This window comes from Peribacillus sp. P4_D6 (assembly GCF_056401795.1).
Window position 1 is genome coordinate 1 of record NZ_JBFUIQ010000014.1, and the last position, 57,434, is coordinate 57,434.

The 57,434-nt window shown below is 39.3% G+C and carries 60 protein-coding genes and 1 riboswitch (1 of these 61 running past the window's edge); of the genes, 17 read left to right on the forward strand and 43 right to left on the reverse strand.

Annotation, left to right across the window (positions count from 1 at the left end; genetic code table 11):
• A partial coding sequence (locus AC1DVB_RS07090; RefSeq protein WP_477588785.1) for a transposase occupies nt 1-137 on the forward strand: 137 nt, incomplete at its 5' end.
• A gap of 223 nt (nt 138-360) precedes the next feature.
• Here the strand turns inward: AC1DVB_RS07090 and AC1DVB_RS07095 are convergent.
• The gene (locus AC1DVB_RS07095; RefSeq protein ID WP_477588787.1) at nt 361-1,338 is read right to left on the reverse strand and encodes a 2-hydroxyacid dehydrogenase; all 978 of its coding nucleotides are present in this window, start codon (nt 1,336-1,338) and stop codon (nt 361-363) included.
• 97 nt (nt 1,339-1,435) lie between these two features.
• Nucleotides 1,436-2,749, reverse strand: coding sequence for an Nramp family divalent metal transporter (locus AC1DVB_RS07100; RefSeq protein ID WP_239859043.1), 1,314 nt, complete (start codon nt 2,747-2,749; stop codon nt 1,436-1,438).
• A gap of 434 nt (nt 2,750-3,183) precedes the next feature.
• Here AC1DVB_RS07100 and AC1DVB_RS07105 point away from each other — a divergent pair, with 434 nt between their 5' ends.
• The gene (locus AC1DVB_RS07105) at nt 3,184-3,444 is read left to right on the forward strand and encodes a hypothetical protein (RefSeq protein WP_057276994.1); all 261 of its coding nucleotides are present in this window, start codon (nt 3,184-3,186) and stop codon (nt 3,442-3,444) included.
• 76 nt (nt 3,445-3,520) lie between these two features.
• Here AC1DVB_RS07105 and AC1DVB_RS07110 read toward each other — a convergent pair whose 3' ends face one another.
• Nucleotides 3,521-3,871, reverse strand: coding sequence for a winged helix-turn-helix transcriptional regulator (locus AC1DVB_RS07110; protein WP_053536197.1), 351 nt, complete (start codon nt 3,869-3,871; stop codon nt 3,521-3,523).
• Between the two features lie 139 nt (nt 3,872-4,010).
• Between AC1DVB_RS07110 and AC1DVB_RS07115 the strand changes: the two genes are divergently transcribed.
• On the forward strand, nt 4,011-4,595 hold the full coding sequence (locus tag AC1DVB_RS07115) for an NAD(P)H-dependent oxidoreductase (RefSeq protein WP_053536198.1): 585 nt from the start codon (nt 4,011-4,013) through the stop codon (nt 4,593-4,595).
• Nucleotides 4,596-4,899: 304 nt separating this feature from the next.
• Here the strand turns inward: AC1DVB_RS07115 and AC1DVB_RS07120 are convergent, their stop codons facing one another.
• The 6 genes from AC1DVB_RS07120 to AC1DVB_RS07145 form a co-directional block, all read right to left on the reverse strand.
• A complete protein-coding gene (locus AC1DVB_RS07120; protein ID WP_230137119.1) occupies nt 4,900-5,169 on the reverse strand; it encodes an excalibur calcium-binding domain-containing protein in 270 nt (89 codons plus the stop codon).
• Between the two features lie 155 nt (nt 5,170-5,324).
• Nucleotides 5,325-5,882: a competence protein ComK gene (locus AC1DVB_RS07125; RefSeq protein WP_230137121.1), complete on the reverse strand. Its 558-nt coding sequence runs from the start codon at nt 5,880-5,882 to the stop codon at nt 5,325-5,327.
• A 155-nt stretch (nt 5,883-6,037) separates the two neighbouring features.
• Nucleotides 6,038-7,069 carry a DNA sulfur modification protein DndB gene (locus AC1DVB_RS07130; protein WP_230137123.1) on the reverse strand — a complete coding sequence of 344 codons (1,032 nt, stop codon included), beginning with the start codon at nt 7,067-7,069 and terminating at the stop codon, nt 6,038-6,040.
• On the reverse strand, nt 7,056-8,162 hold the full coding sequence (locus tag AC1DVB_RS07135; protein WP_063575251.1) for a DNA sulfur modification protein DndB: 1,107 nt from the start codon (nt 8,160-8,162) through the stop codon (nt 7,056-7,058). The genes AC1DVB_RS07130 and AC1DVB_RS07135 overlap by 14 nt, the downstream gene beginning before the upstream one ends.
• Before the next feature lie 314 nt (nt 8,163-8,476).
• The gene (locus AC1DVB_RS07140) at nt 8,477-8,791 is read right to left on the reverse strand and encodes a protealysin inhibitor emfourin (RefSeq protein ID WP_477588726.1); all 315 of its coding nucleotides are present in this window, start codon (nt 8,789-8,791) and stop codon (nt 8,477-8,479) included.
• Between the two features lie 32 nt (nt 8,792-8,823).
• Complete coding sequence (locus tag AC1DVB_RS07145; RefSeq protein ID WP_253513211.1) at nt 8,824-9,882, reverse strand: M4 family metallopeptidase; 1,059 nt, start codon at nt 9,880-9,882, stop codon at nt 8,824-8,826.
• A gap of 381 nt (nt 9,883-10,263) precedes the next feature.
• Here AC1DVB_RS07145 and AC1DVB_RS07150 point away from each other — a divergent pair, with 381 nt between their 5' ends.
• The 3 genes from AC1DVB_RS07150 to AC1DVB_RS07160 all read left to right on the forward strand — a co-directional run bounded on the left by AC1DVB_RS07150 (nt 10,264) and on the right by AC1DVB_RS07160 (nt 13,369).
• Nucleotides 10,264-11,607 carry a PepSY-associated TM helix domain-containing protein gene (locus tag AC1DVB_RS07150; protein ID WP_477588728.1) on the forward strand — a complete coding sequence of 448 codons (1,344 nt, stop codon included), beginning with the start codon at nt 10,264-10,266 and terminating at the stop codon, nt 11,605-11,607.
• Between the two features lie 27 nt (nt 11,608-11,634).
• Nucleotides 11,635-12,105 (forward strand): FixH family protein, encoded by a 471-nt coding sequence (locus tag AC1DVB_RS07155; protein WP_063575248.1) that lies wholly within the window; start codon nt 11,635-11,637, stop codon nt 12,103-12,105.
• 1,087 nt (nt 12,106-13,192) lie between these two features.
• Nucleotides 13,193-13,369: a hypothetical protein gene (locus AC1DVB_RS07160; protein ID WP_230135807.1), complete on the forward strand. Its 177-nt coding sequence runs from the start codon at nt 13,193-13,195 to the stop codon at nt 13,367-13,369.
• 228 nt (nt 13,370-13,597) lie between these two features.
• Here the strand turns inward: AC1DVB_RS07160 and AC1DVB_RS07165 are convergent, their stop codons facing one another.
• Entirely contained in the window at nt 13,598-14,797 is a 1,200-nt protein-coding gene (locus AC1DVB_RS07165; RefSeq protein WP_034304108.1) for a phosphoglycerate dehydrogenase, read from the reverse strand.
• Between the two features lie 106 nt (nt 14,798-14,903).
• Nucleotides 14,904-14,982, reverse strand: a riboswitch (ZMP/ZTP riboswitch).
• Nucleotides 14,983-15,130: 148 nt separating this feature from the next.
• Nucleotides 15,131-15,559 carry an ATP-dependent metallopeptidase FtsH/Yme1/Tma family protein gene (locus AC1DVB_RS07170; protein ID WP_477588731.1) on the reverse strand — a complete coding sequence of 143 codons (429 nt, stop codon included), beginning with the start codon at nt 15,557-15,559 and terminating at the stop codon, nt 15,131-15,133.
• 150 nt (nt 15,560-15,709) lie between these two features.
• On the opposite strand from AC1DVB_RS07170, the gene AC1DVB_RS07175 reads away from it, so the two are divergent.
• The gene (locus AC1DVB_RS07175; protein WP_477588733.1) at nt 15,710-16,225 is read left to right on the forward strand and encodes an N-acetyltransferase family protein; all 516 of its coding nucleotides are present in this window, start codon (nt 15,710-15,712) and stop codon (nt 16,223-16,225) included.
• Between the two features lie 63 nt (nt 16,226-16,288).
• On the opposite strand, the gene AC1DVB_RS07180 is transcribed toward AC1DVB_RS07175, so the two are convergent.
• From AC1DVB_RS07180 to AC1DVB_RS07195, 4 genes are all read right to left on the reverse strand, one after another.
• Nucleotides 16,289-16,705: a VOC family protein gene (locus AC1DVB_RS07180; RefSeq protein WP_098863860.1), complete on the reverse strand. Its 417-nt coding sequence runs from the start codon at nt 16,703-16,705 to the stop codon at nt 16,289-16,291.
• A 109-nt stretch (nt 16,706-16,814) separates the two neighbouring features.
• A complete protein-coding gene (locus AC1DVB_RS07185; RefSeq protein ID WP_048687174.1) occupies nt 16,815-17,306 on the reverse strand; it encodes a PTS sugar transporter subunit IIA in 492 nt (163 codons plus the stop codon).
• Between the two features lie 91 nt (nt 17,307-17,397).
• The gene (locus tag AC1DVB_RS07190; protein ID WP_477588736.1) at nt 17,398-17,790 is read right to left on the reverse strand and encodes an iron chaperone; all 393 of its coding nucleotides are present in this window, start codon (nt 17,788-17,790) and stop codon (nt 17,398-17,400) included.
• A gap of 86 nt (nt 17,791-17,876) precedes the next feature.
• A complete protein-coding gene (locus AC1DVB_RS07195) occupies nt 17,877-18,584 on the reverse strand; it encodes an alpha/beta hydrolase (protein WP_477588738.1) in 708 nt (235 codons plus the stop codon).
• 142 nt (nt 18,585-18,726) lie between these two features.
• On the opposite strand from AC1DVB_RS07195, the gene blaOXA reads away from it, so the two are divergent.
• Both blaOXA and AC1DVB_RS07205 read left to right on the forward strand, forming a co-directional pair.
• A complete protein-coding gene (gene blaOXA / locus AC1DVB_RS07200; RefSeq protein WP_477588740.1) occupies nt 18,727-19,518 on the forward strand; it encodes a class D beta-lactamase in 792 nt (263 codons plus the stop codon).
• Between the two features lie 183 nt (nt 19,519-19,701).
• Nucleotides 19,702-20,436 carry a DUF1796 family putative cysteine peptidase gene (locus AC1DVB_RS07205; RefSeq protein ID WP_477588742.1) on the forward strand — a complete coding sequence of 245 codons (735 nt, stop codon included), beginning with the start codon at nt 19,702-19,704 and terminating at the stop codon, nt 20,434-20,436.
• A gap of 48 nt (nt 20,437-20,484) precedes the next feature.
• Here the strand turns inward: AC1DVB_RS07205 and AC1DVB_RS07210 are convergent, their stop codons facing one another.
• The 9 genes from AC1DVB_RS07210 to AC1DVB_RS07250 form a co-directional block, all read right to left on the reverse strand.
• Entirely contained in the window at nt 20,485-22,242 is a 1,758-nt protein-coding gene (locus tag AC1DVB_RS07210) for a SulP family inorganic anion transporter (protein ID WP_477588744.1), read from the reverse strand.
• A 16-nt stretch (nt 22,243-22,258) separates the two neighbouring features.
• Entirely contained in the window at nt 22,259-22,852 is a 594-nt protein-coding gene (locus tag AC1DVB_RS07215; protein ID WP_264639384.1) for a beta-class carbonic anhydrase, read from the reverse strand.
• Nucleotides 22,853-23,191: 339 nt separating this feature from the next.
• Nucleotides 23,192-23,926: a PepSY domain-containing protein gene (locus AC1DVB_RS07220; RefSeq protein WP_454861701.1), complete on the reverse strand. Its 735-nt coding sequence runs from the start codon at nt 23,924-23,926 to the stop codon at nt 23,192-23,194.
• A 28-nt stretch (nt 23,927-23,954) separates the two neighbouring features.
• Entirely contained in the window at nt 23,955-25,298 is a 1,344-nt protein-coding gene (locus tag AC1DVB_RS07225; protein ID WP_057277010.1) for a sensor histidine kinase, read from the reverse strand.
• Nucleotides 25,295-25,996 (reverse strand): response regulator transcription factor, encoded by a 702-nt coding sequence (locus tag AC1DVB_RS07230; RefSeq protein ID WP_034304119.1) that lies wholly within the window; start codon nt 25,994-25,996, stop codon nt 25,295-25,297. Before AC1DVB_RS07230 ends, AC1DVB_RS07225 begins: the two co-directional genes overlap by 4 nt.
• A gap of 170 nt (nt 25,997-26,166) precedes the next feature.
• Nucleotides 26,167-27,048, reverse strand: a complete 882-nt coding sequence (locus AC1DVB_RS07235; RefSeq protein WP_477588747.1) for a PhzF family phenazine biosynthesis protein — start codon at nt 27,046-27,048, stop codon at nt 26,167-26,169.
• 284 nt (nt 27,049-27,332) lie between these two features.
• Complete coding sequence (locus tag AC1DVB_RS07240; protein ID WP_454861703.1) at nt 27,333-28,052, reverse strand: alanyl-tRNA editing protein; 720 nt, start codon at nt 28,050-28,052, stop codon at nt 27,333-27,335.
• The gene (locus AC1DVB_RS07245; protein ID WP_063575236.1) at nt 28,021-29,097 is read right to left on the reverse strand and encodes a threonine aldolase family protein; all 1,077 of its coding nucleotides are present in this window, start codon (nt 29,095-29,097) and stop codon (nt 28,021-28,023) included. Before AC1DVB_RS07245 ends, AC1DVB_RS07240 begins: the two co-directional genes overlap by 32 nt.
• Nucleotides 29,084-29,542 carry a MarR family winged helix-turn-helix transcriptional regulator gene (locus AC1DVB_RS07250; protein ID WP_197483631.1) on the reverse strand — a complete coding sequence of 153 codons (459 nt, stop codon included), beginning with the start codon at nt 29,540-29,542 and terminating at the stop codon, nt 29,084-29,086. The genes AC1DVB_RS07245 and AC1DVB_RS07250 overlap by 14 nt, the downstream gene beginning before the upstream one ends.
• A 343-nt stretch (nt 29,543-29,885) precedes the next feature.
• On the opposite strand from AC1DVB_RS07250, the gene AC1DVB_RS07255 reads away from it, so the two are divergent.
• Entirely contained in the window at nt 29,886-30,101 is a 216-nt protein-coding gene (locus AC1DVB_RS07255; RefSeq protein ID WP_054399744.1) for a hypothetical protein, read from the forward strand.
• A gap of 295 nt (nt 30,102-30,396) precedes the next feature.
• Here AC1DVB_RS07255 and AC1DVB_RS07260 read toward each other — a convergent pair whose 3' ends face one another.
• The 5 genes from AC1DVB_RS07260 to AC1DVB_RS07280 all read right to left on the reverse strand — a co-directional run bounded on the left by AC1DVB_RS07260 (nt 30,397) and on the right by AC1DVB_RS07280 (nt 37,335).
• Nucleotides 30,397-31,692, reverse strand: coding sequence for a hypothetical protein (locus tag AC1DVB_RS07260; protein WP_095679018.1), 1,296 nt, complete (start codon nt 31,690-31,692; stop codon nt 30,397-30,399).
• A gap of 223 nt (nt 31,693-31,915) precedes the next feature.
• Nucleotides 31,916-33,235 carry an argininosuccinate lyase gene (argH, locus tag AC1DVB_RS07265; RefSeq protein ID WP_239859081.1) on the reverse strand — a complete coding sequence of 440 codons (1,320 nt, stop codon included), beginning with the start codon at nt 33,233-33,235 and terminating at the stop codon, nt 31,916-31,918.
• A 33-nt stretch (nt 33,236-33,268) separates the two neighbouring features.
• On the reverse strand, nt 33,269-34,840 hold the full coding sequence (locus AC1DVB_RS07270; protein WP_098863872.1) for an APC family permease: 1,572 nt from the start codon (nt 34,838-34,840) through the stop codon (nt 33,269-33,271).
• An 857-nt stretch (nt 34,841-35,697) separates the two neighbouring features.
• On the reverse strand, nt 35,698-36,522 hold the full coding sequence (locus AC1DVB_RS07275; RefSeq protein ID WP_477588751.1) for an SAM-dependent methyltransferase: 825 nt from the start codon (nt 36,520-36,522) through the stop codon (nt 35,698-35,700).
• Between the two features lie 105 nt (nt 36,523-36,627).
• Nucleotides 36,628-37,335: a DNA alkylation repair protein gene (locus AC1DVB_RS07280; protein WP_057277020.1), complete on the reverse strand. Its 708-nt coding sequence runs from the start codon at nt 37,333-37,335 to the stop codon at nt 36,628-36,630.
• A 458-nt stretch (nt 37,336-37,793) separates the two neighbouring features.
• Between AC1DVB_RS07280 and AC1DVB_RS07285 the strand changes: the two genes are divergently transcribed.
• A complete protein-coding gene (locus AC1DVB_RS07285) occupies nt 37,794-38,411 on the forward strand; it encodes a cell wall hydrolase (protein WP_477588753.1) in 618 nt (205 codons plus the stop codon).
• 257 nt (nt 38,412-38,668) lie between these two features.
• Here the strand turns inward: AC1DVB_RS07285 and AC1DVB_RS07290 are convergent, their stop codons facing one another.
• The 4 genes from AC1DVB_RS07290 to AC1DVB_RS07305 all read right to left on the reverse strand — a co-directional run bounded on the left by AC1DVB_RS07290 (nt 38,669) and on the right by AC1DVB_RS07305 (nt 41,318).
• A complete protein-coding gene (locus AC1DVB_RS07290) occupies nt 38,669-38,887 on the reverse strand; it encodes a hypothetical protein (protein WP_054399731.1) in 219 nt (72 codons plus the stop codon).
• Nucleotides 38,888-39,315: 428 nt separating this feature from the next.
• Entirely contained in the window at nt 39,316-39,720 is a 405-nt protein-coding gene (locus AC1DVB_RS07295) for a YbaN family protein (RefSeq protein ID WP_048687144.1), read from the reverse strand.
• Nucleotides 39,721-39,908: 188 nt separating this feature from the next.
• Complete coding sequence (locus tag AC1DVB_RS07300; RefSeq protein WP_340860216.1) at nt 39,909-40,553, reverse strand: MBL fold metallo-hydrolase; 645 nt, start codon at nt 40,551-40,553, stop codon at nt 39,909-39,911.
• Nucleotides 40,554-40,772: 219 nt separating this feature from the next.
• A complete protein-coding gene (locus AC1DVB_RS07305; protein ID WP_057277023.1) occupies nt 40,773-41,318 on the reverse strand; it encodes a TetR/AcrR family transcriptional regulator in 546 nt (181 codons plus the stop codon).
• 236 nt (nt 41,319-41,554) lie between these two features.
• Here AC1DVB_RS07305 and AC1DVB_RS07310 point away from each other — a divergent pair, with 236 nt between their 5' ends.
• Nucleotides 41,555-42,640: an alpha/beta hydrolase gene (locus AC1DVB_RS07310; RefSeq protein WP_454861710.1), complete on the forward strand. Its 1,086-nt coding sequence runs from the start codon at nt 41,555-41,557 to the stop codon at nt 42,638-42,640.
• A gap of 290 nt (nt 42,641-42,930) precedes the next feature.
• Complete coding sequence (locus AC1DVB_RS07315) at nt 42,931-44,097, forward strand: MFS transporter (protein ID WP_477588757.1); 1,167 nt, start codon at nt 42,931-42,933, stop codon at nt 44,095-44,097.
• A gap of 354 nt (nt 44,098-44,451) precedes the next feature.
• Here the strand turns inward: AC1DVB_RS07315 and AC1DVB_RS07320 are convergent, their stop codons facing one another.
• Nucleotides 44,452-44,784 (reverse strand): branched-chain amino acid transporter permease, encoded by a 333-nt coding sequence (locus AC1DVB_RS07320; RefSeq protein WP_034304141.1) that lies wholly within the window; start codon nt 44,782-44,784, stop codon nt 44,452-44,454.
• Nucleotides 44,781-45,536, reverse strand: coding sequence for an azaleucine resistance protein AzlC (gene azlC / locus AC1DVB_RS07325; protein WP_328119416.1), 756 nt, complete (start codon nt 45,534-45,536; stop codon nt 44,781-44,783). Before azlC ends, AC1DVB_RS07320 begins: the two co-directional genes overlap by 4 nt.
• Before the next feature lie 188 nt (nt 45,537-45,724).
• Here azlC and AC1DVB_RS07330 point away from each other — a divergent pair, with 188 nt between their 5' ends.
• Nucleotides 45,725-47,113, forward strand: coding sequence for an aminotransferase-like domain-containing protein (locus AC1DVB_RS07330; protein ID WP_053536227.1), 1,389 nt, complete (start codon nt 45,725-45,727; stop codon nt 47,111-47,113).
• Nucleotides 47,114-47,548: 435 nt separating this feature from the next.
• Here AC1DVB_RS07330 and AC1DVB_RS07335 read toward each other — a convergent pair whose 3' ends face one another.
• The 5 genes from AC1DVB_RS07335 to AC1DVB_RS07355 form a co-directional block, all read right to left on the reverse strand.
• Complete coding sequence (locus tag AC1DVB_RS07335; RefSeq protein WP_477588760.1) at nt 47,549-48,235, reverse strand: MBL fold metallo-hydrolase; 687 nt, start codon at nt 48,233-48,235, stop codon at nt 47,549-47,551.
• A 324-nt stretch (nt 48,236-48,559) separates the two neighbouring features.
• Entirely contained in the window at nt 48,560-49,009 is a 450-nt protein-coding gene (locus AC1DVB_RS07340) for an NUDIX hydrolase (protein ID WP_278089636.1), read from the reverse strand.
• 653 nt (nt 49,010-49,662) lie between these two features.
• Nucleotides 49,663-52,833, reverse strand: a complete 3,171-nt coding sequence (locus tag AC1DVB_RS07345) for a bifunctional cytochrome P450/NADPH--P450 reductase (protein WP_477588763.1) — start codon at nt 52,831-52,833, stop codon at nt 49,663-49,665.
• Nucleotides 52,834-52,902: 69 nt separating this feature from the next.
• Nucleotides 52,903-53,478, reverse strand: a complete 576-nt coding sequence (locus AC1DVB_RS07350) for a TetR/AcrR family transcriptional regulator (RefSeq protein ID WP_095679031.1) — start codon at nt 53,476-53,478, stop codon at nt 52,903-52,905.
• A 279-nt stretch (nt 53,479-53,757) separates the two neighbouring features.
• Complete coding sequence (locus tag AC1DVB_RS07355; protein ID WP_095679091.1) at nt 53,758-54,078, reverse strand: MazG nucleotide pyrophosphohydrolase domain-containing protein; 321 nt, start codon at nt 54,076-54,078, stop codon at nt 53,758-53,760.
• Between the two features lie 97 nt (nt 54,079-54,175).
• On the opposite strand from AC1DVB_RS07355, the gene AC1DVB_RS07360 reads away from it, so the two are divergent.
• Nucleotides 54,176-54,757, forward strand: coding sequence for an LOG family protein (locus AC1DVB_RS07360; protein ID WP_034304154.1), 582 nt, complete (start codon nt 54,176-54,178; stop codon nt 54,755-54,757).
• A 61-nt stretch (nt 54,758-54,818) separates the two neighbouring features.
• Here the strand turns inward: AC1DVB_RS07360 and AC1DVB_RS07365 are convergent, their stop codons facing one another.
• The 3 genes from AC1DVB_RS07365 to AC1DVB_RS07375 form a co-directional block, all read right to left on the reverse strand.
• On the reverse strand, nt 54,819-55,238 hold the full coding sequence (locus tag AC1DVB_RS07365; protein ID WP_095679033.1) for an NUDIX hydrolase: 420 nt from the start codon (nt 55,236-55,238) through the stop codon (nt 54,819-54,821).
• Nucleotides 55,239-55,240: 2 nt separating this feature from the next.
• Nucleotides 55,241-55,666 carry a 3-hydroxyacyl-ACP dehydratase FabZ gene (gene fabZ, locus AC1DVB_RS07370; protein ID WP_095679034.1) on the reverse strand — a complete coding sequence of 142 codons (426 nt, stop codon included), beginning with the start codon at nt 55,664-55,666 and terminating at the stop codon, nt 55,241-55,243.
• A 111-nt stretch (nt 55,667-55,777) separates the two neighbouring features.
• Nucleotides 55,778-56,392 carry an undecaprenyl-diphosphatase gene (locus tag AC1DVB_RS07375; protein WP_454861713.1) on the reverse strand — a complete coding sequence of 205 codons (615 nt, stop codon included), beginning with the start codon at nt 56,390-56,392 and terminating at the stop codon, nt 55,778-55,780.
• A gap of 333 nt (nt 56,393-56,725) precedes the next feature.
• Here AC1DVB_RS07375 and AC1DVB_RS07380 point away from each other — a divergent pair, with 333 nt between their 5' ends.
• On the forward strand, nt 56,726-57,244 hold the full coding sequence (locus AC1DVB_RS07380; protein ID WP_054399708.1) for a histidine phosphatase family protein: 519 nt from the start codon (nt 56,726-56,728) through the stop codon (nt 57,242-57,244).
• 52 nt (nt 57,245-57,296) lie between these two features.
• On the forward strand, nt 57,297-57,434 hold the start of the coding sequence (locus tag AC1DVB_RS07385) for a VOC family protein (RefSeq protein WP_454862028.1). Its footprint extends 225 nt past the window's final position; 138 of the gene's 363 nt are visible here — the first part of the coding sequence; the start codon lies at nt 57,297-57,299; its stop codon lies off the right edge, out of view.

A 57,434-nucleotide genomic window follows, 5' to 3' on the forward strand; every position in this document is an offset into this window, starting at 1 on the left:
CAAAAGAAAAGCATGGTATGCGTTGGACTACTTTAAGGGGACTTAAAAAATTGTCGATGCAGGCGATGCTTACTTTCGCTGCCATTAATTTAAAGAAGATGGCCAATTGGACATGGCGAGGTCCAAAAATGGCCTAACATAGTGGGCTCGTAGAGCCCCAATCTCTTAACTTTAGGCGGAAATTCAAAGGGAATTTCAAAAGGGGTTCAGAATTTTTTAATTCCGAACCCCTTTTGTCTACAAACTGAAAGCCCTCCTTTATGGGAGGGCTTTTTGTTTTGCAGGATGAGTAAAAATCATAATCCGAAACAAAAAAATGGATAGCCCCAATTAAGGCTATCCAGCTTAATTTATAAAAGATCACTTCACCTTTACGCCAGCTTTAATTAACGTAGGCGGAGTTTCGCCCTGTAATCCGGCGACAAGGTTTGTTGCGGCCAGCATCGCCATTTTCAGGCGGGTTTCATATGTTGCGGAACCGATATGAGGCAGAGTGACGACATTCTTCATGGAAAGCAGCGGGTTGTCTTCCTGGACGGGCTCCTGTACAAAGACATCCAGTCCTGCAGCGTGAATTTCTCCGGTCTTTAGCGCATCGATCAACGCTTCTTCATCCACTGTTTTCCCTCTTGAACAATTGATGAAGATGGCGGACTCTTTCATGAGCTTGAATTCTTTTTCCCCCATCATCTTTTCGGTTTGAGGAGTCAGCGGTGTCATCAAGCAGACAAAATCAGATTGCTTTAACAGATCTTCCAGGGAACAGTATGTAGCTCCATACTTTTGTTCCGCGTCTTCGTTTCTGGATCTATTGTGATATAAGATGTTCATATCGAACCCAAAACGGGCCCTTTTTGAAACGGCAGATCCGATTCCGCCCATTCCGATAATGCCTAATACTTTATGATGGACGTCCAACCCAAACGATTTTTCTCCGATATTCGATGTCCATTGCCCTAACTTTACCATTTGATCCAACTCAGGCATTCTTCTCGCTGTGGAGAGCATCAAACCCATGATCGTATCGGCGACTGTCTCGTTCAATACCTCGGGAGTGTTCGTAGCCATGATTCCTCGATTGGACAACTCGGTTATATCCAAATTGTCGTAACCAACCGATGAATTACAGACGATTTTTAATTGCGGTGCTTGATCCAGTAAAGTTTTATCCACCTTTAATCCTGAACCTAATATACCTTGTGCGTTCTTCAGCTCCTGATGAAATTCAGGATAGTTTTGTGAATCAAGACCCTCAAAATAAACGACATCACAAGTCTCTTGAATATAATCCAACACCTTTTGATCCACTTTCTTATAAACGATAACTTTCGGTTTCATCATTGATACCTCACTTCCAATAAAGTAGGACCCCATCGGGTTCGAATGCTGACATAACCTTTTTGTTTTACGCCTCTATCTATAATCTACCATTATTTCAAAAAAAGGTAGTAGCTAATTGAACGGCGGACCAAATCGCTAAAACGGAAGCTAATGTTAGAATAATATTTTCGAACCAATTGTTTTTATATTTTCCCATCAAGTTTTTTTTATTTGAAAGCACTAGCATGCCAATTGCGATTACCGGAAAGCCGATTATATTTATTGCATTTACGCCAATTGTCAATGCAATGAAACCAGGCATGCCGGGAATGGACCAAATAAGCGGCGTAACTAATACAAAAATCATAATCCATTTAAACATTGGATCTTTTTCATATTTACCATTGTACTTTTCGCGTCGGTTTTTATTTATTACGTAAAAGGCATCTACTATCAATCTTGGAAAACCAGTTGATTTCCCTACTATACTCGCGAACAATACGCCAAATACCCCAAGATAAAAAATGTACCAGCCAAATTGTCCTAACGACATTTGTAATGCCATTGCCAAGTCATCAATCGTTTCCACATGAATTCCATTCGGTTTTAAAATTTCTGCCCCAACCACCCAAATGGCTAAATTAATCACAATGCAAACTCCGATGGCAAACAGTAAGTCATTTCTTTGAACCTTGACATGACTCGGCTTCGTCCAGCCCTTTTCCTTCATGAAATATGGATGTACAAAGTTCGAAATCGATCCTGCCACTGCACCGATAATTGAAATCGCCACCAATAATGCTCCATGAACGCCAGTATCACTTGGAATGCTAAAACCAACCGTTCCTTTAATGATTTGCCCCACATCCGGTGTAGCTTGTATGGCCAGGAACAAGAAGGCAATGGTCAATAATGCCAAAAGCACTTTCATTACACTTTCAATTCTATTATAAATATTCCTGCCAATAAGCATAAACACTAATCCTACAACTACCATTGAAGCTAAGAATGGCTGATTGACATGGAAGAGTGTCGATAATACCTCTCCCGCTCCCTTAATCATATAGGCATTAAACAGATGGCCCATGATCAATGCATAACCAAACATAAAATACCCGAAAAATGGGTGGATACGTCCATAGCCTTCAAGAATGGTTAAACCCTCTGTGTTACAAAGCTGGAACCGGGCAATAACATTAACGATAAGAAAACGAAGAATTAATGACAGAGCTAAAATCCACATTAAACTATATCCATAATCTGCACCGGCAACAGAAGAAGTCACCAGATCCCCGGCGCCAAGCCACGTTAACACGGCAAGAATTCCTGGACCATAGGCGGTTTTAAACTTCGTGAAGAAATTTGTTTTCTTACTTTCGACCTCCGGAGCAATCACAGTGGATTCAGCAAGATTTGATTGATTTTTCAAGTTATTCACTCCATTCCAAAGAGTATGTATTCGCTTTCATTTTTTCTAAAGCAATAATACTTAGATAACTCTAGACATTCAGATATTGAAATTATGACAGAACTTTACGTCATTTCCGGAATTGACATAAAGTTAACGCGCAGTATGTTGTCATGCTTCATGTTGAAGTGAATTAGCCCTTAAAAGGTTCTCCTTCCATTTAATTGAATCTTTCGACTATTTACATTGAAATTGTAAGACAAATTAAAATGTAAGTCAATCATAATATTTAGAAGTTTTTTTAAAGCATAAAAAAGACCCTTCGTACTTGTTGATCATTCAAGAGAAATTGGCGTTGCTGTAAATTGAGGAAAACAGGATAAATAAAGGATATAGTACAGCGTGCGAATAGATTCATGCCATCAGCGGATAATATAAGTGAAGGAGTGAAATATATGCCACAAGATAATAACAATGATCCAAATAATACTGCCGGGAACCTTGATGCTCGTAGAGACCCTAATAATGATAGTTTGAACCCTGGGTTTCAAAGAGAAGAACGTCCTATGCCTAATGGTAATATCCCAACAACAGAGGGTGTCGCAAATGTTAAAGAACGTTTTCCTTCGGACCATGAAAGACTTATGAGCAGAATCAATCTTGGGGATGCACTTATAAATCGGGAAAATACACATTTTGGACGGTTTGAAAGATAAAAAAGATGTCTTATTGAATTAAATGGGGTTAGTGGATGATCAACCACGAGGAAAAAGCTAAAGACCTGTATAGGCTTTAGCTTTTTATTAATTTTTCATATTTTTTTCCCCACTCTCCCATACTAGCCAGTATCGGAATAAAGCTTTTCCCTATAGGTGTTAACGAGTATTCTACCTTTGGGGGGACTTCTTTATATACTTCTCTGTGAACCATTTGGTCTTCTTCCAATTCTCTCAACTGACGTGTCAGTATTCCTTTTGAAATACCTGGTAACAGCCTTTGAAGTTCATTAAATCTTCTTGTATTTGTGCTTAAATGCCATAAAATGATGATTTTCCATTTCCCCGCAATTATGTCTTGAGTTTGTGTAACTGGACAAACCTCTATTTGTTCCTCTGGAGGTTCACCGAACCTGCTTCGCGCCACCGTACATTCCTCTCTTTCTCAATGGTACCATTTTTGTGACTATATTATAAAAAAATGACTACTTTCAAAAAAATGTCTAACACTATAATATTAGGTTACCCTTAATAATCAAATAAAAATTACTAGGAGGAGATTCTAAATGAGGCACTTAGTTGTTTATGCACATCCATACTCTGAAAGCTTAAATCACTCTATTTTGGAAACAACAGTCAATGCATTAGAGAAAAACGGTCACGAAGTTGTTGTGCGTGATTTATATGCACTTGATTTTCAACCTGTACTGAAACCGGAAGATACAGCAGCCATGAAAGCAGGAAAAACTCCTGATGATATTAAAACGGAACAAGAATTTATTTCTGAAGCAGAAGTTATAACATTTATTTACCCTATTTGGTGGACGGGTCTTCCAGCAATTCTTAAAGGGTATGTAGACCGAGTATTCTCATTTGGGTTTGCATATTCTGCTGGAGAAGAAGGTGTAATCAAGCTATTAAAAGGTAAAAAGGGGCTTATCATCAATACACACGGAACTCCTAACGAGGTTTACGATGCGGTGGGTATGACAGCTGGTTTGAAAGTTACCTCTGACATTGGAATATTTGATTTTACTGGAATTGAACCTGTGGATCATTTACTATTCGGAAGTATTGGATACCTTGATGAAGAAGCATATAAAGGAATGTTAAAGAAAGTTGAAGATACAATTAAATCCCATTTCTCATAAACATATACTAATGTTGAAAAAGACTGCTCAATCTTAATAAAAGGCTGTTTTCRCATACTTTGTTGCTATTTACCCGTAGTGCGGTGTGGTTGATTTCCCCTTCAGATGCTCGCTTTCCGCGGGGCGGGCGGTGAGCCTCCTCGGCGTAAACGCCTGTGGGGTCTCACCTKTCCCGCTGCTCCCGCAGGAGTCTCGCACTTCCGCTCCAATCAACCTTAAATAGTTTCGTTTTAAAAACATCAATCTTTACGAAAAGAGCCTAATAAAAAGAGACCTTCTTTTAAAAGGTCTCTTTGAATAATCCTTATTTTTCACAAGCGATCAAGTCTTTGTCGCGATCGCTTTTTTTATTGGCATCATAAAGCGCCTTTGAAACGTGAGGCTTGTATTTCGTTTTTCCTCCTTTATTTTTAACGGAAGATGTACGGGCTACGCCTCCTTTGTAGTCTTTATTCAATGCTGTACAGTTTTTATACGTCTTCACCTTTGTTTTGGCACCGGCAACGTCATTTGCGCCAAACGAGAGACCTAAAACTAGTCCAAAAGATAGTAAAATAGCAAATATTCGTTTCAAAATACGTACTTCCTTCCCTAAATATTAACTTTTTACTAATCATAATGTATCATTCCATTTTTTACAATAACTATTTTTCGGATTTTAAATAATACCCGCTCTTACTTAATCCACTCCTAAGAAAAGACCGCCACTTAGCGGTCCCATAGATTATATTATTCCTTGCCCTTCACCCTGTAATGGACCTCCCCAGGTTGTTTGCAAAAGGTGATTCCGCTTCCCGGTTCGTAATAAAAGGTCTTTTTACCCAATGAGCGTTCATGGAAGGTCGTATGCAGATAGGCTGCTTGATCCCTTTTGAAGGCGAGCTGATTTTTGCTTAAGTTTACTGGTAGGCAATGACCGTAGTTTGTGTGGACCAGTGTTTCCTTTTCGTTCATTTCCTCTAAGTCACGAATGTGGATGTAGGAAAACCAGACTCCTCCTCTTTTCCGGAATGAGCGGGAGGAGAACCAGACCATCCCCAGTTGGGCGTTTATGCAGACGGGCAGTCTGTATTTACCGCCCAGTACGGATTTGGCTGCCGCTAGTCCGCCATCCAGATCCAATCCAAAGTGGTTTAACGTGTTATTCAGGATTTCCTGGCGCGGTTGCCTAACATGGAAAGTGCTGTCTCCCTCCACTACCGTAGTCATCTCGACACCATTGGCGTCGTATCGCTCCATCATTCCTACCGTTTCCATATTCAATAAATAGTTTTTTCGTATCATCATTCCATTCACTCCCCATTTCACTATTCCTTTTTATGGAGTATACTGGACATAGAGGCAGGTATACTCCTGCTCGCAAGCCCTTAGGTGATTGTCTGACCGGACGTCCTCACCTAGGGGTTTTTCACTTTTTCATTATCACATTTCCCCTCACCTCCTCAACAGCTATACAGCCAGCGTACTAGCTCTTCGATATTGTTTTTATCTTTGCTTAGGTGAAATAATGGCGGCCGCCCTTTGTATGTTCCTTTAAACTCTTTCCAAATGGGATTATCAGGGCTCCAGTCCACCTCTTTCAATTTTGACATTCTCGTGGCAATCAGCTGTTGTCTTTGTTCGATTGGCTGGTTTTCCATTTTGTCATTGATATAAAGGGCAACGGCAATGAAAAGCGGGTAACTGGCAAGCATGCATTTTGTGTAATCACCCATCTGTCCTGCCGGGTATATGTCGAATAGTTCATTAAGATAGAGATGAATGAGTGTGATGTATTCACTGTTCGAAAGCGGACTTTGTGATACTTTCTCTTCGATGTTTACGTTTGCCTTCCCAGTCATGAAGATGCCGATGACCTGCCTCAATTGCGATAGCGATAAGAGGTTTTTATTGGCTGGACGATTGATGGAACGCTTTTCAAGTTCGACACCGGCTGTTTTTAGCGATTGATGGGTATGGAGCACCTGATTGGTAATGACGTTGAGGTTGTTTCGCGAGTCGAATGATATCCGTTTGGAAAGGGCCACTTTCTTGCCTTTTAGATTGAGATCCAGGTAGAGCTGGGATTCTTCCGCTCTTGTTAGCCCTTCAAATACTTGGATCGCAATCGAGCTGTCCTTCATGAGTGAATCCAGTTCGTATGCTAGTTTCACCTTTTCTTCACCCTTCTTTAACGCTTTAAGGATACTGTCCTCCAATTGCGCGAAAGCCGCTATTCGTTGTGTTCCGTCGATGATCGAAAGTTCGATAGGATCTCCATTAGGGGCTGCTCCTTCCCTGCTGCTGGCAACAAGTGGCGGCAGGTAGATATTTTTCGTTAATGCATTGTCCAAAAGATAGTTTTTGATCGATCGGACCCGCAGCTGGTTGATTTCCCTCGTGGCGATCTGACCGTTGCGATACATATGGACCAGCTCGATGATGGAGCAGGAAACCATCGTCCTTCTTTTCCGGTCCAATTCACCTAGAATCATTTAGCCATCCTCCTTCTTGTTCTATTTTTCGTTTGAACGCGAGAGCCGTTTTCTGGATGGCGTTTGTAGTCGAATGGTTTTTGACTCTTTTTTTCAAGGGGTCGTAAATGTGTGAATAAAGGGTATCATCATGCTTCCAAGTACAGGCTTTCTTCAAATGCAGCATATGATTTATTGCTTCTTCATAGGGGATTTCATGATGTTTTCGGAGTTGGTGGATCGTTTGGGCAAGGGCTATTTGAATGCCGGAATACCCTGATGTGAATGTAGTCCGGTCTGTCATCTTCTTCGGAAAGATTTCCAGCCATGACTCGAAAAACGCAGTCGCGGTGTTGATGATTTCGGCCTTGGTCATATCACCATAATTGGCTTTACCCGTTTTCGCGGTGACGTTTCCTTCAAATAAAGCAATAAGGCAGCGCCTCATGATCGTCAGCGTAGTAAGCGCCGTACATCTCACGGTGATCCTCGAAAGGGTGGCCTCTATCTCCATCTTACTTTCTAATATCCTGGCAATGTTCCGTGTTAGTTCTGCATATTCATCGCGCTGGTCATACTTCATCACCAAGCCGTTATGCGGCTCTTTTCGCTTCGTATTAATATCATTGAATAGCTGTCTTTCTTCATGCGTTTCCAGATTTAAATAGATTTGAATCGTGACCGGATAGGTTTTCAACTTATCAATTTGGTTTTGGAGCTTTGCCGCTTCGGGAAAGTTTCCGATTTCTTCTTCCGTTTCCTTCCGTGCCCTTAGGTGACTGATGGCTGAAATGAGGGCATAGGTCCTATGCTGCCCGTCAAGTATGTATATTTTACTTCCTGGTGGCAGTTCCCCGCCCACGGGCACTTCTTGGATCGCTCCCCTGCTCGAGAAGATGAATGGGGAAAAGTAAAAGTCCCCTTCCGATACAGAATCGATGATGAACTCCCTGATTTCAGTCCTTCGATTGAGATCAAGCTTTCTTTGAACCGCCTCATCGACTTCGAATATCGCCTCCAATGTCGAGAATTGAATCTGCGAGATTAATATTCTTTTCCCGAATTGGGTAAGGCTGTTTCCGGCTATCGTCACTTTCATTTCTTGATATGTCATTCACTTCACCTCTCTGCGACCATTATCCTATTTTATGCTTTTTTTGTAAAACCGCTCTTGTATGACCTCTTTCAAAATTAGTTCCCTTTTGTGACTGCTTTACCTGTTTGATTGGCTAACTCTTTACAAAATTTCATCAAGGGGCTATACTATCTAATTTCCGTTTCAAATTTGCTACTGCGGATCGCTATTTTGTGTCCATTTAGAGAACAAACAGCCAAAATCCAGATAAAAGTGAAACGAAATGACATTTTTGTGAAGTTTTACGACTCGTCAAAAAAAGTCTATCTGAATGATAGACTTTTTTGACGTGGTTATTCTGCCAGCAGCTTTATTTCAATTGCTAAATTCCGTAAATAATCCAATAAGGGCCGGACTTCCTCCGGAGCTGTTGTGTCTGTGAATGAGAAAGACTGCTTCTTCTTTACATCTGCTATATCCAGCTGGTACGAAAACGAGTCGAACCCTTGCGTTTTTACCATTTTACTTTGGGCAGCATTATGAAGGTCAGCATGTTTCATTAAGTTCTGCAATTCCTCATACTTCTCTTTCGGCAATTCATCCGTATCTATTTCGAAATTCAAGTCGAGGTTGGCAAATCCCCCTATGCAGCTAAATTTGATATGCATGGTAGATGAAGCCTCCTATTCATGGAATATTTCTACTCAGGCAGTCCAACTGCTTTAAAAGCATTTTCAATTGTCTTGATGGCTGTTTTCGTAACATCGCCGCTATCAACAAGTTTTTGCGCTGCCTTGATGACGATTTGCACGAATTGATTGAAATTCGCCGTCGCAAATAAATTCTGCATCGCATTGAACCAAATCAAGGCCGCTTTGTCCGTTCCAATTTCCATCGATACTAGATAAAAGGCCTTGTTTGGTATGCCGCTATTGATATGGACACCATGATTATCGCGTTCTCCCTTATAAAAGTTCTTCATATGATCAGGCTGAATATCCTTACCCATTAACTTATTGTCAAATGCCGTACCTGGTGCCTTCATCGAACGGAGTGCCTGCCCTTTCAGTGTCGGTCCCATTATATCAGCACCGATCAGCCAATCGGCATCTCCTGCAGTTTGCTTTAAGTGAAATTGTTTTATGGCAACTCCAAACACATCTGAAAGATGTTCGTTCAATGCCCCGGACTGACCTTCATACTCCAATCCACTTGTGAACTGCGTAACCCCATGTGTCAATTCATGTCCAATTACATCGAGTGAATTGGCAAAATTGCTAAAGATGACCCCATCACCGTCTCCAAATACCATTTCATCTCCGTCCCAATAAGCATTCGTGAATTTATTGCCATAATGAACGTTCAGAATGAGATCAAGACCTTGGTTATCAATTGAATTACGGTGCAAAACATCCTTGAAATAATCACGCACAACTCCGCTATAATCATATGCAGCGTTAACAACAGGGTCTGCACTTGATCGATCTCCTTCTTTCCTTGCTTCATTCTGCCGGAGTTTCGTTCCCCCCTTGCAATCGTAAACATGTCGGGCAGATTCACCTTGCCGTTCAGATCCTGCATCCGTTAAAGCGATAACACCGTCAATATCATATTCTTTAAAGATTCTGCGCCTGCGCATTTGACGGCTTTTCGCTAAACTGATCCGTGCTTCTTCCACTTCATTTTGTGCCAAATTCTCTAAGATATAGTTAGGTACGATGAAACACTGACACCTTTTGGAACAATCCTTATTATGCATATTCGTCACTCCTTTAAAGTTTTTTCGATTTATACCATTTCTTCTTTCAAGAGTACTGCTTTTCTTATTGCGATTGTCTTCAACATCGGTTCATTAGCAGTTTACCTGATCCGTTCACATTTGCTGCTCTTCCTATCTTCAACACATTTCTATAGACTACTTTCGCCACAACTACCTCATTTCCCTCCATTCCTCCCTGCCCCACTGCTTGCTAACTCTTTCTCAGGAAGTTCACTCCTTAGTTACAGTTGTTCTTTTTAGTTGATATGACTTAATTACTCTTTAACAAATACAAACTTCCTTTTTTTATAAATTTCATATTTTTCTCACAATTTTCTTTTATCATCTATATAGTGAATACGACTCGGAGGTTCTGTATAAATGGAAACTAAACAACCAAACACCTCTCTGTATAGAACAGTATGGAGATGGCATTTTTACGCTGGAATCATTTTTGCACCCTTACTTATTATTCTTGCAGTTACCGGCTCAATCTATTTATTTAAGCCGCAGATTGAACAAGTTCTTTATCAAGACTACCAAGGGGTTACACCGCTAGGAGATAGATTGCCGGCATCTCAGCAGATTGAGAATGTGAAGAAGCTATACCCTGATGCAGTGGTGACAAAATATCATCCCGGAGAAAATGCATCTCGTTCGAGCGAAGTAAGCATCACTTCTAATAAAGAGTCTCTTACGATTTTCATGGACCCGTATACAGGTAAATCTATTGGAGAGTTAAAAGATGAAGACAGACTTATGGATAAAATCGAGGAAATTCATGGTGAGCTGATGGCTGGCACCTTAGGAGATAGAATTGTAGAGTTAGCTGCGTGTTGGGCAGTTGTGTTAATTGTCTCTGGTCTTTATTTATGGTATCCCAAAAAGAAGCAAAGTCTTTCTGGTGTTCTTTTTCCAAGACTAAATAAAGGGAAACATATTTTCAGAAGAGATTTACATGCAGTACCTGCCTTTTGGATAACTGCAGGCATGTTATTTTTAATCATGACAGGATTGCCTTGGTCAGGTTTTTGGGGAAATAATTTTCAATTGTTAGCTACCAACTCCGGATCTGGGTACCCCCCTTCCATATGGACAGGAAGTGCTCCAACTTCCTCAATTAAGACAAAAGACATTGCAGATGTTCCTTGGGCAGCAGAAAATTTAGATGTACCACTCTCAGATATCCAAGGTTTTCTCCCACTTTCCATTGATGATGTAGTTACGATAGCCAATCGTGAAGGTATGCATCCAAGTTATAGCATTAATATTCCACAACAGACAGATGGCGTTTATACATTGTCAGCTTTTCCACCGAAAGCCCAAGATGAAGCTACCATTCATATTGACCAATATTCCGGTGCAGTTCTAGCTGATTATCGTTATGACCATTACGGTTTAATAGGGAAAATAGTTGCTTGGGGAATTACCTTGCACAAAGGGACTCAATTTGGTTTGATTAATCAAATCATCAGCCTTCTTATTTGTTTAGGAATCATGCTTGTTGCATGTAGCGGTTTTTATTTATGGTGGAAGCGAAAGCCGAAAAAAAGCTTAGGTGCACCAAAAGCTCCTCAAATAAAGAACATGAAACTCTTTCTATTTCTGTTAATAGGGCTTGGAATTTTGTTTCCATTGGTTGGTTTGTCCCTTATTGTTGTTTGGCTAATCGACTGGTTGATCATTAAAAGAATATCTGCAGTCAAAAAGTTTTTGAATGCCTAATTCAAAATGTAAAGGGTGGCTTTTGCCGTGAAAAAAAATATATGCATTTCTTTCATCTTTATTTTCAGCATATTGCTATGTGCATGTTCCCTTGAAAAGGATGTCACTGATCTATACAAAGAAGAAACACCTCTTGAAGCCGAAATAATTATACCAGCATCCTTTTCAGCTCATACACAGGAGACCATAAAGGCTGTGCTTACTCAAGGTGGTCAAATGGTTGAAAACGCAGATTTTGTTCATTTTGAGATATGGAAACAAGATGGCTCGCTCAAATATAGTATGGAACAGGCTGAGGAAGAGGGAAACGGTACTTATACTTTAAGTAAAAACTTTGATAGTGATGGCCTATATTATATAAAAGTACATGCTAGTAACGATGATTCAATCATTATGCCTCAAAAACAATTCATCGTTGGAAAACTGTCTGAAAGTGAATTGGAATTCTTGCAAAAAGGAATCCAAAAACAAGCAGAAAGTCATGAACATCATCATTAAAAGATTCATAACAAATCCGGTTTTCAATTGAAAATCGGATTTGTTATGAATCTGAGAGAATGCATTTACAGTACTTCACCTTTCTTTATTAAATTATTCTGCTCATGCTGCATATACTGCTTTAAACAAGGAATCTTCCTCGGAACATAAACGACCATTAAGGGAGGGCATGGCATTGGTAACTTCACAGGGAACTGCTTCGGTTAGCTTTCCATTCCCATCTGTATGGGGTATCCACTCTTCAATAGCTGGCGATTATTTGGGGCACATTTTCCATTCATTCCATTATAGATAATAGGGTGGTTGGTACGGTTAATTTTCGCGGCAGACCCATTCCGATTAATGGATTTTGGAATGAAAACACCAAACAAATCGCATTTGATTCACCTTATGCCACATTCTCTGGCAACTTAACCATAATTGATGATCAACAGAGCAGAATTCGGCATTTCATTCTTCAAGGACGTTTTCTAATGAAGCCTCCCTCTCTGCAAGCAGGTGAGTCTGGATCTTGGATTGCCACTACAGATATAGCTCAGAATCCATTTCCTGTTAGCGGTAATGCGTATACCGGGCAATTGCCTCCTGTAGGAGCTTTTTTAACATCGAATTTCCTTCATCAGCACCAGAATTTTTTGGGAAGAACAATATAGGGTCATCCTTTTTTTTGTAGAAAGGGTGTTTAAGATAGGGAATCGTCTCTGGATTAGGGGCGATTCTTTTACTTAGATGCGCTGAAGTGAACGTAGGCAAGGAGGCATACAAGTGATTCCATTATTCAGGTTCGCAGCACGTTGCTTCCCTGCGTTCAGTTGATCGCATTGCTTCCCCGTTTTGGTACCGTTTTACCTATATATGAGATGGTTATTTTGGCTGATAACTTATGAATCCGTTAACTTAAAATGAGTACAGATGGAATATAGATTGACAGCATTTTCTCTGTACTTCATACTATTGTATTAATAGAAGTGACAGAATATTTAGTTAATTAGGAGGATGAAGCTATGAAATTAGCAGATTTTCTAGAAGAAAAGGGTTTTCAAGTTGCTCATGTATTGATATTTGAGGATAAATGGGGGGATGACATGTGACTAAGCACAGAATCCTTTTAAGCATTCCCATTTTGCTATATGGAATGTACATATTTGTGGTCATTCAAAATGATGAAGATGTTCCACTTTATTTGCATCTCCTATTCGCAATCTACTTGATGTTTTTTGTACATTATGAAGATAACACAGAAGGAAAGCATGACGGATTTTGAGAATTTCGATGCTAAGCAATGCGTGTGGAAGATGTTTGGACTTCAACTGAATGTATCGATCTGCCCACAGGCTGAGTCCGTTGTAACCCCTAGGTTGTTAACACATGAGCCATGTTTAGTATGACCACCCCAATATTTATTCCAAATTCATTAATAAAGCCTAAAAAAGCCTCAACTCCTTAAAGGAATTGAGGCTTTCACTATTTATCAGCTTTATTTTGGTTCCAATTAGATGATACGAGTTGTAACGATGCCTTCGATTTGTTTGATTTGATCTTCCAAGGCAGGAATGATATCGCCGTTTACTTCACCATCAATGTCGATGATCGTATATGCATATCCCCCACGGCTTCTGTTAACCATGTCAGCGATGTTCAAATTAAAGCTTGATACAGCCAGCGTGATTTGCCCAACCATGTTCGGAACGTTTTCGTGGAAAGTTGCCACACGACGGTTTCCTGTAAAAGGAAGGGAAGTATTCGGGAAATTCACAGAGTTCTTGATGTTCCCTGTTTCTAAAAAGTTCTTCAACTGACGAGCTGCCATGATGGCACAGTTTTCCTCTGATTCTAGCGTAGAGGCACCAAGATGCGGAATTGGAACGACATTTTTCATTTTCAACACGTTTTCATTCGGGAAGTCAGTAATGAACTTGCCTACTTTTCCGCTTTCAAGTGCAGCTTGCATATCATTTTCATTCACTAGCTCACCGCGTGAGAAATTCAAGATATGTACGCCCGGCTTCATGATGCTGAATGTTTCTTGGTTAAACATTCCTTTTGTGTCGTCAGTTAATGGAACGTGTACTGTAATATAATCAGATTCTGCAAACAATTCTTCAATTGTCATGGCGCGCTGTACATTGCGGGATAAGTTCCAAGCTGTATCAACAGAGATGAACGGGTCAAAGCCAATGACATCCATGTCCAAATCAAGCGCGTCATTCGCTACAAGTGCACCGATTGCTCCTAAACCGATTACGCCAAGAGTTTTTCCCTTGATTTCTTTACCAACGAATTGTTTCTTTCCTGCTTCGACAAGCTTCGGAATTTGTTCCCCTTCGCCTTCAAGCGTCTTTGTCCAAGCCACACCGGCAAAAAGGTTACGAGATGAAGCCATCAATGTCGTCAGCACCATTTCTTTTACAGCGTTTGCGTTAGCCCCAGGTGTATTGAAAACGACAATTCCTTGCTCAGTGCATTTGTCGACCGGAATATTATTGACTCCAGCCCCTGCCCTTGCGATTGCTTTTAACTGATCGCCGAATTCCATAGTATGCATATTAAAGCTGCGAAGAACGATCGCATCAGGGTTTTCACTGTCATTGTCGACTTTAAAATCGCCTTTATTGAAAACATTCAGCCCGCTTTCGGCAATATTATTTAACGCTTTGATCGTTTTGACTTTTTCTAAAAGTATTGTGCTCATTTTGTTTGCTCCTCTTTTGATTATGATGTTTTTGAAATTTCAAAATATTGACTTTAAACCTTTACTATCTGTTAATATACAGAAAGAGGCAAGGGATAAAATCCCTTACCTCTGCCCAGGCGAACGGCTACGACACTATGTGTTCCCTCACGGTTATCCGTGTTTCGCCAGTTGCACATAGTCTTTTTCATTTATTTTATTCTATCAAACTATTCAGCAATCTTCAATACCATTTTAAAGGTTTATCTCTTTTTTTGCAGAAGCCCTAACTCACTAGAAATATCGACGAAACTTGCAGTTTTATCTCCGAAAATGGGAATATATCGTCGAAAACTATCTTTTTATTATAACTCTAGATAGTAATAAGACTAAAAACAGGAAGGAAATGATCATGAAAGGAACGGTCGTTGTAAACAGGGTGACCCATCCGCTTACCTCTATGTATGGTGTAAACTCCATTTTTTCTATATCATGTTCCTCTGCAGCATTATTCATTCTATCTAGCGAAGTTTCACTATTTGGGACAGACGCGACAAAGTATTGATCCTTTTCATACCCTGCCAGCCGACCGCTTATTTCAATCACACTTTTTCGCTGCTCCACCTCCATAAATGTCACTTTTCTATCCGCTAAATTTGTAAAAAATTCATCGTCAGTTAATTTCTCAGTCGGTTCTTCGTCATTATTAAAAACCAGCACACCCCCCAAGATAATCAAGAAGCTTATTAAATAAAATATTTTACTACGGAAAATCTGTTTCATCTCATTCCTTCTCCCACATTAAGCAAACTATAGGAAATAGTAACATACAAAGTTAATTATTGGAATATACTGGGCCGATTAGTTGCTATTTGGATAATATTAGTAAAAAATAAGAAGTATAGCAAACTTAAAAAAAAAGGAGGAACCACTATGCTAATAAGAGAGGCGACGTTGGCTGATGCGGAAGGGATAGCGAAAGTCCATGTGGATTGCTGGCGGACCACTTATAAAGATATAATGCCGAGTGATTTTTTAGATGAACTTTCTTATGAGAAAAGAAAAGACATATGGATAAAGAATATAACTAGTAATGGCAATCATGTTTATGTCGCAGAAAATAACGAAGGAAAAATAGTAGGATTTATATGCGGAGGGAAAAGGGAGACGAATCAAGTTGAGGATTCGGGCGATTTAACTGCGATATATATCCTCGAAAATTCACAAAGAATGGGGATAGGTAAGAAACTCATCAAAGAATTATTTTTTAAATTCGAAGAACTGGGATTCAAGTCAATTTTCGTTGAGGTGCTTGAAGATAATAAATCTCGATACTTCTATGAGGCATTTGGTGCTGAATTGCTTAAAACCAAAAAAATCAAAATAGCTGGTGCTGAATTGAATCTATTGGTTTATGAGTGGAAGGACATTAGCCCCGTATTGTTATGAATGAAATTCAGCTAAGATTGCTAAAAAAGGCACAGTCCTTCGTGAAGGATTGTGCCTTGCTTTTTATTCTTGATTAAATCCGCTTTCGTCCATGTAAAATACTTCCCAAGAATGCCCGTCGATATCCAGAAAACTCCAACCGTACATGAAACCATGATCAATGGCTTCATTGAAAGGCTTTCCGCCAACATCCAGTGCCCTATTCACGATCTCATCGACTTCTTCCTTGCTTTTGACGGACAGGGCGACGATGGTTTCCTTACTCGCAGCAGAATCAGGGATTTCCTTCTTGGTAAACGTTTTAAAGTATTCTTCCACTAACAACATGACATATATGGACTCACTTATAACCATGCATGTCGCATTTTCATTGGTCATTTGCTCGTTAAACTCAAAACCGACCTTTGTGAAAAATTCTATTGAGGCATCCAAATCTTTAACAGGCAAGTTTACAAAAATCTTTTCTGCTTGAATTCCCATCCAATTCACCCTCGCTTGATTTTATTTGTTCACTCACCTACTATTCGCTGCAATTTTCGATTTTCCTGCTTGCAGCCTAAAAGGAGAGGTCAGCATGGAATCTTTCTTTTCATTTCAAATAAACACTCATGATCTCCGTATCGTTAATAGTTGCTTGGGTATTATTTGTTTTTTCCAGTTTTTCAACCAGCTCGCCATTCGTGACAACGATCGGAGTAACGATGCTTGGAGCGTTGGATTTTAGAAAATCGATATCAAATGTCACAAGCTTGTCTCCTGCTTTTACCCTTTGCCCTTCTGCGACATGGACTTCAAATCCCTCGCCTTTAAGGTTAACTGTTTCCAAGCCAATATGAATCAACAATTCTATGCCATTCTTCGTACGGAGGCCTAGGGCATGTTTAGTATGAAAAACCTGGATCACTTCTGCATCGATTGGAGATACGACCAACCCTTCCTCAGGAAGAATCGCTATTCCGTCCCCCATCATTTTCCCGGAAAACACCGGATCCGGAACATCTTCTATTTTTATTACTTGTCCGTTTATAGGAGCAAGCAGTTGTTCCACACTTTCTTTTTTACTGAATAATTTTTTGAACATATTATTTCCACCTTTCTCTTTCGGTCCTAAAATCCTTGCAGTTCATACTCTCATATATTAAGCATTTTGTGAATTCTGATAATAATCGATGCTATTTTTTCTTTTGAGATTTGCCTTCTGCTTTTTTCCTTTTGTTCGCTTCCACTCTAAATATAACCATCTCGGTTATTAATTCATAAGGAATTGGCTTGTTTAGTGAAAACTGAACGGCCCCTTTTGAACATTTATATTCAGATAAGGCAGATTCAAACGCAGAGATCGCGCTTGGAGTTGGATAGAATCCTATATGTTTTTTATAGGCAGCGAAATGTACCAGATTTCCATATAAAACAAAGGTAGGCATTTGATAGCTTATCTTCTCTTCTGCATCCGGTGCTGCATCCTTTATGACTTTTCTTAACGTTTTTAATATCTCCTGAACTTCCTCGGGAAATTGTATGATATATTCATCAATTGAATGAAATGTATTGGTTCCCACCATCATTTCTCCTTTCAGAACTCCAAACTACAATACTCTTATTATAACATTCTTCACCTGCTTACTCCTGGATTGAATCCCTTTGTATTTCGCTAACCTATATTTTTTAAAAACTCTTCCATTCTATTCATTACACCTTCCAGCACGATGATCGTCCTTGAAGTATCGAAAGGTTCAATATCCAAGGAATGATTTGCATGAGGGATTTTATTCATGCTTATGTTCGGTTTATTTTCAATCGCTTGAATTTTATCTGGAATATAATGATGATCTTTTTCACCTATAACTATATGTGCTGAATGATTGCAGCTCAATAACCCATCAAAAATCGAATCGAACTTCAATAGAGGCGTCAGCAAAATCATTTTGGCATTCGTAAACCGCTCACTTTTCATGATTCCGTTGATGATGGGGATGGTGCCAAGTGATTTGCCTAGAAACACAGTTCCTTGATATTCATGATTTTGAAGCACTTCCGTAATGACGGGATTGATATCATTAACGATCACTTTTGTGATATCCACCAATGGATGCTTGAATATATCCTGGTCGTAGGCGTAATGAATATGCACGACATCATACTGATTTTGAAGCATGATCATCGTCGAATAATAGAATAGCGGCTTCTCATACGTGTACCCTGCACCTGAAAACATAAAACAAATGGCCGGACTTCCGGTTTCAATATGTGTGTATGTAATTTCTTTTTCATTACGATTTATTTTTCTTTGGTTAACCTCCATGATAGATTCCTCCCATTCCATCGTTTGCTTTATATATTCATTAGCTACTCGCTGCATTCCTCCTTAATCGATACTATCTAGATAGAGTCCAAGAATAAGGTTTCGTTTTTCATCAGGAATAGGTATACTTTAGCTATCAACCTATTTTATGGAAATTATTTGATGATCGATCAATCCATGCCTTAAAGGAGAGTGTGTAATGAAAATCAAAACGTTATGTTTCATTCTTGTCCTGCTAGTCACTGGTTCCATGGGCACGATTCATGCAAGTGCTAACGATCAAAAGGTGAAAGAACTGGATATCGGGGATTCCTTCGATGGTGCGGAAGGCACGATGGTACTCCAAAACTTAAAAAATGATAAGGTATTTATCTATAATAAACAGAGAAGTAAAGTACGCTACACACCAGAATCGACATTCAAAGTGGCGAATGCATTAATCGGTTTACAGACAAAAGCGGTGAGCGATGAATATGAAGTGAAGCGCTGGGATGGCGTAATCAGGGAATTTGAAGATTGGAACAGAGATCATACGCTTGCTTCAGCCATGAGGCATTCCGTGATTTGGTATTATCAAGCAATGGCCCGCGATATCKGGGCGGAAAACATGCAGCAGTATGTGAACCTGCTCGATTACGGCAATCGTGATATCTCCGGCGGGATCGATCAGTTCTGGCTGGATAGCAGCATAAAGATTTCTGCCCGGGAACAAGTCCAATTCATGGAAAAGCTTGTAGAGGAAAAGCTGCCTATCGATAAGCAGCATATGAGAACCGTAAAGAGAATCATGATCAATGAAGAAGCGGACTCATATGTCCTCCACGGAAAAACCGGTACACGCCTTTCTGACATGGGATTGGGCTGGTATGTGGGGTACATCGAAACGGACAAAGGGGAATGGGCCTTCGCAACGAACATGGACGGCAGCGGAAGCAAAGCCAAAACGATTACGCTTGAAGCCTTGAAAGAGTTGGATATCATAGAAGAATAAACGTTCACGCATGCTCTTAATTAGGGCATGCGTTTTGCTTTGTCTAAAAAAGATCGCTGAACCTATTTATAAATATTCATGTTGGCATTGCCTGATATAAAGCCTTTTTTTGGTTTGTCCAATCAGTAAAAAGAAAATTATCATCTAATATAGTATGGATAGTTATAGAAAGGGGGATTAATAGTGAAATTAACGGAAATCAAGAAATCTTATGATGTAATCATTCCTTCAGGCAGTGCTTGCACTCCCGCTTTGAACCTAAGAAGACTTGGCTTAAGAAGATTTTCTTTGCCTCTTGACTGGGTCTTTACCGAGTCATTTGCAGAAGTGGCCAGGCTATATAGTAATCAGTTCAAGGAATATATGGAATTGAAGAATTTGACTTTAGTAGATGGTTCCGGTACTTATTTTGACGATGACATAGATATAAATGCTGTAAATACCTATTTTGTAAGAGATAACCATTATAAAGTCACTTCAGTTCACGATTTCCCCATCCTGCCTGATAAAGAATGGTTTGAAACATATCCTGATTTCAAAGAGAACTTAGATAAAAGAATAGCAAGATTCATTGAAACGATCAAAGATAGCGATTCAATCCTATTTGTAAGATGGTCAACAAAATATGAGCAAGCCACTTTGTTTCAACAAGTAATGAAGGACATGTTAAAAGAAAAGGAATTTACTGTATTAATACTAATCCCCTCGGATGATGCAACAAGTATTTCTGATTTAGCATGGAACATAGAAAATGTTTGTGTTTTAGAAGTACCTAACCAAGTTTGGGATGAGGCGATTTGGGATCAGGTTTTTAGTGGCATACAATTAAATAGTCAGGATAAAACCCTGAGCGAACAAGCTCGATGTGTTAATGATTTCAATAACCCGAAATCTTGCAGCAGAAATAAAAGAAGTTGAAGAGAAAGGCATCCGCCAAAAGCGGATGCCTTTTCTTCTTGACGGAAATCAAGTTAATCCTATCTCCCGTTTTCTGCTTTGTTTTAATAACGCAGGCTTTTGAACTTGCTGTGAGAGTGCGGTACATTCAGCAAATGAAAACTGTTTACACCCTTTACAACGGTTCTCATCCAGTTTGGATAAAGCTTTATTGATGGCATCTCCCGTACTGGAAAAGAACTGTTCCTCACCGACCAGTTCAATAAATCCGGTTTTTCTCAGCATTTCTTTAGGTTCCTGTTGAATTCCTGAAATCAGCACTTGTAGGTTATGAAACTTGAATTGCTTCACGATGTCGGTTAGCAGTGCTTCCCCCGATGTATCGATAAAGGATACATTGCTCATTCTTAATAGAAGGACTTTTGGTTTTGATCGCATTATTTCCTCGATTTCTTCTTGCAGCCTTTCGATTGTGCCAAAGAATAAAGGTCCTTCTATCGTATAAATGTTAATCTGCGGGCAGCTTGAACCTTGATGCACCATTTCTGGTTTAACTAGTTTATCAGCTGGATCTGGTAGTACCTTTGATAATTTCAATGTACCGCTCATCAGTTTAACGAACGATAGAATGGCTAATAGTAATCCAATCCCGACGCCTGTTGTCAGGTCAATCACTACGGTTAACACGAAGGTAACGAGCAATACGACCGAGTCCATCGTTTTGGCTTTTAAAATATGCGAAAATTCTTTGCGTTCGCTCATGTTCCATGCGACAAACATAAGAATCGGGGCCATGCTGGCCAAAGGAATGGCCGAAGCATAAGGCGCCAAACTTACTAACACCAGCAATACCACCAACCCATGAATCACGCCTGATATGGGGGAGACTGCACCGTTTTTAATATTCGTCGCAGTACGGGCGATGGCACCTGTAGCCGGAATGCCTCCAAATAAAGGCGCAATCATATTGGTCAATCCTTGTCCCATCAGCTCTTTATTGCTGTTATGTTTACTGTTGGTCATGCCGTCTGCCACTACAGCAGATAAGAGTGATTCAATACCTCCAAGCATGGCGATGACCAAAGCAGCCGGAAGGAGTTCAATCACCAGACCGCCAGTGATATGGGGAAACTGAAAATGGGGCAATGCATTAGGAATGGCGCCATATGCCGATCCTATGGTCGCTACCTGACCTGGAAAGAATAAGCTGGCGACAAGAGTTGATACAATCAATCCCAGCAATGCTCCAGGGATTTTCGGTAAATATTTTGGAGTTAATATGACGAGAGTCAGACTTATGCTAGCTACCAGTACACTATAGATATTCACTGTATTGAAGTTCACTAAGATTTCTTTCATATTTAAAAGAAAGACCTCTTCTTTTTTTAAGTTACTGAGTCCAAAGAAATTGGCAATCTGCCCCGAGAAGATGATCACGGCAATTCCAGCTGTAAAGCCGATGGTAACTGGACGCGGAATAAACTTGATGAATCTTCCCAGTTTGAAGACACCTAAAAGAAAAATCATGATACCTGCCAGGAAACCGGCGATTAACAGTTTTTCATATCCGTACTGCATGACCACCCCTAACAAGACCGGGACAAAGGCTCCAGTCGGGCCTGCAATTTGATATTTCGATCCGCCAAAAAGGGAGACCATGATTCCTGCAATAATCGATGTGTACAGTCCGTATTCCGGCCTTACTCCAGAAGCAATGGCAAAAGCCATCGCTAAAGGAATCGCTACTATCCCAACTACCACCCCGGCAACCAGGTCTTTCTGAAAATGGCCTAAGTTATATCCTTCAAACCTGCTAGAACCCATCATTTTATCGCTCCTTCTTTTATTTGATATGCATTTCTTCCTTGCTGACAATATTGCTATATCCATCTATGATTCGATCCAGTTTACCCGTTTCGGGATGGATGACCATACCGTGGACGGCAATGGAATCCGGTAATAATGGATGGTTTTTGATCAAATGGACACTATTCCTTACACTCTCCTCAACGCATTGAAAGCCTGTCAGCCACTTTGATAAATCAATACCAGAGTTTGTAAGGATATCAATTTGCTCCTGGCTGATTTTCTTCTCCTTTGCGGCATCAAGCAGTGAAGAGGATTGAAGCCCCACCATACCGCATCCGTGATGTCCGATCACACACACTTCCTCCACTTTCAGCTCATAAATGGCGACAAGGATACTGCGCATAATGCTGCCAAATGGATGAGAAACAATAGCTCCGGCGTTTTTAATGATTTTCGCATCTCCATTTCTTAACCCCATCGCCTTTGGAAGCAATTCCAACAGCCGGGTATCCATGCACGTTATGATGACGATCTTTTTATCTGGATATTTTGTCGTTTGAAACCTTTCATATTTGTTTTGATCGACAAACGTCTTGTTGTAATCCAGAATGCTAGAAATAACTGACATTACTGATTCTCCTTTCTCTTTGCAAAACTTTGTTAAGGTGTAGAAATATGATGGAATGTTTTATGTACAATAATCCAGATGCCTTTCATCCACTTAACTTCTTTGGCTCTGTTTTATCATTTGGTGCTTTATTCCATGTTAGAGATAGTTAATTAGAGTTAAATGATAGAAGGATTAGAAATTGGTGAGAATTATTACAGTTCCTTCTCTTTTTTTTTGCATTTTCCTTACTCACCAAAGCCAAAAAGGGTGATGCATATTAGACAGCTAATAGCATCACCCTTTTTTTTGCTTTATTCAATTTACGTCTAGATTAGTAAACCCTTATGAGCCACTATTTTATTCAGGGCCATCATTATCGTTCTCTTCGTCATCTTCCCATGTGATTGTTTTTACTTCCTTCGTGTAGCCGTCCACTTGAACGACTGCGTCTCGATCGTCCTCCAATTCAACTTCGACCAAATAATAAGGTGTCTGATCTAGAGGTTGATAAAATTCTGTATCATCACCTGTTCCTTTTACATGTTTTTCGGCAATCGCAATTGCTTCGCTTTCTGTAATGATACTATCTGCCACCAGTGTCGAGTCAATTATAGCTCCTGTATATGGATCGAGTATCAAGGTGATTTTTTCGTTATTCTTATTTACCACCGCTTTATAAAAGGAGTTGTCTTTCTCCTGTACAAAATCAATTTGTTCCAGGTCACCTTGTGAGGAAATACGCGTCTTTATTTCGTTTTGGGTCAGTAGCTTTTGGGGTGCTTTTTCCGTAGTCGCTTCAGCTGTATGACCAATGGTTTCTTTTTTTATAGAACGGACTTCCCCGCTTTTTGCATCCATCCTAATTTGATAGACCCCGGTTTCAAGCTGCATTTCAATCTGATATTCTTCACCTTCACTTTTCGTTGTCTTCATAATGGTTCCAGGAAATTTATCCTTTGCTGTCTGGTTCACTTCTTCTTTCGTCAAACTTTCCGCGGATAATGATGGAGCCCACCATTGAAATCCGACGAATGATAGCAGACCAAAAACGAGAATATATCCGGCTGGTATCAGCACTTTTCTAATCTTCATCGTATCCCCCATCCAACATCATTCTGGCTTAATTAAATAAAAGAGTAACGATCGTTCCCCTGCCTTCGAGACTGTCCATTTCAATCCGCACATCTATTGCATCAGCAATTTCCTTTGCCACGGAAAGCCCCAATCCAGATCCGCCTTGCTTTCTGTTTCTAGCTTTATCCACACGATAAAAACGATCGAACACTTTTGGCAATTCAGCCTTTGGAATTCCATCCCCTCTGTCTTCGATGCGGATATATGCTTCATTACTTGTTTGTCCTATGTAGACGGAGATTAGCTCGTCACTATACTTTCTGGCATTGTCTAAAAAAATAAACAAAAGCTGTTTTAACTTTTGAACATCCGTTACTGCTTCAATTGCATCGCCACTATAAATCTCCACTGTCCGATTGTACGCATTCTTATATACTTTCGCTAACTCTGCCATGATATCGGTCAGATTGACGTTTTCCTTCTCTATATTCCATTTTTCCTGATGCTTTGCAAGCAGGAGCATTTGCTCTGTCATCTCTCTCATTCTAATGGCTTCAGAATGAATGGCTTCTATGGATTCATCAAACAAATCAGGACGCTCCAACCCTTTTCTCTTCAAAAGGCTTGCATAGCTTTCGATGACAGTTAGCGGTGTTTTTAATTCATGTGAAGCATTCGATACGAATTGCTCCTGTTTTTCGAAGTTGGCCTGCAGTAAATCGATCATGTGATTAAACGTTTTTCCCATTTCCACAAGCTCATCCTTTGATTTTTCTTCTAGGCTAAGCCGCTTAAATTGGCCGCTAGTTTGAATTTCCTTCATCGTATCGATCATCGATCGAATCGGACGGGCGATGAAGTTACTAAGAATAGTGCTTGATATCAGAACAGGTATCATGGCAATGATGGTTACAGCGATTAATACGATGCGCAGAACAGCGAGCATTTCTTCGGTTGCTGACATGCTTTTGGTGATTTGAAGATTAACTACACTTCCATCCCCCCAAACGATCGGGTTTGAAACGAATACATACTTTTTCTGCTGATAAGTGATGATCTCGCTCTTCTCACCGGGGTAAAAGCTGCTATTTCGATTGCTTAATTGTTTTTCAGAATTGGATGTAACAGCTGTTCCTTTTCGCTGACCTTCGATTACGATACCAATCATGCCATCTATAGGCAGATAGGCTCGAAGTAAATCATTTGGAGATATATTATTAACATTTTCACTAACATCAAAGGCAATTTTCCCCGTCTCCGCTTTCGCACGATTCATTTCATTCACCATCATCAGATTACTGAAAACAAAATAAATGGAAACATTCATCAAAAGCAGCAGGAAAATGAATAACACCGCAGTATATAAGTTTATTTTCTTGCGAAGTCTCATTTTGCTTCCTTCATGACGTAGCCAACGCCTCTTACGGTATGAATGAGCGGCGTTTCAAAGCCATGTTCGAGCTTTTTGCGAACATATCGGATATACACATCCACCACGTTTGTTTCTCCCTGGAAATCATACCCCCAAACCGCTCCCAGAATTTGATCACGGCTTAGCACCTGACGCTTATTCTTCAGTAAATAAAGAAGTAAATCATACTCCTTTGGCGTTAGTTCAATATGACTATCACCTCTAATGACCTCGCGTGTTTTGACATTCACTTTTAAATCGGCAGTATTTAGCCATCCACCGATTTCAGCTTCCATTGAAGGTGCCGCAGGCCGCATTCTTAAAACCGCACGAATTCGGGCAAGCAATTCCTCAATTTGGAAAGGTTTGGTGATATAGTCATTCGCGCCGAGATCAAGACCGGAAACTTTATCTTCAACCGAGCCTTTTGCCGTTAACAGGATGACAGGAGTGATATTATTCTTCGTTCGAATTTTCCGAAGCAGCTCGATCCCGCTTATACCCGGAAGCATCACATCCAATAAGATCAAATCCCACTTTCTTGATTGATATGCCTCAAGGGCCTCCTTGCCGTCCATTGCCTTTCCGACTTGATAGCCTTCGATTTCAAGCTCCAATTCAAGCAGTCTTAAGATCTTTTCTTCGTCTTCCACGATCAGTACTGATTCTTTATTCATTTGGAAGACCTCCTTTTGTGTGGGACTCTCCCCATTAATTGTCATTCATTTTCAAATTAAATCGATTGGTTTATCGGTAAGTATGCCTGTTCGTTCAATAAGAAAAAGGCTGCCTCAGCAACCTTCCCTGTTTTGAAGTAAAGCATTTGTCAGTTGAAAAGGTCAGGTTATTAAAGAAACCATTCACCTTGAGCAATTTTCACTACTTTACCTCCAACATGAACGTCGATTTCCCCATTATCATCACTTGCTTTTAAAAACAATAAAGAAGGTCTTTCGATTTCGTATCCTTGTTCTACGCGAATGTCTATTTCACTTCTTTCAAAATACCCGTATTTAACTAAGTAAGCAGCTAAACATCCATTAGAACTGCCAGTGGCTGCATCTTCGGGAATACCATAATAGTCCGCAAAGTCGCGAACATTCAAATCATTTTTCGAATCATATGTTTCTGGAGAAAAAACCATAATGGCTTTTGCATCCATATGTTCAATTAACTCAAAATATTTTTCTCTATTTATCTTTACTTTTTTAACGGCTTCCAATGATTTTAATGGGACAACAAGCACTGGAAGTCCCGTCGAAACTTCTTGAATGGGGAATCTATCATCCATGTTTTCTTTATGTATATTTAAAACTTCAGAAATTTTATCTGTATCTAAAATCCGGCCAAAAGTTGGTTGATTTTGTTTCATCCATAGAAGCTCTTCTTGATTATTGAATGATACTGTTATCTGTCCACCTTTAAAGTTTAAAATAATGTTATCCAATGGTGCTTCTAATACTTCGTTTTGAATGATATATGCAGTTCCTATAGTCGGATGTCCAGCAAATGGAACCTCTTCATTAGGTGTAAATATCCGGACATCATAACCGCCATCATTTTTTGAATCAGACAAGATAAAGGTAGTTTCGGAAAAATTAATTTCTTTGGCTATCTGTTGCATTTCTTTATCCGGAATATTCCCAGCGTTTTTAAAAACCGCGAGTTGGTTTCCTGTATATTTTAAATTTGAAAACACATCAACAATAGAATAATTAATCCTCTCCATCAGACTCCCCCTCGTTTACTTTTTAGTTATTTTAACGAATGTCCCAATTATTGCATGTAAATTTTAAAAATTAAAGTCGCTATTTGCCCAGTTAACTCCAAAAAAAAAAGAGCTGCCAGAACAACTCTCATGTTAAAAGCCCTATTTACTTTGTACCTTATTTCAATCTGTTCCTGTCAAAATGATTTTTTTTGGATTTATATTTAGGTTCGATAAACTCCCACCAACTAAAAATAATTGGCGACTTCAAAGGATATGGAGTCCATACTTTTCATTAGCAGAACTTATCCCAAAAATTGAATTTTAATCCTTTTTTTCGTGGGACCTTTTTGTTGAATTTTCATAATGGAAAAGTCTTTAATTTCATTCGTGTTGCTGACGTGGGTTCCGCCACATCCTTGCTCATCAATATCATTTATTTGAACGATTCGAATTTTGTTAAGAGAAGCTGGAAGTAAGTTAATGACCGTTTTAATAACCCCTTCTTTTTGCTCTGCTTCAGCTCTGCTAATTGTTTTCGTGTAAACATTATGGGGTTGTGCCAGTATCTTCTTTATCGATTGTTCCAATTGATCGAATGGTATTTCTTCCATTATGTCAGGAGAAAAAGACAGCTCTAATCTCGCATGTTCTTTTTCAATTTGACTGCTTGTAGCTAAAGCATTGTAATGTTGAAAAAAATAACCTGAAATGACATGCAATAATGTGTGATACTGCATATTCTGATACCGCCAAGTCCAGTCAATCTGCATCTTTGCCGTTTGATTAATGTCCTTTAATGGCCGTTCCAATTCATGAATGATTTCACCATCTACTTTTTTTACTGTTAATATTTTATAAGTTTCATCACCTTGTTTTATGATTCCCCGGTCACAGGGCTGCCCACCGCCGCCTGGATAAAAAATGGTTTGATCGAACACAACAAACCGGTCTTGTATTGAAACAATATTTGCCGAACATTCTTTTAGATAACTATTCTCTAAATATAACTCGATCGTGGCCATTTTTTTCTCCTTTTATTGCCTTGATATCCTCTACGAGCATGTCAACATGTTCTTTTTTCGTAGCCCAACTGGTACAAAATCTCACAGCACTGTGTGTAGCATCGACTTTTTCCCAGAAGGAGAATGAATACTTTTTACCTAATTCCTGCATTACATCTTCCGGCAAGATGGGAAACTGCTGATTTGATGTGGAATCATATCGTAATGAAAATCCATTTTCAACAAATGCTTCCCGAATCATCATTGACATTTCCACGGCATGTTTAGAAATTTCATAGTATAGGCCGTCTTCAAATAAGGTTTCAAACTGGATCCCCAATAGTCTCCCTTTAGCGAGCATTCCTCCCCTTTGCTTGATGAAATAGCGGAAGTCCTTTTTCAGGGCATCATTCATGATGACTGCCGCTTCACCAAACATTGCCCCAACCTTCGTTCCCCCTATATAGAACACATCACATAGCCTTGCAACATCAGCCAAGGTTAAATCGCAGTCCTTCGAAGCCAAGCCATACCCTAATCTGGCGCCATCCAATACCAATGGCAAACTACATTCCCGGCAAACTTCACTTAATGCTTCCAATTCGGCTTTACTATAAGTCGTTCCATTTTCTGTAGGGTTGGAAATGTAAACCAAGCCTGGCTGTACCATATGCTCATGGGTAACATCATTCCAGTGGGCATCATATAATTCTTTCACCTGTTCAGGTTGAATTTTTCCATCATCACTCGGCAAAGTAAGCACTTTATGGCCAGTTGCTTCAATTGCGCCTGTTTCATGTACCGCGATATGCCCGGTGATTGCAGCAATCGCCCCTTGATGCGGCCGCAAAATTGAAGCGATGATAGTTGTATTCGTCTGTGTTCCTCCCACTAAAAAGTGTACATCCGCATTCGCGGCATCACACTCTTTTCGAATGTAAGCTCTCGCTTTTTCACAGTGTTCATCCACTCCATATCCGGGTGTTTGTTCTTCATTGGTTTCTATTAATCGGTTCAGAATTCGCTTATGGGCACCTTCTGTATAATCATTTTCAAAACGTATCATCCTTTAATCTCCCCAAACCATCCAATTTCTTCTGAATGAACATCATAGAAGCATGGATTTCTTTAATTTCATTTTGTGATAATCCTTGGAATAATCTCACTAATTGTTCATCAGATCTTTCATTAAGCTGGTTAAAAAGAGTCATCCCCTCTGGAGTCAACCGAATCAGAATCGTTCTGTTATCCAAGGTCGAGTGTTCCTTCATAACCAGTCCATCTTTTCTTAACTTGTTAATTATTCTGCTCATATAGCTGCGATCAATTTCCAGTTTATCAACTAAGTTGTTTGCTATACACTGCTCCATCAAACCGATTTCCATAATGACCCGTGCCTCAGTGAAAGAATATCCGGTATCCAATATATGCTTATCCAACACACCAAGTATATTTGTATAAAATCGATTGAATTGCCGGATATCAGCCATGGTATTTTTATTTATATTCATGATTCACTTCCTTTTAGTGGACTTTATCCACTAATACTTTATTGTTATTAGTGGACTTTGTCAACGTTTTTTCATAAATCTATCAATCGATACCACTAGTTTGACCCATTTCAAAAAATTCACTTTTAGGTTGATTGTTTCTTTTCGAAGAAGTTACAATACTTTAGTTAGAAACACTTGTGAAATTTTCCACTTAAACTACCCTCCACCCATTGTTGAAGAAGAACATCCTTTGCCCCATAACTTTTATCTATAAAATTAGAGAATATCGAACACGGGATAAGTTAAGGTGCATAAAATAGGATTGTGATATTTATCTATATTTTTGAAAGGATGTAATATTGTGTATCCTTCTTACACTAACCCGCACCATCTCAAACAAGAAACATTGTCACAGGTTGGCCCTTGGGTACAGTATGGTTTAAACGAAGCTCAAAAAACATCTGTCCCACATGCAATGATGGAAATTGCAGCTATTGCCTATCTGATGGGTAAAGGATATGATCCAAGGATGGCGCATCAAATAGTCGAATCATGGGAAGTTAATGAAATGTTTTAACTGCTGTAGCTTTGAAATAAAGATTAATCAAAGTGTCCTCTTTAACCCCCATATTAGCGTAAATAAAAAAATCCATTTTGAAAAAGGATTGTTCAAAATGGATTTTCTTGTGATTCCTTATTCAGTTGCTTACACTGTTTTAAGGTCCACAAAAAAAATCAGGCACCTGTAATGGATGCCTTTAAATAGTCGAGCTATCTAGTGTTTCGTTTACTTCATGGAAGTTTTTAAGATCTAGTTTAATACTGCCAGAAGGGATAAAAGCTGAAAGTCTAAAAACACCCGAAAATGGGTCTTATTTTAAACGATAAATTTTACTCGGTCTTCCTCGAGAAGAATAAGATTCCTCACCAATGATTTCTGCTAAGTTAACTTCACATAAACTTACTACAATGCGCCGTGCATTGCTTTCATCCCAATAGAGATGTGTTGTTAAATCTTTTATTGTAAAATCTTTCAATTTCATTCTGTTGACTAAAGCATACAATTTATTATAATTTTTCACACTTATTTTAGCCTTTTTTAGTTTTTCCATAAAATTCTTGTCATCTATCCGGTAAGAAAAACGTAATTCTTCCTCTTCACCTGCAGACTCAATCATTGTTCCGTCCTCTTGTACAATGACGATGCCCTTGTCTGACTTTTCTTTTGAAAGTTGGATGGCACGTTGAGCGTTTATTTCTGCTGAGTGAAGTGTTTGCCCATATCCAATACCTACAGTTACAGTAGCATTGGATTCATTTGACAACAGAAAAACAGTATCTTTTAAATCTTTTATTTTGGATTCGATTGTACCCCGTGTACTAAAGATAAAGTAGCGGCCGTTTCCCTTCTCAACTAATGACCCCTCCAATTGTTCGCAAAATTTAAGAAGAGTTTCTTTTAATTTTATCTCTAAAAATTGCAGATGATACGAGCTTTTAGCTTTCTCAAATATTTTATCAAAATGTTCAATTTCAATAATTTGAACACCAATTTGGGTATCTCTAAAGTAAAAAGTTCTCGATTTTTCTGCAAGAATTCTTAATGATTGGCGAATTTCCATATCAGTTGTAGATATTCGATAGGTTGGTACACCTGCTTTTTTTAAATTTAGATATACAGCTTCGAAACAAGTTAGTGCACCTTCCGTTTTTCCGGCTTTCCATAAATCAAGATGGAATGCGATTAATTCTTCCGTGCTTGAATCGATATTGAAGTTTTTTATATACATTTCTTTTGGAGTAATATCAATTTGTTTTAACGCCTGCTCTAAATGGGTTGTAGTTATTTCGTCAATACTTACTTTACTCAAAAACTCCTTTTGAAAATATCCCATATGCAAAAGACTTTTATAGATGCCTGATTCAGTATGATCGATATATAATAGGTTTTCCCCTATTCCCACAGTATTTTTTGCAACCATATATGAAATTTGGCCTGAAAAAAACCAGACATCCACATTTTTGTTGAATTCCAAAACTATTTTTTCAGTTTCTCTGAAATCCTCATATGGGTAGGCTTTAAATTCCATGATCGACTCATATTCTTTACCTAAATTAATAATGCGCTCAACTGATGAATTAGGACCAACTACCCCAATTTTATACATATTTTTCTCCTTAGTTCAAAAACATAATTACTTTAATCTTATCTTTAAAATGGAGGAAATTAAAGTTTAATCCTTCTTCTATTGGAAAAACATTTATCACAAGACATTGTATCTCTTGATTTAAAGGGGGAGTTTGATTATATGTTTTAAAAAAAATAAAGAGCTATTAGCATAGATCGTACTTATCTTCTATGCTATAGCTCTTCAATTGGAGAAAATTAGATTATTTTAATAAATTCACCTTAATGCCTTTATTTAATATATTTTGATAATCAATAAAGTCATATAAGTCCCCTTCAATTAATGGATTTAAGCTCATCAATTCTTCCGGAGTCAACTCTTCTATTGATTTATTATGATCTTCACAATAAATGACAATAGAACCAACAATGCTGTGGGCATCTCTGAACGCAACCCCTTTGCTGACTAAATAATCAGCGACTTCTGTTGCATTGAGAAAGCCATATTTTACAGCATTTTTCATATTTTCAGTATTCACCTTCATGGTAGAAATCATATTGGACATAATTTCCAGACAAGACAATACTGTATCCAATGCATCAAAAAATGGTTCTTTATCTTCCTGCATATCTTTATTATAAGCCAATGGTAACCCTTTCATCGTCGTTAAAAGCGAAGTAAGAGAACCATATACTCGTCCTGTTTTCCCCCTTATAAGCTCTGCTGCATCAGGATTTTTCTTTTGAGGCATAATACTACTACCTGTAGAATATGCATCATCAATACTAATAAATTTAAACTCTTGGCTACTCCATAAAATCAGTTCTTCACTTAATCTGCTTAAATGCATCATGATGATCGAAAAACTAGACATTAATTCTAGAAGGTAATCCCTATCACTAACACCATCGAGGAAATTGTTTACAGGTTTTGAAAAACCCAACTCCGCCGCTGTCATTTCTCGGTCTATATTATGAGTCGTCCCTGCCAATGCTCCACACCCCAGTGGACTTTCGTTCATAATTTCGATTGCATTAAGAACTCTTTTTCTGTCCCTATCCAGCATATTAAAGTAGGCCATTAAATGGTGCTTAAGAGTTACTACTTGAGCTCGCTGTAGATGGGTGTATCCTGGCATAATCACATTGTTTGCTTTTGCCTTTTCTTCCAGGTTATTTTGAAGCTCTTCAATATACTCGATCACTTCTAACGCCTTATTTTTTGCGTAAAGCCTGATATCTAAAGCAACTTGATCATTTCGGCTTCTTGCTGTATGGAGTTTTTTTGCTGTTTCACCTATTCGTTCTGTTAGTTTTGTTTCAACAAAACTATGAATATCTTCAAAATCGCCTTCGATCTCTAATGTTCCGCTCTCGATATCTTCCAATATAGAAAGAAGAGACTTTATAATGCTTTCTCCTTCTTCATTGGTAAGCAATTCACATTTCACAAGCATATTCACATGTGCAATACTCCCTTTAATATCTTCAGAATAAAGTCTCATATCAACATGAAGAGAACTATTAAAGTCTTCCATTAATTTATTTTCTTCTTTTCTAAAACGTCCACCCCAAAGCTTCATAACCATTTCTCCTTTTGTAAAATGAAATTGATTTTAAATATCCGTGTTATCCATATCTTGCAATTCTTGGACGTTCCCCTTTTTTCGCATGTACCAAACACCGTTATAAACAGCAAAATAGTAAAAAATGAACCCTATTATTGCCACGATGTAAGACATAAATGGCTCTGGAATAATACCTTTACCACCAAAATTTCCGATTGATGATATCCCAACGAGCATCAGAATATAAATAACAAGATAGATCCCACCTAGGATTTCTACCGATTTATGTTTATTGATAAAATGAGTAATCAAATATCCAACAATTCCAATTGCCAATCCCCAAATTGCAAGTTGAACCCTACTCCAATTTGTCCAATAAATAAGTAGAGTGGCAAATATAAAGGCTAAAGGAGCAATAAAATTCATGCCTGGGATACCGTTGTCTTTTGTCAAACCAACCTTACGAAACACCATTACCGTGACACATGCTGAAGCGTATTTGAAAATACCAATTGCTCCAACAATTGCAACTATCGCAGTCCAACTCTTTAAAGGAAACAAGAAAAGCAACCCGATTAGGAAATTAAGAGTAAGTGCACGTGTTGGAACTCCAAATCTTTTATTAATGGTTCCGAAATAAGAAGGGAGGAATCCACTCTTCGCCATTCCAAAAACATGTCTTGAAGTTCCTGCTGTATAAGCAAGTGCTGATCCAGTTGGGGAAATCATTGCGTCCGCTGTAATGGTCCAAGAAAGCCAAACCATATTCGCCATCAGTGCTAAATTAGCAAATGGCGAGTCAAATTTAATTCCACTCCAACCATTAGCTAGCATTTCCGGCGGTACGGCTCCTATGAAAACGATTTGAAGTAAAACATATAAAATTGCCGAGACTGACAGCGATGTGATAAGAGCAAGTGGAATATTCCGTCTTGGGTTTACCACCTCGCCACTCATCATTACCACATTTCCGAATCCTGTATAGGCAAAAAATATACCACTAGTTAAGATTGCGCTTAATCCTGCGCCATAGCCATTAGGCGCAAACCCATGACTTGTATAATTCTCTTCATGAAAACCTGTCATAAAAAAAGCAATGATGGTTAGGACAGGGACTATAAATTTAATCGTGGTGATAATGGTGTTCGTGACCGCAAATAATTTCACGCCAAAATAGTTCACCACAACAAAAAATACCATTAAAACAGTCGATGCTAGAATTCCTGTTGTCGTTAGTTGCTCCTTAGATATATCATATAGGCCTGGCCAAAACTCGTTAGCGTATTGAATAACTCCCGATGATTCAACGGGTGCAGTGGCGCAGTAGCCAAGCCAAATCGAATAACTAGTCACTGTAGCAAGCAATTTTCCATGGGAATAAAGGGGATAACGACCTAAACCACCTGTTTCTGGTCTGACCCTTGCTAATTCAGCATAAACAAGAGCTATAAGAGTAATGACGAATGCAGCAATAATCCAAGACATAATAGCAGCTGGTCCAGCCATTTTTGCCGTATTCCATGGTCCAAAAAGCCAACTTGATCCAATAATTCCTCCAAGAGATAATGCAGTAAGTGACCAAAAGCCCATTTTCTTTTTCAAATATCGTTCTTGATTCATGAAATTCCCTCTCTCTTAATGGGGTATATTATTATTCGCCAACATAGATAGCTTAGTACTGTGCCTAAAATAATTAACTCCTTTCAAATTTTTACGTTCATTTGAGAAGCTAAATTTACCTAATGGTTACAAAATCCATAAAACAGTAGGACACATTAGCTTAACCCACATAGATTAGCTCAATTGCAAATCTATTTTAAGGTAATAAAAAAGTATTTACCTTAAAATAGATTTTATTTGAATTGTTTCCATTTTGCAATATCATTTTTTGAAAATTCACAATACAAAACTCTAAAGGAGCTCGTTCACTGAGTAAGGCGTGAACAACCCACTACATATGGCCCGTTCCAGGTGCTTTCCGTTGTCCAATTCCAGACTTAAGACCCACTCCAAGGCAAAAATACCCTTTTTTGTCCTCTTCCTATGCTTGTCCCATTTTCGGATGGAAAACTGTTGGCCAGCCCCTATAGGTTAGGGGAAATTTGCTTTATTAATTTCTAAATTTGCTAAGAGTATTTTTCCCTCGTAATGCTGCTACCTCATGCACATAAAGCTAAAATATCAAGTCGACCAAACGAAACCATAAACCATTCCGAAAAAAGTTGAGCTAATTCACTAGAAACTACTTTCTTCGGAGGGTTACACGGCCATTCCCCCCATTATCTAAAACATCGAGTGAGAGACCCACATATCTCATGGAGATCACCCCTCACATGTCTTTCTGAGTCGGTGCTACTACATTCCTTCGTTCAATCTTTCAGGAGGTGGATGTCGGTCATGATGCCCCGTTAGTTTAGTAAGCAAAAAAAGCAACCCATTAGGCTGCCCTGGACCTTGAATTCATTTGAATACAGTTATTACTTTGCACAAACAACGAAGCTATTTAATGATTTCTCCTTACCATTCGAAGTGTTCATCAGTTCATAATAACCAGTAATTAACGTTTGTATCATGTTAGGGACTTTAATAAATTCTGCACGGATACTATTTGCATAATCTTTTTCCCATTGACCGTCCTGCAAAAATGTTGCATCGACTGTAAGTTGTTTTATCACTTTAAAATTTGCTTGCTGGAGCAGCTGGAGAATTTGAGTTTTATGAAATAAGTTTTGGATATTTCCTTCACTCTTTACGAAGTTTGAATGCAGTGCAAGAATGGAAACTGCACAAAAGTGGGAACGTTGAGAAAGGCAGGTGAAGTCGAGGTCCCATTCTGCAAAACATAATTGTTTTGCCAATCCGCGAATCTTTTTAAAGTATTTCAATAAATCCTCTGGTTGCTTGAAATACCATGAACAATGGGATAATACAGCTACATCAAATGGGATGGGTGATTCAAAAAAATCAAAGTCCATTTCAAAATGGAAGTCAATCCGTTCTCCTAATGAAGATTTCTTTATGCGTCCTGTTGCTTGACCTAATGTTAACGGTGCTCCGTAATCGGGACTGGCAATATCTATTGCGACAACAGATCCGCTTTCACCTACTGCATCTGCTATTGCCACGGTTGTATCCCCTTGACCACAACCTATTTCCAATACACGCATTCCTTTTTGGATCCCAAATGCCGCCACTAATTCCAAACGGTGCTGCAACTGCACTTGTTGTATCAAATCATCTTCAAATAATTGATATTCCGCTAAAAAGGATCTTGTTTTTTCGTTTAGTTGAAATGACTTCAAGTATCATTCACCCCACATTTAGTGTGTATTGGTTCATCAACAAAGAAAAAGGCTGCCTAAGCAACCTCCTTCATTGAAATTACCCTTCATTTTGCAAAACCAATCTTAACATCTTACATGCTTGCGTTTAAAACCAAGCCTTCCTCTACCGACTTCTTTTTGAATACTTTCGTATGCATTTAGAAAACTGTTTTTTTTCTTGTCCCGTTTGACTTCTACGTTCCCTATTGCCTTTGCGGTCTCGACTGCCTTTTCATGGAGCGGCAAATAGGAAATCCCCACGGTGGATAGAAAATTATTCATAGCGGATTTCGTTCGTTCTGGCGATTCGTGAATCGTATGTTTCACAAGGTCCAGCATATCGGAAATTTTGCTTTCTGAAAATTCAACGTCTTTTCGATTCCCCAATAGCCAACAGTAGCAACTCCAGCCCGCTGACATTCTCAGCTCTTCACCGCTTGCAATCCATTTATCGGATACTTCTTGTGCAATATCTGACTCCGATAAAGTTACAGCCACTACATAATCGGACAGCATATAAAAATAGGCAGCATCCATCCAACGATCATAATCAGACTCAGTCATGGCTTTTGGGTCTGCAATGATGCCTGCAAAGTACATGGCATCATAGTTGCCTGTCGAATAAAGCTCTTCAGCTAAATCCTGATTTATTTTAATTTTCCTTACAATTGGTTTCATGGCGCCTGTCGCCACGCCAAAAAGCGGCTCATGCGCACCATTGGATATGTACATTTTTTTAGTTCGTTCCTTGCCTAGGGCTTCAAGCTCCTGCATGACCATTTCTACATTCATCGTTAAGCACATCCTTCTATAGGGAGTTTCCCCCTAATATTTTGCCCATCAAATATATATCACCATTATCCTATAACAGACTGCCATTTGTCAGCACCGTCTAAGTACATGTGTGTTACGCAGGGTTCCACTTGTAACTTTATGACTCTCGATGTTTTGTTGAACTATCCTGCCTCGATAGTTCCATAAGGGGTCTTGTAGCACCCCATCAAGTTAAAATTTCATTACGCCCCAAAACGAAAAAAGCTATCTTCAACAGCATATAGCTTAATTTTTCGTTTTGGGTATAATCCTTTTACTAAGCTTGATGGCGATAGACGGTACCCAGAAAACAGATGAATTTGTCTGAAGACCCCCTAAAATTTTGGTTTAAAATAGTAATAATGTAATATAAATCTATTTTTCTTGTATGATAAGGTAGAATAGTAGGAAAATGAATCGAAGGGTGGTATTACTTGATGGTAAATGTAAAAAAAATGTCGTTTGTTATTTTTATTTGTTTCATGTTTCTTATACCCAATTCAATCTTTGCTCAAGAAGTTTTACACAATGGAAGTCAAGGACAAGCAGTTTATGACTTACAAGAAAATTTAAAGGAAATGGGTTACTTTAACAGGCAACCAACAGGGTATTATGGTTCAATTACTGATCATGCGGTGAAACAACTTCAACTAGATTCTGGAATATTGCCAGATGGAGTTTTTGGAAACCAAACACAACAAAAATTAAATAGTATTGAAATGATGGCCAGGGTTGTTCATGGAGAAGCTCGAGGAGAAACTTATGAAGGAAAAGTAGCTGTCGCTGCAGTAATTTTGAACCGAATGTCAACGTCAGGTTTTCCTAAAAATACTTACGATGTTATTTTCCAGACAAATGCTTTTACAGCTGTACATGATGGGCAATATTATTTGACCCCAAATAGCCATTCTTATCGAGCTGTTATTGATGCATTACAAGGTTGGGATCCTACTCATGGTTCTGTTTATTATTATAATCCGTTGTCGGCAACAGATGAATGGATTTTCACAAGGGAAACAGTCATTAGAATAGGCAACCACTTATTTGCAAAGTAAAGCTAATCTACATACATATTGAGGAATGATATTTATAGTTTCTAATTATTAATATCCCATTATCTATGTCGTGGAGTATAGTTGAAAGGTCGGGCAGTATTTGCCCGACCTTTTTGGCGGTACCCCAGAAGAAAACGGTTCCAGCCACTACGTTTGTTGAACTATCCTGCACCTTTTGTTCCATAAGAACTGATCGACATGGCTCTTTATAGAACCGAATTAACAAAGTTTTTGCTAAAAATGCAAAGCTATGGACTTTACATCCCCCCACTTATAGGGGCTTTTTCATGAGTACAGATCAGGTATTGTCGGAATACATCATTAAAATATCCTACATCAATTATTGCTTTTTCTCCTTTATAAGGGCATTGAATATGCGTCAGCTGAAGTGATTCATTTATGATGACCAAGTCTATTGCGTCTAATTCTTTTTTGCAGCACGAACATTTCACAGCTAGTAATTTTTCTTTTTCCATTAAAGAAGCCCCCTTTTATAAATAGGTATTCTTTATGTCTAGTTGCTAATCCTACCTGTTCACACAACCGTCAAAAATTCCTTTTTCCATTAAGTATTCAGTTGGTTCATCATAGCTTGTTTAACTAATCTGCCGCGATAGTCCCATAAGAAAAAGCTGCCTTAAAGACGCTCTAACCTTCAGCTAACGCACCCATTATTAGCAAAAAAACCACCATTCGGCGCTCTGGTTCTCAACTTATGTACCTGTTTGTTGAATAAACTTTTTAAAATCCATTACCCTGGAATACCATTCTCATTAAAGCAAACGATATAACCCCTAAATATTTTTTCATGATTCCCTACCCTTTTCCTGTCCAGTTAGCTCCAATAGAAAAAGAGCTACCGAAGCAACTCTCTTATTGCAGTTAGGACCCGTTATTTGAAGGTTCAAAACGCTCTTTTTTCCGTACCGTTTCGGTCAATTGTCTTAATTTTTTTTATGAAATAATAATGTTTGTAGAGGGCGAGTACGACCAATAAGATTTTCACCAATAGGATGTCCACATAAAATACAGAAATCACGATGAAGAAATCGGCAATTAAATTGATTCTTATTTTCTCTCTTCGGGTCATGCCTTTTTTTTGAAGGAATGCTTCAACGTATTTTTCATATAATGAGGTGCTCTTGAACCAGTTTTCAATCGACTTGGAGCTTTTAGCAAAGCAAAAGGCAGCAAATAAGTAAAACGGACCGCCTGGCAGAACTGGTAACACAGTCCCTGCGATACCAATCAAAAGAGATATGGCCCCAAGAAGAAAGAATAGGATACTTTTTACTTTTTTTATTGTCATCACCTTTTTATTTATATTCTATCTCCTTATAACGTAAAGAGGAAGCTTAATTGATTCAATTCATTGATTAGTATCTTCCCTTTTTGTTCTTGAACTAACCTGCCCTTTCGTTACTAACAAGATCTCTTATCAATTTGCAACATTTTTTAGACATCGCAATCATTGTGATCCACATCGCAGCCTTATATTCATTCATAGAGCATGGTAACGACACCAGCATATTCCGGCAAATTTTCTTTGGAAATATCCAATGTCTTAACTTCGGTTGTTCGCTTTCCGGAAATCTGAAGAAACTTATCTACCTTTGAAAACATCAAGCCAACAACCGACAATGACTTTGTTCTGTAATGCATGGGAATCGTAATAGTAGATTTCAATTGACGCATTACTTGAGTGGCTTCTAAGGCATTAATCGTGACTGTACCTCCTACAGGAATGATGAGAACATCCACTTTTCCAATTTCATTTACTTGTTCTTCTGATAATAGATGCCCTAAATCTCCGCAGTGACAGATGGTCAGATCGTCCATTTGGAAACGATATAAAATATTGGGGCCTCTCTTCTCACCATTTACCTTGTCGTGAAATGTCTTAAATCCTCTAATTCTTACATCTTCGCGGATGTATTCCTTCGGCTCATTCACAAGCAAGTAATCACCTGTTGCAGCCTGAATTTTATTGTGATCGAAATGATTATGGGTAACGGCGACTATATCTGGTTCAACGCTTGGCATACGGTAACGGATGAAGCGATAATATGGATCAATAAGAATCCTGGTTCCTCTTTCGGATGTTAGTAAAAAGGCAGAATGTCCAAACCATTTTATTTTCATACTAAAATTCTCCTTACTATGCAATTGATTTAAAATCAAGCAACTTTTAAGGAACCTTGGACTACAGTTAAAAATATATTCCATTTATTATAATTCCACTATTCCTGTAATAGTCCTTCTACACCCATCTATCCCTTTTGTTCCATAAAAAAAGAGATGCCTTAAGACACCCCTTTGCGTCAAGAGACCACTATCCCAGGTAAGTTTCTCATTAGCTAGTTATACAATCCTCTCTAACAAATCCCCCACTTTTTCTGCCATGACACGAGGTGGATAAGGCATTCCATTCTTTAACCACCATTCCACTACCCCTACGTATGCGTTTGCAACAAATTGAACAATTACATCTTCATTTTGATCGGAATTTTTCCCTTTTGTTATGTCCACATCTTTCTTGAACTCTTCGATATTGAACTTAAGGAACTGACTGCGAAAATATGGAGCTCCTTCACTCGCTAACATCGTCGAAAAGAATAAATAATTGCTCTTAAAATATTCCATACAGTGTACAGTCGATTCTATATAATCCATTTCAGTTGCCGATTCACAAAAATTACTCATGTTGTTTATATGTTCTTCCATGATTTTATCTAATAGATCAAATTTATCTAAGTAATGTAGATAGATGGTTCCTCGATTAACATTTGCTCTGTCTGCAATATCCTGAATGGTAATGTCATCAAAACTTTTTTCGGACATCAGTTCAATGAGAGCCTTTTTAATGGCTTCTTGGCTTTTGGTTATTCTTCTGTCTACTTTCGGCATGGTTTGGTCACCAAACTTTCCTAAAAAATAATCAACAATTTTTATTGATTTGTTGAGTAATCAACGAATTGCGTTCATTTAACCATTGAGAGCATTCTGTTTCTATTTAATAATTATAAACAGATGTTGATTAATCAATCAATGATGCTTTCTTTTTGAACGAGGGCAATGTACACCATGATAGTCACCAAAGAATTTTTTTCAAAACAAAAATAAGAAAGGGTGTTGTTTTAAAAATGAAAAAAAAAACGATTATCAGGCGTGTACTCACATTGATAGCACTGGGCTTGCTTTTATCCGTGACCATCATTGCACCCAAGACCGGCGTTGGCGCTGCATACACGCCAGACATGACGAATGGGGCAGACAACTTTTACAAAAGCAACAAGGTAACCATGAAGAAGGTTACGTTTAAAAACCAATACAACATGAATGTCGCAGGGAACCTTTTCATACCCAAAGGTTTGAAGAAGAACACCAAAAATCCCGCGATCATTGTCGGGCATCCTATGGGCGCAGTAAAAGAACAAAGTGCAAATTTGTATGCCGCTAAAATGGCTGAACGGGGATTTGTTACTTTGTCCTTGGATTTGTCTTTCTGGGGAGAGAGTGAGGGTCAGCCCCGCAACGCGGTTTCTCCGGATATCTATGCCGAGGATTTCAGTGCTGCGGTGGATTTCCTAGGCACCCGGCCGTTTGTTGACAAAGATCGGATTGGTGTTCTCGGGATTTGCGGCAGCGGGAGCTTTGCCATCAGCGCAGCCAAGATCGATCCGCGCATGAAAGCCATTGCGACAGTCAGTATGTACGACATGGGGGCCGCCAACCGTAACGGGCTTAAACACTCGCAGACTCTTGAGCAGAGAAAGAAGATTCTCGAAGAGGCAGCGGAGCAACGCTATGTGGAGTTCACAGGCGGTAAAACCAAATACACCAGTGGGACAGTACATGAACTGAATGAAAGCTCTACCGCGATTGAACGCGAGTTTTATGACTTCTACCGCACTCCAAGAGGTGAATTCACTCCCAAGGGCACAACGCCGGAACGGACGACACACCCTACTCTGACCAGTAACGTCAAGTTCATGAACTTTCACCCGTTCGAAGACATTGAGACGATTTCCCCTCGCCCGATGCTTTTCATCACGGGTGAAAACGCTCATTCCAGAGAGTTCAGCGAAGACGCCTACAAGCTGGCTGCCGAACCGAAGGAACTCTACATTGTTCCAGGCGCAGGTCATGTCGATCTGTACGACCGGGTGAATTTAATCCCCTTTGATAAGCTCGAGTCCTTCTTCAAAGAAAATCTGAAGAAGAAATAAGGCCAGTATGAATCGCAGCGAGCTTTGAGTGAAACCACTGTGTGAGTCCTGCAAATCTTGTCGGGACTCACACCTTTTTGTCTGAATTCCATACGCAATGCATGGAATTCAGCTATTTTTTATATGGCCTTTGGATATGTCTTATTAAACTAGGGAAAATTGAATCTGGAGTAGATATCAACAGTGATTTTACCGTTACAATTGAAAAAGTTTACCTAATTGATAAATGTAAGATGACTCCTTATCGCTACTAGAAAATGACACTTTCCTGAAAGAAGGAAATCTATTTTATGACTAAACCAAATAACTTACTTATCTTTATATTAACCATCGGTGTTTTCGGAATCATCAATACTGAAATGGGGGTAATCGGCATCTTGCCTTCCATTGCCGATCACTTTCATGTCAGCATCTCAAAAGCAGGATTGCTTGTGAGTCTTTTTGCCCTTGCTGTAGCTGTATCCGGTCCAACTATGCCGTTATTATTTTCGGGGATGAACCGGAAGAAGGTCATGCTGCTTGTGCTAGGTGTTTTCGTTTTGGGGAACATCGTATCCATATTTACAACTAACTTTACCCTTGCATTAGTTGCTCGTATAATTCCAGCCTTTTTTCATCCGATTTACTGCTCATTGGCTTTTACCGTCGCGGCAGACTCCGTCAGCAAGGAAGAAGCCCCAAAAGCTGTTTCTAAAGTTTTTATCGGAGTATCCGCTGGAATGGTAGTCGGTGTACCCATCGTAAGTTTTATTGCTAATGCCGTTTCAATTGAAATGGCGATGGCATTCTTTGCGATTGTTAATGCGATTGTATTTCTTTCTACATTGATTTTTGTACCATCCATGCCTGTTAAGGAAAAACTTTCTTACGGAGCGCAATTATCCGTATTAAAAAAATCGATTACATGGCTTTCCATTGTGGCTGTCATTTTATTGAACTCAGCCATATTTGGAGTTTATAGCTATCTTACTGAGTATCTGAAAACTGTTACGAATATGTCTTCGAATACAATCAGTTTAATGTTACTCATTTACGGTGGTGCCAATATTATTGGAAACATCGCGGCAGGGAAGCTGCTTACTAAAAATGCGAACAAAACTGTAGTGATTTTCCCTTTTGCATTGGGAGCAGTTTACATCATATTATTCTTATTTGGACAGTTCACCATACCTATGGCTATCCTTACATTAATTTGGGGGATTTTAGCTGGTATAGGGGGTAATATCAATCAATACTGGATCATGTCTTCAGCCTCCGAATCTCCTGATTTCGCTAATGGACTATTTTTAACAGCGGTTAACTTGGGAACGACAATTGGAGCTGCAGCAGGTGGATTATTCATATCAGAGCTGGGTACACAATACGTGGTATTCGTGGGTTTACTATCATTGTTATTAAGTTCGGTAATGATTTTCCTAAGAAACTACAAGTTTACTCCTACAAAACAACTTTCCTGAGTATGTGCCCACTGCCTAGCCTTTTCAGCGATTCAGAATAACCGACCTATTTCAGGATTGCTGGAAAGAGGATTGATTAATATTTCTATACCTTATGAAGAAATGCATGTAAACTGCACCGCCCTAAAATGCCATAAAAAAAAGCTGCCTTAAAGACAGCTCTGCTCGTAAACTATGAGTGCTTAATTTTGTTCATCAAGTTCTATAAAATAATGATCTTTTTGGTATGACACTGCCTCCATGGTTGCGATCAGGTTTTGCTCATGCAGGACGTCTATTGCCTATACCTGCCCCTTCCAATTCCATCGATATCAGTAATTGTGATGGGAGTTGGCTGTGCTGATCATTATCTCTTTAAAAAACCAATTGAATCAGCATCATGTAGACAATCGTTCCCCCCGCTATCGAGAGGAGCATCATTTTCTTCCAAACGTGAAGCAGGGCAACGACCGCCACCCCAATGAATTCAGGGATGCCATGACTTCCAGATTGCAGGCTTACATCCTTTAAACAATAAATGATTAAAAGCCCAATTACTGCGGATGGCAGCATTTTACCGAGATACTGTACATACTTCGGTGTGGGTTTACCTGATGGGAAAACGATGAACGGAAGAAACCTTGTAAGCATTGTACCTAAAACAACCATCGCAATTGTAATGATTTGCTGAGTTAAAGTCATTGTCATATGGTTCTCACCTCAACTTTCTCTAACGGCTTTCTAAGTAAGGAAAGTAACCCCAAAATGGCAAGCATGGCAGGGATAATGAAGTTGCTTCCGCCAAATATAATTAGGCAGACAGCTGACAGGCCAAGCCCAGCAAGAGCACTATGATGGTTTTTCTCTTTCATCCATTGTTCAATGAAAATCACGACAAAGAGAGCCGTCATAACAAAATCGAGTCCTTCTGTATTGAATTTGACAAAAGAGCCAAAGATGCCGCCAATCGCTGCTCCTATCACCCAATAGCAATGGTTGAGCAGTGTCACGAAAAACATGAACCAGCCCTTATCCACATCCTTCGGTACATCAACAGTACAATTGATGGAAAAAGACTCATCGCAAAGCCCAAAAATCAGATACAGCTTTTTCTTACCGGTCCCCCTATATTTATCAAGCATGGATATGCCATAAAACAAATGCCGTGCATTCACCATTAAGGTTAGAAAAAGGGCGTTAATCGGATTGAACGCGACAAGCAATAAATTGGCTGCAATAAACTCCATCGATCCTGCAAATATCGTTAGACTCATCAATATCGGGTAAATCGCGCTGAACCCTAATGAATTCATAAAGATCCCATAAGCGATGCCTAAAAATAAAAAGCCTGCCAATATGGGCACTGTGTACGGAAAAGCCGCACGAAATGCTGGTATCAGTTGAGTTCGTTTTTTCATATAAATCACATCCTGATGGCTAAATTTATTTAAACTTAACATACAAAATCCGTACAAAAAACAAGTTAATTGTATGGATTACAATTAAAATGAAATTCCCCCATTTCATCAAAATGGGGGAGTCTGATAGGCTAATCACCTTATACTCTTTTAAAGCCGACCGTTTCAATATTAGAATTCCATACAAAAAATGATATGATTGTATGGAATAAGTCTAGGAGAGGTGAAATATGCCAGTAAATTCATTTGACAATTATCCAATGTCCTGGAAACCTGATAAGAATGCATTAAAGCGTCCTTTTTATAAATCTCTCGCATCATTACTTGAACAAGATATAACAAATGGCTTTTTAGCACCTGGAACCAAGTTGCCCCCCCAACGAGAATTGGCAGATTTTCTTGACTTAAATTTCACTACGATTACCCGTTCCTATAAAATGTGCGAGGTAAAGGGATTGATATATGCCGTTACGGGAAGCGGAACCTTTGTGGCTCCCAATGCCACTCGTTCCATCACCATTTCCGCGGATAAAACGGCAAACAGCATCGATCTTGGTTTTGTGGCATCTTTTGAGCAAACCAATGATATCGTTTCAGAAACTTTACAAAAAACCGTGAACAAAAGTTATTTGGAGCAGCTGCTCAATTACAACGATCCGACTGGTATTCCACATCAAAAAACAGCAGCTCTAAACTGGATGGAATCTTTCGGCATTCACGCGGATCAAGAGCATATAGCAATCGTTTCCGGTGCCCAAAATGCATTGGCTGTTGCCCTCGCTGCTTTGTTTGAGCCTGGTAATAGAATTGCAACCGACTTATACACCTATTCAAACTTTATCGAGCTGGCAAAGATGTTTCATATTAAGTTAGTGCCCATTCACGGGGACCAGTTTGGAATGCTGCCAGATGAACTTGAAAAGCAATGCTGTCAAACAAATATTGACGGGATATTTCTGATGCCCTCCTGCAACAATCCGACCACAATCATGATGTCGGATATTCGAAAGCAAGAATTGGCAGCGGTAATCCGAAAGCATCGGTTAATTTTGATTGAGGATGATATTCATGCATTCCTGACGGCAGGCATTATCTCCGACTACCGGCAGCCGATGTTCCATTTGCTTCCGGAACAGAGCGTTTATATTTGCGGCACCTCTAAGTCCATATGTTCCGGATTAAGAGTTGCCTATATGGTTTATGGAGAAACATTACGCGAGAAAATTTCCCAGGCCATTTTCAACATAAATGTAAAAACCTCTTCTTTTGATGCAGAGGTTATCACAGAGCTAATCCTATCAGGAAAGGCTCATGAAATTGTTTCTCATAAGAAACGGCTTGCACAAACTGCAAATGATATTTATTCGGAATATTTCCCCTTAAGAAAGGATGTCGGACATCCTCTCAGTCTATATCGCTGGCTTCCAATTAAAGGACATAACGATGCGTTACAGCTCGAAACCGATTTGAAAAGGCGCGGCATTCGTGTATTTCATTCCAATCGTTTTCAAAGCGGGCAAACCACACCTGATATGTATTTGCGTATTGCCCTTTCTTCCACAAACTCATTCGATGAGTTAAAAATAGGATTAGAAATATTAAAGCAGTATTTAGGCTGATTTAAGTCCAGTAAAAAAACATTCTAGTTGATTGGATCGGAAGGTTCAAGAATCCTGCGAGAAAATCGAGTATTAAGGAGATCCCCCAGGCGCAAAAGTGCCGAGGGCGAGCACCCGCCGAAAGCGAATGCCTAGAGTGGAAATAAATGTTCAAGTTTTGACAACTTGATTATTATCGAGTTAGTCTACAAATCCCCGGAATGGTCTCACCCCGGACCATTCAAATGAAGACCCGTTTATCCTTATGAGAAATTTGCGACACTCCTGCCGAATAACTGGCTAGTCGAGATCCCACAGCCGCTTGCAGTGAGGGCTTGGCAGACAGTCGGCGGAAAGGGAGCGGATTTCTGAAATTAACTCTGAACGTTTTTTAATAATTGCAGACAGACCYAATTATCGAGTATATCGACAAAAAGAGGTTAAGCAAGGACCCATTTATATAGTGAATGTCCCGCCATGATAACAGTAGTAGTTTTCAGCTTTTAGATCCTTAATCTTTCTTAAAGACTGTTCTGCTTTCTCGACATTTAAACAAAAGTTCGGATTAGCAATGAGCAATTCATGATTCTCTATAACAGCTGCATCACCTGCTATTACACTTTTTAAACGTGGAAAATATAATGAAATATGACCTGAAGTATGTCCCGGTGTTGCTACTACTCTACATTCGTTATCCAAAATCCAATCACCATCATGTACCTTTTCATCAATTGAAACATGCTTTAAATTCTTTAATTGTTGGATAAACCATTTCCCGAATTCGATTTCTTGAATTGGCATATTTTCTAGCATTTCTTCGGCCTGAACCAATCTCTCTGACTTCATTTCACCACTAATATATTTTGACTCCACTTCACTTGCAATCAGGTTAATGTGGGGATACTTTTCCTTGAAGTCATATAAGGAGCCTATATGATCAATATCATAATGAGTAATGATAATATTCTTTAACTTCTTCATGTCATAACCATTTTTAAAAAATTCATTTTCAATGAAAGGTAAAAAATTTGGATACCCTGTATCGACCAAGGTTAGTTCATCCTTTGAAATAATCAAGCTAGGATTAATATGATTTTTTTGTCCATTAAATTCAAATTCAATTGGCAGTTCCATTATCTTCATTTTCCTCCCATACACCTCCCGTTCATTCTATATATTCTTCAACTTTTTCTTTTAACCTTCCCCTTAAGGGTGCCGTAAACAACCTAGTTATTGAACTAACCTTGTTAGTCCATTAAGAAACCCAGTATGGAAACAACGAATAGAAATAATGAGACAATAGCAAACTTCAAAAAACCTCATTTTCTATCTTTTTGAGGTTCCGCTAATCCTGTTATTAACAAAATCGAACACTTCCGGTAATTAGCTGATAGGCATATAAAGCAACTATTATTCTGATGAATTTCGCCTTTAAGGATTCAAGTTTCAAAAGGGTACGAGATTCGTTCAAGATCTATGCATTTGACCATTTTTGTAAGTGAATGTATAGTTTCCTTCTTTTTTCAATAAAACCGGCAAGTACTGTGAAACCATCTCAGCAATTCCGAGATTAAGCGGATGAAGTATCCAATCAATGGATTTCCAATCAAGAATGCCTTCCCGCGTTTTTTTCGGTGTTTCATAAATTAAATCCTTATCCGCCATATACAAATATACATATATTCCATCCAATTCACCTTCTGGAGTCTCCCAGGTTACGGTTCCTTTAGAAAAAAAGGACTCTACCTCTATCCCCGTTTCCTCAAGTACCTCACGCTGCGCACCCATATCAGGTGTTTCACCTTTCTCGATTTTTCCCCCCACCCCATTCCAGACACCCATAATTGGAGCTTTCTCCCGGTTAAGCATAAGAAGTTCATTATTCTTCTTTACAAAACAAACAGTATACTTAAACATTTTAAAAAGAACCCCTTTATCGTAGTTCTTGCCGCATCATGACTAAGCTGGTTAATCAGAGTAAAGCAAAAAATACTTAACACAAATATAGTAAGAAGGATCTTGACCAAACATCCCTCACTTCCACTGCCTCCAAAGTATTAACACATTCTCAAATTCTAACAATGAATATAGAATCCGTAAACGCTCTCCGTCATCATTCGAGGTTTGAGCGATATATTCAAGAGTTTGATTGATATATTTGTGAGTTTGGGCGATATATTCGAAAGTTTGAGCGATATATTCGAGATTTCTGCTGTTTACTCAGGTATTTGCACTTTTTTAATTAGTTTCGCTGTTTTACTCGTGAATTTGAGCGTTTTACTCGTGAATTCGAGCGTTTTACTCGTGAATTTGAGCGATTTACTCGTGAGTTTCCGCTATTTACTCGTGATTTTTGCTGTTTTACTCGTGATTTCGGGCTTTACTCGTGAGTTTTCGCTATTTACTCGTGAGTTTTCGCTATTTACTCGTGATTTTTGCTGTTTTACTCGTGAATTCAGGCTTTACTCGTGAGTTTCCGCTATTTACTCGTGAGTTTAGCTGTTTTACTCGTGAGTTCGTATTTTCATAAAGAAAGCAGCGATTCCTTTAAGGATCGCTGCTCTTCTTATTTATGCTCCTGCCCAAACATCTTTCGCATATCTGCCATTCTCCTCTAATGATTGCAGCCATTCTGTGGCTTCTTCTCTCTGTGTTTGATAGATATGCATATAGCTGTCAATTATGGTTCTTTCAACATCTGGCGCCATTTTGCTTCCGTCTCCGCAGATGTATAGGTGTCCTCCTTCTTCTTTTAATAAAGGAAGGATGTCATGGGCGTTTTCCGCCAATCGGTTCTGGACATATGTTTTTTCTTGACCGGGACATCTGGAGTAAGCGGTGTGCAGTGTTACAAGGCCCTCTCGTTCGGCTTGGACGAGTTCTTCTTGATAGAGGAAATCGTGTTCCGGATTACGGCATCCAAAGTAGAGGTGGGCCGTCCCTAGCGTTTCACCTTTTTCTTTTAAAGCGCGACGTGATTGTATGAATCCCCTGAATGGTGCAATGCCTGTTCCAGGGCCGATCATGATGATTGGTTTTCCTGTTTGCTTTGGCATCTGGAAGTTGGATTGCGGCGTATTGATAAAGCAGGCTATTTTGTCTCCTTGGGAGCGTTCTGCCAAATAATTCGATGCAATTCCTTTGTATTCCCCGTTGCCGCTCAAAGCTTCTCCACGGACGACGCTTACGGTGATGCTTGCTTCTCCTTCGTTGTGGAGTGGTGAGCTTGAGATGGAGTAGTATCTTGCTTTTAAAGGTGGCAGTAAAGCCAGGAAACGTTCAAACGGGATTTCACATGCAAGATACTTTTCGATTAGGTCAAGCATGGTTATGCGCTTGTTCAAGATTTCTTGTTTATAGGTATTATCCAATAGAAGATCTTCAAGTTCTTTTACATGTGGAGGACATACCGTATGAGTGGCAAGCGCCCGTATTTGAGACCGGGTGGCGGGTTCTTGGAACTCCACATGGTTTGATAGTAACTCTTCCAGTTTTACCGGTTTTCCTGTAGGAAGATGGGCAGCTTTTCCGGAATCCCCAGTCAGATTCACGTAATCTTGGCCGTTTAGGTTAAATCGACCGAGCACTCGCTCGACAAGTTCCGCTGGATTTTGCGGAAGCACCCCGAGATGATCGCCTTCCTGATAATGTATTCCCTCTGGCAGCGTTAATTCTATATGCCGAGTACTTCTTCCGCTATTTTCATGCTGTAATTCAGTATTCCTTTTTACAATAGATGTAAACGCATGATGGGTGCGGGCAAGAGGTGTGCCGCTCACATCACTTACGAAGTTCATCGTAATCGAGCTGACTTCCCGATCATTCTCATTGACTTCAATGTTCAGGGCTTCGGCAAGATTAGGCCAAAGGGCTTCTGTCCATTTCTCGTAATCCCCTTCAAAGTCATCGCTTGCATCCCCATAGCCTGTTTCTGACAGCCGCACTGCTCCTTTTTGTTCCAGCTGCTCATCAATGAAGATTGGAATGCGTTGGTACGTATTGGCCCAATTCCGGTCCCCGCAGCCGAAGACCGCATAATGAACACCATCCAATGTGCCACCATGGTTTTCCTTCAGCCATGAAACGAAGTCACCTGCATTATCAGGGGGATTTCCATTATAAGATGCCGAGACTATGAGAACAGCTCCTTCTTTTGGAAGCCGATCGGTGTAATCATTTAAAGGGGCAACTTCGGCATGGAAGCCTTGCCGCTTCCCTGTTTCGGCAAGGTCGCGGGCAATCCCTTCCGCTGTTCCCATGTTTGATCCAAACAGGACGAGTAATGGTGTTCCATGTACTGATTCGGTTGGAGATACCGCGGCACCTTTTTCCGGAGACTTTGGTTCTGAAGAAGCAACGGTAAACGATAACGCCTTCTTCCTCGGTGAAACGCGCATCGTCAATCCGTCCGGTTTAAGAGTCAATGTTTCTTTAACTTCCAATTGATATTCTTCATGATCGATCAGGTCAAAGTGCTGTAAAACCATGCCAAGCACCAGTGTCGCTTCATGAAGGGCAAACTGCTGTCCGATACAGGCGCGCTGCCCGTTTCCAAACGGTTTATACGCATGATAAGGGATGGAATCCAATTCCTCGAACCGCTCAGGAATGAACGATTCAACGTCATTACCCCAAACGGATGAATCACGGTGAAGCTCGGGAATGAGCAGTGAGAACACATCATCTTTCTTCACATTGTATTTTCCATCCAGCATGGTATCTTCTTTCGCATAAACGGAAAACGACGGAGCTGTCGGCCACAGACGAAGCGTTTCATTCAGTACCATCCGGACATATTTCAGCTTTTTCACTTGTTTATAATCAGGAACATCATCACCCAGCACTTCATCGACTTCTTGCTGCGCTTTTTTTAACTTGTCTCTGTTATTCATGAGGAAATAGATGGCGAACGATAGGAGACCGCTCGTCGTTTCATGCCCAGCTATTAAAAAGGTAATGATTTGGAAACGAATATTTTCATCATTCAGTGATGCGCCCGTTTCAGGATCGACCCCTTTCAACATGTGGGAAAGAAGGTCATCTTCTCCTTGATCGCCATTTTGTTTTCGGTCGGCAATCAATTCATCCACTAGAGAGAACATATATTGAATGTCTTCCCTGAATTGTTTTTTAGATTTGATCATCAGTTTATCTTGGATGCCGAGCCGCTGCGTTTGGCTCATCGCTTCATCCAACGCACGCACCATACTGTTGACGAATGGATGGGTGGTCTCCCGATAAAAACTGTTAAAGCGGTAATTGAACCCGCATAGTCCGATTGTATCCAAGGTCAATCGTGTCATATCTTCAGGAACATCTATCTCATCAGCTGGATTCAGGCGAGCCCATTTTTGAATGAGTTGGGTAGCAAGATCCACCATTTTAGCATGATAGCCCTTCATTGCCTGCTGGCTAAAGCTGGGCAGCAGGATGTTATGTGCCTTTTTCCAATTCGGTTCCTTCGTTTCACTTGTGAAGAGACCATCACCGCCAAACGCCCTCACTTTCTGAAGGGCTGGACCGACTTTCTTATCAAATCTTGTTTCATCACATATTTCTTTAGCGAGGGCAGCACTGGAGACGAATGTAGTGATTCGACCCGGAAATTGAAACTGAAAAATCGGCCCAAGTTCTCGTGCCAGCTTCATGAAAGACTGAAGTGGCTTATCCTTATCAATGATAGGCAGGCTGCCTAGGGGGCCATATGTCTTTGGCTGTGGAAACTGAGTTGTATTTTCCATTTTATTAGCACCTCATTACGATAGTTAGAATGCGGAATGAACATTCATTCCGTTTATATTGAAAGTGTCTCAAACGTGTAATCGCACTGCATCCCAAAAGCTTTCTTCCACATCTGCCAAAAGTTTTGGGTCAGGTTCTAACTCCCCGATGCGAACAAGTCGCTCAAGCTCAAGAAAAGCTCCGTAAATGATGGCAATCAAAGCTGAAGAAGGAAGCTCCTTAATTTCTTTTTTCTCTTTTCCTGAATCAAAGAAGTTTTTGAATATATTCAATAGCCCTTGAAAGCTGGCATGACTATCTTCATTTAAAAAATGGGCCCCACTATGGATTTTAATAAAATAAAGAGCTTGGTCCTGCTCGGTTGTAAAGTGAACCATCGTTTTAAAAATATGGTGAAACTGCATGCGAATTGAATCATCATGAGGAAATCCATTCTTGACCGTTTCAGTGAAAATATCCAAGTACTCTTGAAAGATCTTGTTGCCCAGCACTTCCTTATTCTCGAAATAACGATAAATGGTACCCGCTCCAACTCCTGCCGATGCAGCAATCATCGGAATCGTCGTCGCATCATATCCCCGTTCTGCGAAAAGCACTAAAGCGCTTTTTACTATACTGTCTCGTTTATTTGCTGCCGTGATCATAATGATCCCCCCCTTTTTCAAAAGATGCGGAATGAACGTTCATTCCTTTAATCCAAGTGTATACCCAATAAAATCCAATCTCAATCGCGCATACTACCCATATTTTGTGAATTCTTTATTAATGGAGGGGGATAAAAGTCTGAAATTATTTCTTTTCAAGGAATAAAATGGGATGATGAACTATCGTTTGCCCCATAAGAAAAAGAGCTGATAGTCACAGCTCTTTCACAGGTTTACTGAAATTATGTAGGCAAACTTTTAGTTCACACGAAAAGAAACTTATGCTTGATTATAGCGTTCAGATAGTTTCATTTTATGGGCATTGAACACTTCCTCCAAGGGGATATTGTATTTGTTCGCAATCACAATCAAGTTTCCTAACACATCTCCCAATTCTTCGGTTAGTTCCTGTATGTTTTCTTCAAACGAACCAATCACTTCATCAGGTCTATCCCTGCCGATCTCAAGGGAGCGAATGGCTCGTGCAACCTCGCCAGTTTCTTCTGCCAAAAAGCCAATGCGAATGAAGATGTCCAATTCTGACCATCCCCGTGCTTCATAATAATCTTTTACCCATTGTTGAAATTCAGTGACGTCCATATCCATCCACCCTTCTTTTTTATCATTCAAGTTTAACAAATCCCCTTTAATTTTGTATGATAAGAAAGCAAGATTACTAAATGGGAGATGTGATATTTTGAAAAGTCTAGCTGTATTTTGTGGATCAAGCAAAGGTGCATCTGCTGTCTATGTAGAAGAGGCTAAAAAACTGGGTGCGGAACTGGCAAAACGTAAGATTACCCTAGTTTATGGAGGATCAAGTGTAGGAATCATGGGTGCAGTTGCAGATTCCGTCTTGGAAGCAGGCGGAAATGTAATTGGCGTAATGCCGGATTTCCTAGAAAAAAAGGAAATAGCACATAAGAACTTAACCGAGCTGATCGTCGTGGAATCCATGCATGAAAGAAAAGCAAAAATGGCTGAGCTTGCAGATGGGTTCATGGCTTTGCCAGGCGGGCCTGGAACATTGGAAGAATTCTTTGAGATTTTCACTTGGGCTCAGCTTGGTCTTCATCAAAAACCTTGCGGACTCTTAAATATCAATCACTATTATGATCCCTTGGTCGCTTTATTCAACCATATGGCCGACGAACAGTTCCTGCATGAAAAGTTCCGTTCCATGGCGCTGGTAGATGTTGAACCTAATGGACTTCTTGATCAATTTATTACATATGAACCGCCAACCGTAAAAACTTTCATTACCGAGAAACAAACCTGATCATTAAAAGACAGCCGGCCAAGATCAWTAWTGATCTTGGCCGGCTGTGATAAACTGCAGGTTAGATAAATATCCGGTTTAAATAATCTCCATGCCCTTTGATAAGTTGCACTTCATGTTCGGATGAAATCCAGAAGAAATGAAATGTCAGCCCCGCTTCATCTCCTCCACCCGTCGGCTGATGGTCCCATTCATCAGGAACATTCGATACACTTATTTGATAGAAATATCTATTATGTATGGCACCATCGACGTTCTCCCAAAAATCTTCTGTTATTAATTTCTCCACATGAAAATTTTCCAGACCTGTTTCTTCTTTCATTTCCCTAATGACTGCTTGGTAAGCATCTTCTTGAGGCTTCACCGTTCCCTTGGGTATCTGTATACCGGCTTCCTTAATGGGATGTTGAAAAACCAATACCTGTGTTTCTCCATTATTGATTCTTGTCACATACCCGTAAGCTTTTTTTATCGGTATCATCATCAATCACCAAAAGCAAAAATGAGCTCTGTCTCGCATACAGTTTTCCCCTCGACAGTAGCCCTTCCTGTACCTTTACCGATAGGACCTTTCAAGCGAGTAATCTCCACTTCTAAACGTAATTGGTCCCCTGGTTTTACTTGCCTTTTAAAACGGCATCCATCGATCCCGGCCAAAAGCCCGATCCGCCCTTTATTTTCTTCTTTTGTAAGCATGACAACAGCACTTACCTGTGCTAATGCCTCTACGATCAACACACCTGGCATCACTGGGTAATCGGGAAAGTGACCAGAAAAAAACTCTTCATTTGCCGTGACGTTTTTAATGGCCACCGCCCTCTTTCCTTCTTCCAGTTCCAAAACTCTATCAACTAAAAGAAATGGATAGCGATGCCTGATAATGTCTTTGATTTCTTGGATATCAATCAATATTAAGACCCCCATTGCGCTGGATTGCTTTCGCTTAATTTTACCATCAGGATCACCATATGGATATTTTTGTATTATAAAAAAAGGCTGCCTTAGCAACCCTGTTTCCGCTTACAAATCCTTTGATTTTTTTTCCTTCGATTTAGTTAACGGGGATAGAACCATTTCTTCATACCTCTTATATCCCCCTAATAATTTATGAATCAAGCTTATTTTAGGAACAATAAGGTATACCGCCAATCCTGAAATGGTGCTCAGTATTGCTCCTGCCAGCACATCCGCCGGAAAGTGGACACCTACCCAAATACGGGAAATGCCAACAAGGAAAGCCAGCATGATCCATAATAACCACCATCCTCTTTTGAAAAGCCAAAACGATACACAAAACGAGAAAAACAAGATCGTATGGTCGCTTGGAAATGAATTATCCACTGCTTTTTCAATTAACTGATTAACATTGGCCAATTCGGCAAATGGCTGATTATTCGAATGTAATCTCCCTGCCATTTTCCCCATCATTTCAGCCATTACAAACGTAATCATCCCACAAACAACCATCATCCTACTCTGTTCATTTCGAGTGAACCATATTAAGATGACTACCAAAGCTAATAAAAATACCATGTACTCGGCAATGAAAATGGCAGAAGGGTTTAAATAATCGTACTGTTTCCCTAAGTCATTGATCATTCTGAATACATTGGTATTCAACTCAAAAAAGTCCATTTCATACCCAACCTTCCTCTTTTTCTTACATATTAAAGAGAAAGGAAATATATCGCCATCGTTCTTCCTAACAGTTTAAGCTGCCGTCTTACAATTTTGTCACGTGGTTGTTTTGCTATTTCAAGGGTTAACTTATCTTCAGGAGTGCTGAAACTTACTTGTTAACAGCACCACAATCATATAAACGTGTGAAAAAGGGCATGATACGATCTTATACCATTAATGTATAGTTTAAAGATATAACTAATAGCTCAATTTTTATTCTTTTAAAGGTTTTATTAAAGTTGAGTAGAATTATAAATTGGGATAAATAAACAAAATTGAGGTGATATCTTGCAGATATTATTAATTCGGCATGGTGAATCAGAAGACGATTTTCTAGAAGAAAATTACAAAGGAACTACTGACTTACCACTAACTGTTAAGGGAGTTAAACAAGTAGAAAAAATGTGCAGACGTGTTTCCGAAGAGTTTCCACCAGAACTTATATGGTCAAGCACCTTGCTTCGTGCTAGTAAAACTGCCGAAACTTTATCAAATACTATCAAATGTCCAGTCACACTTCTGGAAGATTTACGAGAGATGCAGGATAGGGAGAATAATTTAGATTTTAGATTACGAGCTCAAAATGTACTCGCTTATATTAGAGAGAACAGTGCTAATTATAAACGAATTGCCATTATATCCCACGGAGGGATGATTACTAAAATAATTGAAAGCTTTCTTCAATTACCACCCGCAATTAATGATGTGTGGTTCAATTCTGATAATACAGGAATACATCTTCTTGAGTATACTGATCATCCATACAAACTTATAAGATTTTCAAATAGTACTACGCATTTGGAATAGCTAACGATAAGGGCTGTCTTAAACAACCTTTTCTTTATCTATAAATTCTCCTATTTACCCTAAAGTTAACAATGTTTTCATTCATGTTAAAGATTTTAAAAAATCAGTTGGATGGTATAGTAATCTCCTTGGCATTCCTCATAATAGTGATTCTGTAGAATCGCCGGTTTACAATATTCCTATAACATAT

What these genes read in the sequence shown, in the direction of transcription:
- AC1DVB_RS07095 (WP_477588787.1), bottom strand. Translation starts at nt 1,338, where the DNA reads ATGAAACCGAAAGTTATCGTTTATAAGAAAGTGGATCAAAAGGTGTTG.
- AC1DVB_RS07105 (WP_057276994.1), top strand. Translation starts at nt 3,184, where the DNA reads ATGCCACAAGATAATAACAATGATCCAAATAATACTGCCGGGAACCTT.
- AC1DVB_RS07115 (WP_053536198.1), top strand. Translation starts at nt 4,011, where the DNA reads ATGAGGCACTTAGTTGTTTATGCACATCCATACTCTGAAAGCTTAAAT.
- AC1DVB_RS07125 (WP_230137121.1), bottom strand. Translation starts at nt 5,882, where the DNA reads ATGATGATACGAAAAAACTATTTATTGAATATGGAAACGGTAGGAATG.
- AC1DVB_RS07130 (WP_230137123.1), bottom strand. Translation starts at nt 7,069, where the DNA reads ATGATTCTAGGTGAATTGGACCGGAAAAGAAGGACGATGGTTTCCTGC.
- AC1DVB_RS07135 (WP_063575251.1), bottom strand. Translation starts at nt 8,162, where the DNA reads ATGACATATCAAGAAATGAAAGTGACGATAGCCGGAAACAGCCTTACC.
- AC1DVB_RS07140 (WP_477588726.1), bottom strand. Translation starts at nt 8,791, where the DNA reads ATGCATATCAAATTTAGCTGCATAGGGGGATTTGCCAACCTCGACTTG.
- AC1DVB_RS07145 (WP_253513211.1), bottom strand. Translation starts at nt 9,882, where the DNA reads ATGCATAATAAGGATTGTTCCAAAAGGTGTCAGTGTTTCATCGTACCT.
- AC1DVB_RS07150 (WP_477588728.1), top strand. Translation starts at nt 10,264, where the DNA reads ATGGAAACTAAACAACCAAACACCTCTCTGTATAGAACAGTATGGAGA.
- AC1DVB_RS07165 (WP_034304108.1), bottom strand. Translation starts at nt 14,797, where the DNA reads ATGAGCACAATACTTTTAGAAAAAGTCAAAACGATCAAAGCGTTAAAT.
- AC1DVB_RS07170 (WP_477588731.1), bottom strand. Translation starts at nt 15,559, where the DNA reads ATGAAACAGATTTTCCGTAGTAAAATATTTTATTTAATAAGCTTCTTG.
- AC1DVB_RS07175 (WP_477588733.1), top strand. Translation starts at nt 15,710, where the DNA reads ATGCTAATAAGAGAGGCGACGTTGGCTGATGCGGAAGGGATAGCGAAA.
- AC1DVB_RS07180 (WP_098863860.1), bottom strand. Translation starts at nt 16,705, where the DNA reads ATGGGAATTCAAGCAGAAAAGATTTTTGTAAACTTGCCTGTTAAAGAT.
- AC1DVB_RS07185 (WP_048687174.1), bottom strand. Translation starts at nt 17,306, where the DNA reads ATGTTCAAAAAATTATTCAGTAAAAAAGAAAGTGTGGAACAACTGCTT.
- AC1DVB_RS07190 (WP_477588736.1), bottom strand. Translation starts at nt 17,790, where the DNA reads ATGATGGTGGGAACCAATACATTTCATTCAATTGATGAATATATCATA.
- AC1DVB_RS07195 (WP_477588738.1), bottom strand. Translation starts at nt 18,584, where the DNA reads ATGCAGCGAGTAGCTAATGAATATATAAAGCAAACGATGGAATGGGAG.
- AC1DVB_RS07210 (WP_477588744.1), bottom strand. Translation starts at nt 22,242, where the DNA reads ATGATGGGTTCTAGCAGGTTTGAAGGATATAACTTAGGCCATTTTCAG.
- AC1DVB_RS07215 (WP_264639384.1), bottom strand. Translation starts at nt 22,852, where the DNA reads ATGTCAGTTATTTCTAGCATTCTGGATTACAACAAGACGTTTGTCGAT.
- AC1DVB_RS07220 (WP_454861701.1), bottom strand. Translation starts at nt 23,926, where the DNA reads ATGAAGATTAGAAAAGTGCTGATACCAGCCGGATATATTCTCGTTTTT.
- AC1DVB_RS07225 (WP_057277010.1), bottom strand. Translation starts at nt 25,298, where the DNA reads ATGAGACTTCGCAAGAAAATAAACTTATATACTGCGGTGTTATTCATT.
- AC1DVB_RS07230 (WP_034304119.1), bottom strand. Translation starts at nt 25,996, where the DNA reads ATGAATAAAGAATCAGTACTGATCGTGGAAGACGAAGAAAAGATCTTA.
- AC1DVB_RS07235 (WP_477588747.1), bottom strand. Translation starts at nt 27,048, where the DNA reads ATGGAGAGGATTAATTATTCTATTGTTGATGTGTTTTCAAATTTAAAA.
- AC1DVB_RS07240 (WP_454861703.1), bottom strand. Translation starts at nt 28,052, where the DNA reads ATGGCCACGATCGAGTTATATTTAGAGAATAGTTATCTAAAAGAATGT.
- AC1DVB_RS07245 (WP_063575236.1), bottom strand. Translation starts at nt 29,097, where the DNA reads ATGATACGTTTTGAAAATGATTATACAGAAGGTGCCCATAAGCGAATT.
- AC1DVB_RS07250 (WP_197483631.1), bottom strand. Translation starts at nt 29,542, where the DNA reads ATGAATATAAATAAAAATACCATGGCTGATATCCGGCAATTCAATCGA.
- AC1DVB_RS07260 (WP_095679018.1), bottom strand. Translation starts at nt 31,692, where the DNA reads ATGTATAAAATTGGGGTAGTTGGTCCTAATTCATCAGTTGAGCGCATT.
- argH (WP_239859081.1), bottom strand. Translation starts at nt 33,235, where the DNA reads ATGAAGCTTTGGGGTGGACGTTTTAGAAAAGAAGAAAATAAATTAATG.
- AC1DVB_RS07270 (WP_098863872.1), bottom strand. Translation starts at nt 34,840, where the DNA reads ATGAATCAAGAACGATATTTGAAAAAGAAAATGGGCTTTTGGTCACTT.
- AC1DVB_RS07280 (WP_057277020.1), bottom strand. Translation starts at nt 37,335, where the DNA reads ATGAATGTAGAAATGGTCATGCAGGAGCTTGAAGCCCTAGGCAAGGAA.
- AC1DVB_RS07285 (WP_477588753.1), top strand. Translation starts at nt 37,794, where the DNA reads ATGGTAAATGTAAAAAAAATGTCGTTTGTTATTTTTATTTGTTTCATG.
- AC1DVB_RS07290 (WP_054399731.1), bottom strand. Translation starts at nt 38,887, where the DNA reads ATGGAAAAAGAAAAATTACTAGCTGTGAAATGTTCGTGCTGCAAAAAA.
- AC1DVB_RS07295 (WP_048687144.1), bottom strand. Translation starts at nt 39,720, where the DNA reads ATGACAATAAAAAAAGTAAAAAGTATCCTATTCTTTCTTCTTGGGGCC.
- AC1DVB_RS07300 (WP_340860216.1), bottom strand. Translation starts at nt 40,553, where the DNA reads ATGAAAATAAAATGGTTTGGACATTCTGCCTTTTTACTAACATCCGAA.
- AC1DVB_RS07305 (WP_057277023.1), bottom strand. Translation starts at nt 41,318, where the DNA reads ATGCCGAAAGTAGACAGAAGAATAACCAAAAGCCAAGAAGCCATTAAA.
- AC1DVB_RS07310 (WP_454861710.1), top strand. Translation starts at nt 41,555, where the DNA reads ATGAAAAAAAAAACGATTATCAGGCGTGTACTCACATTGATAGCACTG.
- AC1DVB_RS07315 (WP_477588757.1), top strand. Translation starts at nt 42,931, where the DNA reads ATGACTAAACCAAATAACTTACTTATCTTTATATTAACCATCGGTGTT.
- AC1DVB_RS07320 (WP_034304141.1), bottom strand. Translation starts at nt 44,784, where the DNA reads ATGACAATGACTTTAACTCAGCAAATCATTACAATTGCGATGGTTGTT.
- azlC (WP_328119416.1), bottom strand. Translation starts at nt 45,536, where the DNA reads ATGTTAAGTTTAAATAAATTTAGCCATCAGGATGTGATTTATATGAAA.
- AC1DVB_RS07330 (WP_053536227.1), top strand. Translation starts at nt 45,725, where the DNA reads ATGCCAGTAAATTCATTTGACAATTATCCAATGTCCTGGAAACCTGAT.
- AC1DVB_RS07335 (WP_477588760.1), bottom strand. Translation starts at nt 48,235, where the DNA reads ATGAAGATAATGGAACTGCCAATTGAATTTGAATTTAATGGACAAAAA.
- AC1DVB_RS07340 (WP_278089636.1), bottom strand. Translation starts at nt 49,009, where the DNA reads ATGTTTAAGTATACTGTTTGTTTTGTAAAGAAGAATAATGAACTTCTT.
- AC1DVB_RS07345 (WP_477588763.1), bottom strand. Translation starts at nt 52,833, where the DNA reads ATGGAAAATACAACTCAGTTTCCACAGCCAAAGACATATGGCCCCCTA.
- AC1DVB_RS07350 (WP_095679031.1), bottom strand. Translation starts at nt 53,478, where the DNA reads ATGATCACGGCAGCAAATAAACGAGACAGTATAGTAAAAAGCGCTTTA.
- AC1DVB_RS07355 (WP_095679091.1), bottom strand. Translation starts at nt 54,078, where the DNA reads ATGGACGTCACTGAATTTCAACAATGGGTAAAAGATTATTATGAAGCA.
- AC1DVB_RS07365 (WP_095679033.1), bottom strand. Translation starts at nt 55,238, where the DNA reads ATGATACCGATAAAAAAAGCTTACGGGTATGTGACAAGAATCAATAAT.
- AC1DVB_RS07375 (WP_454861713.1), bottom strand. Translation starts at nt 56,392, where the DNA reads ATGGACTTTTTTGAGTTGAATACCAATGTATTCAGAATGATCAATGAC.